Source organism: Brevibacillus migulae (genome assembly GCF_004521915.1).
GTDB lineage: Bacteria > Bacillota > Bacilli > Brevibacillales > Brevibacillaceae > Brevibacillus_F > Brevibacillus_F migulae.
This window is the reverse complement of the sequence record NZ_SDKD01000006.1, coordinates 112,751-170,421: the sequence shown is the minus strand read 5'-3', so window position 1 is coordinate 170,421 and position 57,671 is coordinate 112,751. Positions and strand designations below refer to the sequence as shown.

The following is a 57,671-nucleotide window of genomic DNA, read 5'->3' as shown; positions in this document are numbered from 1 at the left end:
TCCAATTTAATGACGGCCTTTGTCGGTCTTTGGCTGGCATCCAAAGGCTCTCCCGATCTCGGAGTCCTGATTTTCACCATGTTGGGAACGGCCTTGTTCATCATGTCGGGGGCTGCGCTTAACAATTACTATGATCGCGACCTCGATCAAAAGATGAAAAGAACGAAGAACCGCGGTGTTGCCTCCGGAAAGATTTCTCCGAGAAATGCGCTGTTGTTGGGGATCGCCTTGCTTTTGCTTGGCTTGGTCGTGCTGGGGGTATTGGTTCATCCACTCGCAGCGGTATGGGGATTGATCGGCCATATTTTTTACGTCCTGATCTATACACCGCTCAAGCGCGTAACAACGCTGAACACAGTCGTTGGCGGCATTTCGGGTGCTGCGCCTCCGGTCATTGGCTGGGTGGCGGTAACCCACAGCATGGATATGGGCGCCTGGATGCTATTCCTGGTACTTTTCCTCTGGCAATCGCCGCACTTCCTGGCGTTGGCGATGATGAAAGTAGAGGATTATCGTGAGGGCGGTCTGCCGATGCTGCCGGTTGTCAAAGGATTTTACGAGACCAAACGCCAAATGTTTTTCTGGGGCGCTGCTCTGTTTCCTGCCTCCCTGCTGCTGTATGCCTATTCTGAGGCGGGCTTGCTCTATCTGATCGTGACGAGTGTGCTTGGATTGATTTATTTGGTGCTGCTGCTCCAAGGCTTCAAGACGCAGGATGATCTTGCTTGGGCGAAAAAGCTGTTTGGCTATTCGCTTGTTTACCTGATGGCATTCTGTGGCGCCATCTTCATCAGCGTGCTGCTATAAAGCATAGGACGCGCGTTTCTCGAATAATGAGATGTGGGTCGTCTACGAATAGGAAACATCTCTTGTTCGCAAGGGATGTTTCTCTATTTGGCGGATAAGGGCAATGTTTTGGCAGAGCAGCCTGAATGTGAGGATAGAGGAAGCGGCGTTCGTTAGGGGAAAAGAGGGACAGATATGGATAAATCGCTGCGTTGGCTGGCGATCTTTGCGACTATTCTCATGTTTATCGTGATGGTGGCTGGGTCGCTTGTGACCAAAACGGAATCAGCATTAGGGTGCGGCAACGATTGGCCGCTCTGTAACGGAAAATGGGTTCCTGAATATACGTTGGAGTCGCTGATCGAGTACAGCCACCGTTTTACGACAGGGATCGCCGGCATTGTGGTAGTGATCTTTTCGATTGCGGCCTGGCGTCGTTTCCGCGACAATCGAGAGGTAAAAAGCCTTGCGATTTTCGGGATGTTATTCATCGTAGTGGAGTCGCTTTTAGGCGCTTCTGCGGTCATGTGGCCACAGTCGTCGCCGGTGTTGGCCTTGCATTTTGGTTTTTCCTTGCTCGCCTTCACTGGGGTGCTGCTTTTGACGATCTTTGTCTTGCAGCGGCATAAGGGGAATGCATTCGTCAAAGAATCGGTTTCATCCGGGTTTCGCAAGTACGTCTGGGCGGTAACGATCTACGCTTATGGCGTCGTCTATCTCGGGGCCTATGTCAGACACACAGGCTCGAGCATGGGCTGTGGAGTGGATTGGCCGCTTTGCAAAGGACAGCTGATTCCGGAGCTGAGTGGACAGGCAGGCATTCATTTTGCCCATCGCGTAGGCGCCGCATTGTTGTTCTTCCTTGTCTGGGGTATCGCTTTGTATGCGATGAACCGTTACCGGGAAAGCCGCCGGGATGTGTACGTGGCGAGCATGATTTCCGCAGTGCTGATCACGATACAGATCATCAGCGGAGCATTGGTCGTATATTTCAAACTGCACTTATATGCAACGATTTTCCATTCCATGGTGATTACCTGCCTGTTTGGCGTCATGTCTTATATCTGTTTGCAGGTGTTGAAAAGTCCGAAGGTGCCGTTTCGGCATGGGAAGGAATAGGTTGATGTGAACTGTCTTTCAGAGCTTTTTGTCTGGAGGGCGGTTTTTTTCTTTCCGGGGCTGCGGTTGGAGAGCATGTCTCGCCTCTCCGCTTCATTCTACGCCCCGCTGTGGGTGGAGACTGGCCGCTCCGCAACATATCGCGGGGGTGTGCAAAAAGTGGTTTCGCTTCGCAGCTTAGCCGGGTTTGCACCCCTTTGCCCGCGATATGCCGCTCCGCTTGGTCGGGCTCCGCAGGCGCTCCGCTGCGAGACATGCTCTCCGGCGTAGCAGAAGCCTGTTAAAAGAAAAATCCTTAAATGCCTTAAGATTTTAAAGCTGTACAGACAATATCCAATCCCTTCATGCATGAAATAGGCTGTCATTTCATCCTCTCCTTTTATTACGATACGGGGGACGATAACCGCCTCATGAGGAAGGGAAGAACGGGACGGGCGGAGTTTTTGCCACACCGACCAAGGTGGAGCTTGCAAAAACGGTACACGCTTGTCGCGCAACCTCGACGTTGAAAAGGCTTCCTGAAACTTTTGCGCGACGTACCGTTTTTGCGAGCGGAACCGGACAGTCCACACTTCCTTGCGGGGGTGGCAACTTCGCAGCCCCGCCCGTTCTTCCCTTCCCCGACCACTACCGCTCGAAACACATTTTCCAGTGAATAAGCCGCGCAGACACCCATTATCTTTTGATACAATGAAAAGAAGGCAAACAAATGATCGTTAGAGGTGAAAGTGGATGCGCATTTTACATACCGCAGACTGGCATTTTGGTAGGGCGTTGGAAGGACGGGACCGCCGTTTGGAGCAGACGGCGTTTATCGACGAACTGTGCCAGATTGTCGAGGAAAAGGAAATCGACCTAGTATTGATCGCAGGGGACGTCTATGATTCGGTCAATCCGCCGGCGTGGGCAGAAGAGCTCTTTTATGATGCATTGGAACGGCTGGCTGCGGAAGGGAAACGGGGAGTGGTCGTCATCGCCGGAAACCATGACCAGCCAGAGCGGGTTCGTGCGGCTGCTCCGCTGGCCTACAAGCATGGGATCGTCCTGCTTGGCCTGCCCAAAGAAACCCCGTTTGTCAGTACAGCTGGAAGGAATGACACCGAGCGAGTACGGATAATCGAAGCGGGTCCTTCCTGGTTGGAGCTTGCTTTGCCGGGCATCGATCATCATGCGGTTATCCTTGCATTGCCCTATCCATCGGAATCTCGGCTGAAAGAATTGATCAGCGAGTCTTTTACCCAAGAAGAGATGCAGCAGGCCTACTCGGAACGGATCGGCAAGCTGTTGGGCGAATATGCCCAGAAATTCCGGGAGGATACAGTGAATCTCGTAACCAGCCATCTCTTTGTCATGGGCGGGATGGAGACGGAGTCCGAGCGTCCGATCCAAATCGGCGGAGCGTTGACCGTATCGCCGTCAGCCTTTCCGAAAAATGCGCACTATGTGGCATTGGGGCATCTTCATCGCCTGCAAAAACTGAGTGGCACTCCGTTGATTCGCTACAGCGGATCACCTTTGGCATACAGCTTTTCCGAAGCAGGACAGAGCAAGGCAGTCGTCATCGTCGAGGCGATACCAGGGCAGCCGGTGCAGGAGGAAATCGTCTATTTGAAAAGCGGGCGGCCTCTTGCGCGATGGAAGGCTACGGAGGGGATTGCCCAGGTAGAGCAGTGGCTCGCAGAAGGCCGCGACGCAGGGAGCTGGATTGATCTGGAGCTGCACGTGCGGGAAGCGATCGATCCGGCAGAATTTCAACGTTTACGCAAACTGAGCGATGATTTTGTAAAAATACAGCGAGTGCTTGTGCACGATGGAAAAAAGGAAGAGGCTGAGCAACCGGAGACGAAAAAAGAGGAGCTGCGACCGGATCAGCTGTTCCGCCGCTTTTTTGAACGGAAACGCGGTGTATCGCCGGACGAAAAGGTAGTTGCGCTATTCGAACGGCTGATGGCGCAGGTACAGGACCGGGAAGAGAGAGGTGAGCGGGAATGAGACCCATCCAACTGAAACTGTCTGGTTTGCACAGCTATCGGGAGCTGCAGGTCATTGATTTCGAAAAACTGTGTGAAGCAGGACTGTTTGGGATATTTGGTCCGACGGGCAGCGGAAAATCGACGATCCTGGATGCCATTACGCTGGCTTTATACGGACAGGTCGTTCGCCAAGGCGGCAAGTCTCACCCGCAAGAAGCGCTGAACCAGCTGGAGCAGCGTCTCTTCGTGTCGTTTACCTTTGAGATCGGACAAGCAGAGGAGCGGCGACGTTTTGTCATTGAGCGTGAATTTGGGTTGGACAAAAAAGGGAACAAGCGTCAGCCGGAGGTCCGTCTGATCGAGTGCGCCCGGGATGAAGGAGAAGAGGACCGGGTCATCGAGTCGAAATCAACGGCCGTGACGCAAACGATTGAATCGCTGATCGGGCTGACTCTGCAGGACTTTACCCGAGCGGTCGTCTTGCCACAGGGGCAATTTGCCCGTTTCCTTACGTTGAAAAGCAGTGAGCGCAATGACATGCTGCAGCGAATGTTTCACCTCCATGAGTATGGGGAGAAGCTGAGCGAGCAGATCAGAGCCCAGTATGAACAAAACAAACAGGAGCGCCATCGCCTCGACATCGAGCTGGCAGCATTGGGCGACGTCGGACCGGAAGCATTGGAAGCGGCGCAGAAGGAATGGGAAACCGCGAGTGAGCTGGAGCAGGCGTACCGGGAACAGGCGCAAAATCTGGCGGAACAGAAGCGGGAAAAGGAGCAGGTGTATCAGTGGCAGCAGGAGCTATCCGTCATTTCTCAGCGTTTGCAAGCGTGGAAGGCGCAGAGTGATGAAATTGAGCTTCTTGCTAAGAAAGCCAAGGACATCGAAGCGAGCTTGCAGATCTGGCCGCAGCTGGAACGTGCCAGACAGCTGAAACAGGAGATGCTCACGCTACAGGACACGCTTGCACGCTATAAAACGGAACATGCGGCAGCGGCTCAAAATCAGCAGGAAGCGGAACGCCATTACCAAGTGGCAGCGGAAAGTCTGCGCAAGGAAGAACCCGCCCTCATCGAACAGAAAAGCAAGCTGGAGGAAGCGGTCGCCTGGGAGCAAGAGCTGGCTGCCCTGCAAAATGAACTGACAGCCGGTGAAGGAGAGCTCTTCAAGCTGCAGGCAGAGCTGGAGCAGCAGGCTGCCCGGATTATAAAGGATGAATCCACCTTGGCTGGACTTCAGGAAGAGCTGAAGCGGCTGGAGGAGCAGCTGCTGGCGGCCACAGTCAGTCCCGAGCGGCGTCAATTCCTCCAAGACCTGAGAGACCGGAAACTGGCATGGGAACAGGAGCGCAGAAAGTATCGCGAACTGTCCGAGGAATACGCCAGCACGGAAACACAAACTCAAGCAATGAAGCAGCAAGTCACTGCGCTCCATGCGGCCCTGCTGGACGCGGTAAAGCTGCGTGAAGAGGTACAGCAGCAGCTGTCTGCACTAGAGGCAGCTCCTGCAATCGATGAGCAGGAAATCGAGAAAACGCGTGACACATTGACCCAAGTCATTGCGCTGGGGAAAGAATGGCGGGAAAAACTGCAGCTGCAAGCGGATTGGCAGCGGCGCTGGGATCAGGGAGAATCGGAATGGCAAGCGGCAGAAGCAGCGATCCGAGCAGCAGAAGCACAGCGGGAGGCAGTGGATAAGGAGCACATCCAGAGCAAGCTAGAGCTCGAGGAAGTCCGCAAAGCATGGCTCGATTGGCAGCGCGCGCACATGGCTCGGAGCCTGCGTGCAACGCTCGTGCCTGGGGAGCCTTGCTCGGTTTGCGGCTCGACCCACCATCCATACCGGGAACATGATCGGGACGACCTCTTGCTGCAGGGAGAGGCGGACAGCCGGCAGTGGGAAAGCCGGATTGCCCGTGCGGAAGAGAAGGTGCGAGAGACCGAGCAGCTGCGTGCTAACGCAATGGAACAAGAGCAGCGAAGCAAGGTAGAATTCGCCGCGCTGCAGCAGCGAAAAGCTTCCCTTTCAGAGGAGGGTACGAGCATCCAAACACGCATTACCCAGTTAATCGCAGAAAGTGCTGCGCTGGGTGAGCCATGGAAGGTTGCCGGGATTGATCAGCTATTGCAGCGGTATAAGGAAGTCGAAGAGACGCTGCGTCATCAGATGCAGGAGAGGGAACGCAGAAAAGGCCAGATCGAAGAATTCCGGCTGCGTCTGCAAACCGTTCGCGAACAGGAAGTGACACAGCAGCTTGCCTATGAAAAGCAAGCGACCATGCTCCAGCAGAGCGAGGAAAAACGAGAGCAGCTTCAGGGGCGAGTTAAAATAGCGGAAGAGGCATATCAGCGCCTGGAAGCTGATTTGCGCCAACGCTCGCATGAGCATGAGGTGCCATTGGAGCAGATCGATGCCGAGTTTGCTAGACTGCAGGAGCAGGATCAGCAACGAGACAGACTCCAAGCAGAGCGCAATCAGCGCGAGGAGCAGCGAAAACAGCTGCAAGCGGCTCTTGATGCTGCCAAACAGCAGCAGGGTGAAGTCGCCGTCCGGGAAGCAGCCCTGCGTGAGCGCATCCGCGAACGAAAACTGCTCTGGGAGGAAAAGCAGAAACGTTGGCAGGAACGGACCCAAGGAGAGCCGGCAGCATCACGCTTGCAGGATGCTTCGCTCCGCTTACAGGCACTGCGAAGCGGCATAGAGCAGGCAGAGTCCACCCGTCAACAAGCCGGTAAGCTGCTTCAAGAGGTGCAGGAGCGTTTATTGAAAACCGAGGAGGCAGTAGCCCAGCGGAGCAGGCAGCAGAGCGAGGCGGATACAGAGCTGTCCCTTTTGCTGCGTAAGCACGGGTTTGAAGATCCGCAGCACATCGATCAGCTGTATGCGCAGCGCGAACAGCTGCCGGGCTATCAGTCACGCATCCAGGAATACCATACGACAGTGGACCGGTTGACCTATGAAGCCCAGCGTCTGATGGACAAGCTGGATGGACGCTCGATTACCGAGGAAGAATGGCTGGCGATGAAACAGGGCTGGGAGGAGCTGGATCAGCTATTCCAGACGGCCAAGGAGAGCGTGGCGATCGCGCGACAAGCGGTCACCCGGATCATGGAAAACCACGAGAAATGGCAAGCCTTGCAGGCCCAATTACAGGATGTAGCGGATGAGCAGAGCCGATTGGAGGAGCTGCGAAAGCTGTTCGAAGGAAAGGCGTTTGTTCAGTTCATTGCAGAGGAGCGACTGGCCGCAATCGCACGCGATGCTTCCTATCATTTGAAGCGGATGACGAAAAATCGCTATGCGCTGGAGCTTGGCGACGACGGAGAATTTGTCCTGCGCGATGAAGGGACGGGCGGAATCAGGCGGCCGGTGAGCACATTGTCCGGTGGAGAGACCTTCCTCACCTCGCTGGCGCTGGCACTGGCTCTGTCTGTAGAAATTCAAATGCGCGGCGGACGGCTAGAGTTCTTTTTCCTGGATGAAGGCTTTGGAACGCTGGATCCGGAGCTGCTGGAGGTCGTCATGGATGCACTGGAACGGCTGCGCATGGATCATTTTACGATCGGTCTGATCAGCCACGTTCCCGAACTGCGCAATCGGATGCCGCGCCGTTTGGTGATTACCCCGGCAGAGCCGCTGGGGGCAGGCAGCCGGATCGAGCTGGAAATGGAGTAACGCGGGAGGATTTGACATATGGGGATTCAATTTATCCTTGGTCGGGCAGGATCGGGGAAGACCACGACAATGACAACACAGCTGCAGGAACGGCTGCAAACGAATCCGGCAGGCAGACCCTTGATTCTGATTGTGCCGGAGCAGGCGACCTTTCAAGCAGAATATACATTAGCGACGCTTCCCGGCTTGCAAGGGGTGATTGGCTCGCAAGTCCTCAGCTTTGGCCGCCTGGCGTTTCGCCTACTGCAGGAAATGGGCGGGGCGACTCTTTTGCCGATTGATGACTTGGGCAAGCAGATGGTCCTGCGGATGCTGCTGGAAAGATACCGTGACCAGCTAACATTATTCCATCGATCCGCCCAGCAGCCAGGATTCGTCGGGAAGCTGGCGCGCATGGTGAGCGAGTGCAAAGCATTCGGGATCTCAACGGAAGAGCTGGACGAGGCAGCGTGGGGCAGCGGGACCCTTACGCAAAAGCTGCATGATTTGCGTGTCATCATGGGGGCCTATGATGCTTATCTGGAAGGCAAATATTATGACACAGACGAGATGCTGTCACGTGTGGCTGCAAAGGCAGCGGATTCGGAATATATAAGGGATGCGGAGATCTGGATCGATGGCTTTACCGGCTTTACGGCACAGGAGTATCTCATGGTCGAGCAGCTGATGCGCCACGCCCGGCAGGTGACGATCGCACTCTCGCTCGATCCGGATGAGAGAGACATGGAAGCGGATGAATTGGCGCTTTTTCATCCGACAATCACGACGTATCAGCGGATCAGCCGCATGGCTCGGGAAGCGGGTGTCTCGATCGATGATCCCATCCTGCTGACGGAGCAGCGCCGCTTTGCCCAGAGTCCAAGTCTGAGCCACCTGGAGCGGCATCTCTTTCATTGGCGAAAACCGGCAGCCAGTCCGGCTCCCGCACGCGAAAACGAGGTCATGCTGATCGCAGCAGCCAATCGCCGTGCAGAGGTGGAGGCTGTCGCTTTGCAAATCCTCTCCTTGGCGCGGGACCACCACTACCGCTGGCGAGACATGGCCATTTTGCTGCGGGATATCCTGCCCTATGCGGACGAGATCGAAAGCGTGTTTCAAGAATACAAGATTCCCCATTTCCTGGACCAAAAGCGTACCGTCATGCATCACCCGGTCATTGAGCTGATCCGCTCCGCTTTGGAAGTTGTCACGGGAAAATGGCGGTATGAGTCGGTTGTGCGCTGCTTGAAGACCGATTTGATCATGCCTGAGCAGCTGAGTCTGTATGAGGTCCGTTCGCAAATCGATTTGTTGGAGAACTACGTGCTCGCCTATGGCATCTTTGGCTCGCATTGGGCGGATAAGGAGCCATGGGGCTTTCATGGACAAAAGCAAGGCTATGAGCAGATCGATGAGATTCGCCGCAGGTTTGCCCAGCCTCTCCTGGCTCTGGATGCAGAGCTGCAAAGGGCGAAGGAGATGGATGTACGAGCGATCACCACAGCGCTCTATCAGTTCCTTTTGACGGTGCAAGTACCAGACCAGCTTGAGAAGTGGCAGGATCAGGCGGAGGAAGCCGGAGAGCTTGATGCCGCTCAAGAGCATGGTCAGGTCTGGAATGGCGTGATGCAACTGTTCGATCAAATGGTTGAAGCGATGGGGGATGAACGTCTGGATCTGGAGACATACGTCCGCATCCTCGACAGTGGCTTGGAAAGCATCACACTCGGGCTGGTTCCGCCCGCGTTGGATCAGGTGCTCGTCGGTCAGATGGAACGCTCGCGGCAGCCGGATGTCAAAGCACTCTTCATCCTTGGGGTGAATGAAGGCATGATTCCGATGCGGCATGTAGAGGACGGCATTCTGGATGAAGCCGAACGGGAACGGCTAACCGCGGCAGGGTACGAGCTGGCTCCAAGTGCCAAGCAGCTGCTGATGGCCGAGCAATTTTTGCTCTATCAAGCGATTACCCGGCCTTCCGAGCGGTTGTGGCTGAGCGCTTCCCTGGCAGATTCGGAAGGGAAAGCGCTGCTTCCTTCCGCGATCATGGAGCGAGTGAAGGAAACGCTGCCGGGAACATCGATCCGATTTTTTGCCAATGAACCGACAGGAGACGCGGCGGAAGACCAGTTTTTGCTGGGACGGCCCTCCCAGGTTTTTGGGCATTTGCTGACCTTGCTGCGCCAGGTAAAGCGCGGTGGGACGCTGTCACCTTTCTGGTGGGAAGTGTACGAATGGTTTGTCCGGCATTCGGCGGATGTATCGCGTGAACGCTGGCTGCTGTCCGGTCTGCGCTATGCCAACCGGGTCACCCCTTTGCCGCAGCAGACGAGCCATGCCCTGTATGGCAAGAACCTGCGGATGAGCGTATCGCGGCTGGAGCGTTTTCAGACGTGTCCGTTTTCCCACTTTTCCTCGCATGGTCTGCGTCTTACGGAGCGGGAGATGTACCGGCTGGAGCGCTTTGATGTGGGAGAGCTGTTCCACGAGTCCTTGAAGCGTGTCGTGGAAAAGATGAAGCTGGAGCGGCTGGAGTGGGCAGGCATCTCGGAAGAAGGCAGCATGAGGCTGGCTGGCGAGGTGGTGGACGAGGTCGTACCGATTACACGCAGCAACATCCTGCAGCGGACCGCACGCTACCGCTATCTGACGGGCAGGCTGAAACGCGCGGTTGGCCGAGCGATCTATGTGCTGGGCGAGCATGCCAAGCGCAGCAAATTTGTTCCGATCGGTCTGGAGGTGTCCTTCGGTCCAAATGGAGAGCTTCCCGGCCTGAGCATGTCGCTGGATAACGGGCTGCAGCTCCAATTGATCGGCCGGATCGACCGTGTGGATCAATCCATCGAGACAGAACAGCTCTATCTGCGCGTGATTGACTATAAATCGGGGCCGAAAAAGCTTGCCTTGGCCGATGTCTGGAACGGACTGAATCTCCAGCTGCTTGTCTATCTGGACGTAGTGCTTACCAATGCCGATGCATGGCTGGGGCGCAAAGCAGAAATCGGCGGGGTCTTTTACTATCAAGTCGCTGATCCGGTAGTCACAGCAAAACGGCTTCTGACGGCGGACGAAGCAGCCAAGGAAAGAGCGGCCAAGCTGAAAATGAAGGGACTCATGCTGGCGGATACAGAGCTGGCCAGGCTGATGGACGGGGAAACGGAGTCGGGCAATTCCGAGCTGCTGCCGTATGGCCTGAAAAAAGACGGCAGCTTCACGGCGGCTTCATCGGTGGCGACAGCGGAGCAATTCCGTTCGCTGCAGGGCTTTGTGCGCAACACGGTAAAAGAGCTCACCACCCGCATGACCGATGGGGAGATCCGTGTAGCTCCGTATACACAGGGCACGTTTACCGCTTGCCAGATCTGCCCGTATAAGGCGGTCTGTCACTACGATCCGCTCTTGGAAGGAAATGAAGTGCGCCAACTAGGAAAATGGAAAGACAAAGACGTATGGACCATGCTGGCAGGAAACGGGGAAGGAGGAGAGCGTCATGACACAGCAAGCAGCGAAGCCTGAGCAATGGACGGATGAGCAGTGGCAAGCGATCATTCGCAAGGGAAACAATTTGCTCGTCGCAGCGGCGGCAGGATCAGGGAAAACATCGGTGCTGGTCGAGCGGATTATCCGGAAGGTGACGGATACCGCCGAGCCGATCGGAGTGGACGAGCTGCTGGTCTTAACCTTTACGAATGCGGCGGCTGCCGAAATGCGCCACCGGATTGGCGAAGCGCTGCGCAAAGCGATTGAGCAAGATCCGCAATCGGCTCATCTGCGCCGTCAATTGACACTGCTGCAGCGTGCGACGATCACGACCTTGCACTCCTTTTGCCTGGAGCTGCTTCGTCAATATTATTACATGGTCGATCTCGATCCGGACTTCCGCATTGCCGATCCGATGGAGACAGAGCTGCTCCGTCAGGATGTGTTGGAAGCAAAGCTGGAGGAATGGTACGAGCAGGATCCCGATTTTCAAGCTTTGGCGGATCGGATGGTGGATGGGCAGGATGATGCTGCACTGCAGAGCCTTCTGCTGCGGATTTACGATTTTTCGAGGAGTCATCCGCGGCCGTCTGCATGGCTCAGCGAGGTGGCGGCAGCTTTTGAAGTGGAGGAAACAACGCCTTTGGAAAGCCTGCCGTGGACTCGGAGTATCCTGCGGGCGATTCGCCTAGAGCTGCAAGCATTGACCTCGATGCTCACAAAAGCGATCGGATTTGCCTCCTCGCCGGAAGGACCCAATGCGTATGTGCCGGTGCTCGAAGTGGAGCAGCTGGCTGTACAGGCAGCTGCACAAGCGGCAGGACAAGGCTGGGAACCGCTGCGACTCGCATTGTCTGCCATCCAATTTCAACGGCTGCCTGCAGTCAAGGATGCCGACCCGCTCGTCAAAGAGCAGGTGCAGGGCTTGCGGGACAGTGTGAAAAAGCGACTGAAGGCATTGGAAGAAGAATATTTCAACACTGCCGCTGCGGAATATCTGCGGGATCTGGCAAATATGGCGCCGCATATGAAAACATTGGTGCGCCTGGTGGACGAGTATGAGGAAGCTTACCGAAAAGAGAAGCGGGCAAGATCTCTGGTCGATTTTGGCGATTTGGAGCATGTCGCCTTGCAGATTCTGATCCAGCGGGATGAGGATGGGACAACGCTGCCTTCCGAAGTGGCAAGCTCACTCAGGGCTCGCTTCGCCGAGGTGCTGGTCGATGAGTATCAGGATATCAACCTCGTGCAGGAGACGATTCTACAAATGGTGTCCCGGGATGGGAAAGAAGCTGCAGCCGCAAATCGCTTCATGGTGGGGGATGTGAAGCAGAGTATCTACCGTTTCCGTCTGGCGGAGCCGAATCTCTTCATGCAAAAGTATCAGGAGTACGAAACCGATCATGATGGGCCCGATGCCGCTCGTGCGGAAGGCTTGCGGATCGATCTGGCTGCCAACTTCCGCAGTCGCAGCGAGGTGGTGGATGCCGTCAACTATCTGTTCCGGCTGATCATGACACCGGGCATAGGCGAGCTTGCGTATGACCGTGCAGCAGAGCTGATTTGCCGTGCAAGCTATCCGGAGGTCGAGCCGGAGCGCTTGCAGGCAGAGGTTCATTTGATTGATCGGACTGCACCGGATGCGGAAGAAGGGGATGAAGGGGTCATCAGCACGGAGGAGCCCGAAGGTGTGATGGCAGATGCTGCGCAAACGCAGAACCTTGCAGAAGAGGCGAGCGTCGCTCAGCTGGAAGCGCGTCTCATCGCCCGGCGTATTCGGAAATGGATGGAGCCAGGAGAAGGGGAAAAACCGCTCCTCGTATTCGATAAAAAAGCGGGGGGCCTTCGCCCGGTCGCTTACCGTGATATGGTGATTCTGCTGCGTGCTACCGCAGGTTGGGGACAGGTCCTCCAGGAGGAGCTTCGTGCGGCCGGCATACCGGTATATGCGGAACAGAGCGGGGGCTACTTTGCAGCGCCAGAAGTGGATCTGATGCTTTCCCTGCTCAGGCTGATCGATAATCCGCTGCAGGATATTCCACTGGCTGCCGTCCTGCGTTCCCCGATCGGCAACCTGAAAGAAGAGGAGCTGGCACAGATTCGAATCGAGTGTCCTGGCGGTTCCTTTCACCAAGCGGTCGTACAGTATATGGAGAAGGACTCGCCAGATGAGGGGCTGCGCCGTAAGCTGAGGGGCTTTTATGCGCGGCTGAATCGCTGGCGCACCAAAGCCCGTCAAGGCTCGCTCGCCGCGTTGCTTTCCTTGATCTATCACGAGACAGGCTATATGGATTATGTGACCGGGATGGAAAACGGGCATCAGCGCCGGGCCAATTTGCGGATTCTCTACGATCGGGCCAAACAGTACGAAGCGGGCTCGTATCGCGGGCTGTTCCGGTTTCTGCGCTTTGTGGATCGCATGCAGCAGGCGGGCAATGATCTCGGCGAGGCACGTACGGTAAGCGAGAGTGAGGATGTCGTCCGGATCATGACCATCCACAAAAGCAAGGGCTTGGAGTTCCCGGTTGTGTTCGTAGCGGGATTAGGCAAGCAGTTCAATACGATGGATATCAAAAGCTCTTTCCTGCTGCACAAGGATCTCGGCTTCGGACCACAGGTTACAGATCCCGAGCTGCGCTTGCGTTACCCGAGTCTGGCGATGCTTGGCATTCGTCAGGAGCTGCGCAGGGAGCTGCTCGCTGAGGAAATGCGTGTCTTGTACGTCGCCCTTACTCGCGCCCGTGAAAAGCTGGTACTGGTCGGCTCCGCCAAGGATCTGGGCAAAAGCATTGTCCAGTGGGGGCATCAGCAGACAGATGGGGATACGCTAGCCGATGAGGATTTGCAGCAAGCCAAAGGCTTCCTGGACTGGATTGGCCGAGCTTTGCTGCGGCATCCATCTGCCAAACCGCTCCGCACGTATCCGATGGAGAAAGGGCAAGAGGCCCAGGCCATATCTTTGCCGCTCATCCAGGATCGATCACAATGGTCGTTTCACTTTTATCCGGCTGCAGAGCTTACGGGACAGACGGAGATGGAAAGAAGCGAAATGGCGTTCTGGGAGCAGCTGGTCAATCGGGAGCTGGTCGCGGACCGTCCGAGAGATGCAGCCATGCAGCAGGTGATTGAACGTGCGCTGGGCTGGGAGGATCCTCATCAGATTGCGGCTACCACCGCAGCCAAATGGAGTGTCAGCGACCTGAAGCAGCGGCATTCGATGGACAGCGGGATGCCTTATCGCTTGCCGCGTATACATCAGAAGCCGCACTTCCTTTCCAACGGGAATGGCCCTTCCAAACGCTTTACAGCTGCGGAGCTGGGGACGATCATGCATACGGTCATGCAGCATCTGGATCTTTCCCGCTCTTTGGATGAAGCGGATATTCGCCAGCAGATCAACAAGCTGGTAGATCGGCAATATTTGACCCAGGAGCAGGCAGATGCCGTGCAAGCAGGCCAGATTGCCGCTTTCTTTGCTTCCGAGCTAGGGCAGCGGATGAAGCTTGCGCCTGCCGTCTACCGTGAGCTTCCTTTCACGCTGGCGATTCCGGCAGCAGAAATTCGCACCGAGCTGTCTGCTTACCCTGATGAGAAAATCATCGTCCAAGGCGTGATTGACTGTATGTTTGCGGAAGCAGACGGCAGGTTGGTCCTGTTGGACTTCAAAACCGATGGCATCGCAGCCGAACCTACGCCAGAGGCGATCGAGCAGCTTCGGGAGCGATACGGGGAACAGCTGCGCTATTACAAGCGGGCAGTTGAAGAAATCTGGAAACAGGAAGTGGCGGAAAGCTACTTATACTTGTTTGCAGGCGGCTTCTCCATATCGTTTCCCGCTTAGTTGACATCATCTGGAGGAATATGGTCATCTTTTGGCCTCGATTGGCATATGTTGATGGGCGGGTATGCTCATCGGTGTATCAGGAGAGTCTGGGAACTGGGATATATGGCTGGGCGAAAACCTCATCAAAGATAGGTAGGAATACCCGTAACCAACATTCGCCCTAATCGTAATAGAGGAAAGCGAAAGAATGTAGGAGTGGGAGCATGAGATCCTTATTGGTGGGGATCGGTTTATTGTGTGCGGGAGGACTCATCTCGGGGTGGAAAGAAGACGAACGGTTTCTCCTCCTTTATGCGACCTTTACGGGAGGAGGACTATGGCTGCTGAGCGCCATCCTGTCGGGTTCGATGCTAAGTGGAGACCGCATCAGGGCTAATTATGCTGCAGAAGAAGAAGAGGATCGTCACCACCGCCATTTGTGGATGGTCCGGTTCTTCCTGGCAGGTGTTCCTTGTGCGATTACGGCTGTTATCCTGTTGATCGAGCTTCATCGATGATGAAAGTCTGTCATGATGGTGACAGGCTTTTTTCATTTTGGCTAAAAAGTGGCTGCGGTGGGGTGAGCATGTCTCGAAACTCCGCTTCATTCTCCACCCGGCTGTGGGTCATGACTGTTCGCTCCGCAGCAAAACGCGGGGGTGTGCAAAAAGTGGTCAACGCTTTGAAGCGCAGCCAAGTTTGCACCCCTTTTTCCCGCGATTTACTGCTGCGCTGGGTCGGGTTCCGCAGGCGCTCCATTTCGAAACATGCTCTCCAGCGTAGCAGAAGCTTTTGTATAGGAATAAATTTGAATGCAGCTCTTCGGAGCATCAAAATGATTATGTGTACTTTCAAAAGGGGCTTCAACAGCCGCGTGAGGAAGGGAAGAACGGGAAGGACGGAGTCTTTGTCACACCTGCTCAGGTGGAGCTTTCAAAACGGGACATGTTTGTCGCGCAACCTCTACGTTTGAATACGCTTCTTCGTAACTTTTGGCGACGTACCGTTTTTGAAAGCGGAACCGGACAGTATAGACTCTCTTGCGGGTGTGGCAAGAACGCAGTCACGCTCGTTCTTCCCTTCCCCCACCACCATGTTTGCCCAAACGAAAACACTGCCAGCAAATAATAACAGAACAAACAAGACAAAATAGAGAAAGACGCGATCATTGGAGGTCTTTCTATATGGATCTATTTCGTAAAAAATCAATCGAGCAAATGATCGGACAGACCAAAGAAAAGGAAAACGGATTGCGAAAGGCGCTGGGTGGATTTGATCTGACCATGCTGGGGATTGGAGCCATCATCGGCACAGGCGTGTTTGTGTTGACTGGTGTGGTAGCGGCCACGCATGCGGGTCCGGCTTTGATTCTCTCTTTTGTTCTCGCGGGCCTGGCCTGTGTCTTCGCGGCGCTGTGCTATGCGGAATTCGCATCGATGGTGCCGGTATCCGGGAGTGCCTATACCTACAGCTACGCGACATTCGGCGAGTTTCTCGCGTGGATGCTGGGCTGGGATCTGATACTGGAGTATGGACTCGCCGTATCGGCAGTCGCCAGTGGCTGGTCGGGTTATTTTCAGGGGCTGCTTGCCGGTCTGGGGATTACGCTGCCAGTGGGGATAAGCGCTGCATTCAATGCGGAAAAGGGATCAGTCATCGACTTGCCTGCCGTTGTCATCATTTTTTTGATCGCCTTCTTGCTGATGCAAGGCGTAAAGGAATCTACCCGCGTCAACAATGTCATGGTGATTATCAAAGTGGCGGTTGTCCTGCTTTTCCTGATCGTCGGTGTGAGCTATGTGAAACCAGCGAACTGGACGCCCTTCATGCCATTTGGGTTTGGCGGGGTGGCGACAGGTGCGGCGATGGTGTTTTTCGCCTTTATCGGCTTTGACGCGGTATCGACTGCGGCGGAAGAAGTGAGGGACCCGCAAAAAAACATGCCTGTTGGAATCATAGCTTCCCTCGCGATCTGTACGGTGTTGTATATTGCCGTCTCCTTGGTGCTGACGGGGATTGTGCCTTATCAGGAGCTGAACGTGAAAAATCCGGTCGCCTTTGCGCTCAATTATGTCAATCAGGATTGGGTGGCAGGCTTTATTTCACTGGGCGCGATTACCGGGATGACTACGGTGCTGTTGGTCATGCTGTATGGACAGACACGGCTCTTTTTCGCCATTAGCCGGGATGGTCTGTTGCCCCCCATTTTTTCCCGCATTCATCCTGAAAAACAAAATCCGACCCAAAGCACGCTGATCGTTGCCGCGTTGACCGCCATTTTCGCTGGATTCATTCCACTAGGGAAGCTGGCCGAACTGACAAACATCGGGACGCTGTTTGCCTTCATCGTGGTTTCCATCGGGGTCATCTATTTGCGGAAAACAAAGCCTGAGCTGAAACGCGTGTTTCGCGTGCCGATGGTTCCGTTATTGCCGATCTTGGCCGTATTGTTCTGCGGATATCTGCTTATCAGCTTGCCGGCGAATACATTTATCAGCTTTGTCGTCTGGATCGTGATTGGCGCGATTGTCTATTTTACCTACGGGAGACATCACAGCCATTTGGCGAAAAAAGGCGAGGGGCAGAAGGAAAATTGACCACCAAAAAAGCCACACATTCTACACAGGATGTGTGGCTTTGCCATGAGCGGAGGGCCTGCCCAGGCATTTCAGGAAAAAATACATACTGATCAAGCTCAGCGAAGCCAAAGCGAGGTACATCACGGTTCCACCATACCGATCAAGGAGAAATCCGCCAAAGACGGGGCCGATAAAGGCGCCAAAGAACGTTATGTTTTGCGCTCCAAAATAAGCGCCTTTGTGTGCGGCGGGAGCAATCTCGTCGAGGATCGTGCTCTGAAGCGGTGCAACAATCGCCTCTGCCAAGCTAAAGATCACCATCGCGCCATACAGCAGCAAAGCCGTAGGGGAAACGCCAAACCCGACCAGCCCGCCAGCAATGAGGAGCGTCCCAGCTTTGATCAAGTAGCTGGAATGCTTCTTGGCAGTGAACGATGCCAGGGGGAGCTGGAAGACGACGATAAACAAAGCATTGATCGCCAAGAGAATGCTGAAGACCGCAGTGCCATTCACAAACGTTTTGGCTAGATGCTGCGACAGTAGGGTGGTGAACTGTCCCAAACCCGTCATGAGCAAAATCCCGCCGGTCACGTACAGACGCAGGTTGGCATCCCTCATAATCATTGTGCATACTTGTCCGAAGCTCATCCGTACGGGATCTACGAATGAATGTAGCGATTGTTCAGGACGGAGCGTAACCGCAAGCAGGAAGCCATATAGGAGAAAAATGACAGCGGCAATTAGAAATGGCGTCGTCGTAGCCGCAACATCCAAGGCAACGGCAAGGAGAGGCCCGATCGCCCAGCCCACATTCAAGGTAAAATTTAAGAAGGAGAAGGCCGTGCTGCGCTCCTGCTTTTGCGAAAGCTCAGCGATCACAGTCCGCGAAACCGTTTGAAATACAGCGTTGCTACATCCCGCCAAAAGGACGAGCAGAGATAAAGGGAGAACCTGGTCAACGATGGCATAGCCGCAATAAATCACGCCTGTAAAGAGCAATGAGAGGATGAGCAATGGTTTGTGGCCAAAACGATCGGACAGCACTCCTCCGATAAATCCTCCGACAATTCCGGCGATTGACCCTAAACCGATGATCGTGCCGATCAGGGTTGCAGACAACCCCAGCTGCTTGGAGAGATAAATCGCCAGAAAAGGCGTGGTCATGGAAACGCCGATGAATAACAGAATATTACCGACTAGCAGAAGCTTGATCGTCGGATGCAGGTGGACAAACGTACGAAACACATCACGCATAACGGGATGCTCCTTTTGTATTTTAAAATAGTTTCACGAAATGAGTACAATATTTTTGTTTCACAATTATCAAACGATGATAATGGATTATAATCATGAATCAGCCTTGGTTGTCAACTACTTTCAAACGACTTATACTAACAGCAAGGGTAAGATGTAACGGTGGATCAGTCTGGAAGAAGTGACGCTTAGGGGGAAAAACATTGACCTTTTCGATAAAAATCAGCGCTTCGCCTGTACATGAGCTGGTGTTCAGCTTTTGCCTGTTTATGAAGCCGCTCGCTGACAAAATGAAAAAAGAGCTGGATATCGGCTCTGGCTGGTACGATGACCGGCAAAGGCAATTTCCGCATATGGTGGAAGACGAAGGGCATGGCTCGGTCCAGTATGAATATGCGACGCTCCTGGCCTGGCTGTATCCCGATCAGAACCATATCGAAGGATTCCTCGGATGGTTTTCGGCTTTGACCGCAGGCGACATTTATTTGTTAACCGAGCCATATATGAATGACAAGTTTACGCTGCCAAAGGACTTGTCCAGGCTCCATGCAAAGGCAGCAGGTTATTTGCAGGAATGGCATCAGCATTATTTTCACAGCTTGATGGGGTATTATGAGTCGCAGGTCAACGCCGATGTTCAGAAGCGGATAGAGGCGTATGAAGAGGGGAAAGACAGTGAGGCCTATTTGGAGGCCGTCACAGGCGGCTTGGTGATGGAACCGGGGCTGGGGATCAAGGAGGTCAAGCTCTTTCCCACAATCCACCTTAGTCCGTTTTTTACCAGTCAGGTATATGGCGAGCTTGCCATCGCCTGCTATCCGTTAAATGTGTGGAAATCGCCGGAGGAACAGGAGACAGCGCTGCTCGTGAATATGGGCAAAGCGTTGGCGGATGAGCGGCGGATCCACATCCTGCGGTATTTGGCGGATGGGAAAAAATCGTTCGGAGACATTGCTTCCATGCTGGGGACGACAAAAGGGACCATTCACCATCATCTGCTTTTTCTCAAAGCAGCCCGGATGGTGCGGCTCTATGAAACCGGGGACCGGAACAGCTACGGCTACTATGAAACCCGGCCGATTATTGCGGATAAGCTGCACGCTTTGTTGTCCCGGAGTACTCGGGTGTAACCGAAAAGAGGGGTTGCTTGAGAACATATTTCGAAACATGCTCTCAAGCAGCGGCCGCTTTTGGAAGCAGGATCGAGGAAGTGAAAAAGGACTAAGGCGCACCCGGAATCGTAAAGGGAGCGGCGAGGATCATCTCCTTTCCGTCTAAATACAACTGTTTGACGATCCTGTATTCGCCTTGAGCGAGGCTGTATGGAAACATGTCATTGCGAATGGTGTCTTGATGGGAATCTCCCGGAGCAAGATGAAGAGCGATCTCCACAAAAGCCAGATTCTCCTTGAAGGGGACCTCATACCAGACTCCATTTTCCTTTTTCTCCAGTGTAAATGCGACTCCAAAAATCAACGTTCCGGGACCTTCATTGTTGATCGTGAGCAATGCTTGATCAAACGTAGAGGAACCGCTCGGCAGATCCATGTGCATCTCGGCATGGATCTCTTTGTTTTTCAACTGGCTTGGAAGCTCACCATGGCGCGATTGCTTGGGTAACGCCTGATTTGTATCAACTGCTTCCTGTGAGCAGCCCATCAGGAAGAGCGCAGCAAGCACAGTGATCAGTAGAATTTTCAGCGCATGCATCGTATCTTCTCCTTTTTTCCTTTTCCCATAAGACGCAGACTATGAGATGGCGTTTCAGCGACCGCATGATTCATGGTAAAGTGTAAGAGGGATGCGGATGCCAAATACTGGGCGGAAGTTATCGGTACAGATCAGAGGCACTGCAGAGGAACGGGAGGGGAAGAAGGATGGAACGAAAAATAAAGGTGGGTATCGTCGGTCTAGGGGGAATTGCCCAGAAAGTGTACTTGCCCATTTTGACGAATGAAAAAGCATGGACGCTCATCGGCGCTTATTCGCCGACACGCAGCAAGCGCGAGGCGATATGTCAGGCCAATCGGATCACTTCCTATGACAGTCTGGCCGCCCTCGCTGGTGAGATCGACGCAGCCTTTGTCCATACCTCAACGCCGACTCACTATGAAGTCGTTTCCTTCTTGCTGAAGGAAGGCATTGATGTCTACGTAGACAAACCGTTGGCGGCAACAGTAGAGGAAGCAGAGCGTTTGGTGGAGCTAAGCGAAAAGACTGGCAGAAAGCTGATGGTCGGATTTAACCGCCGATTCGCTCCGTTTTACCAAAAAGCCCGGGAGCTCGCGGGCGATGCGGCGGCATGGGTGCGCATCGAAAAGCATCGCATGAATGGCATTCTCCCCGATCACTTTGCCCTCACTCTCCTGGATGATTACATTCATCTGGTTGACCTCGCGCGCTGGATAGGCGGTGGAGAAGTCAAACTCGTCGGCGGTCATATTGCTACGGGGGAAAAGACCGAGCTGCTACATACCAAGCACGCTTATTTGTCAGAGAAAAATCTCCATTTGGAAACCGGCATGCATCGCTCCGCGGGGACGGGACGCGAAAGTGTGGAATGGGTGTGCCACAACCGCGTAATCCGTGTTATTGATCTGGAACAGATGGAGGTAGAGCTGGATGGACAGACGACCGTGCATCGACCTGGATCTTGGGATACGATTCTCAAACGCCGTGGCTTCATCGATGCGGTCGATCATTTTATTCAATCGATTCTCGGAGATAGCCAGCCCGCAGTAGACGGAAAAGAAGGGTTGCGAACCCAACAGCTGCTGGAGGAGTTAATCAAGTCTGGCAGGTTTTAAGACGCCGGTGCTCGTTACAGCAATCTATTTCAATAAGCGAAAACTATATTTTTCCGTCGTGCTAGCCGTAGTCCTTCTATTCACGATCTCCTTCTTTTTCGAATCTGTACGCGCATATCAGGATCCATTCGAAATGATCGTGGTCTCTACCATCTTGATTATCGGCGGATTCATCTTGTACACGGTTTTAAGCCATGGTAAAGAAATGTGGGATCAACTGGCGCAAACGTTGGAGGCACAGCAGTCATTGCTGCTCCAAAATCAGGAAATGGAGGGCCTGGCCAAGCGAGACGGCTTAACCGGGCTGTACAACCAACGTTCCTTTCAAGAACGTTTGGATGAGGAACTGCGGAAATGGAAGCATGAAAAGGATCAGCTCTTTCTGGCTGTGATGGATATTGATAATTTCAAGCAAGTGAATGATACCTATTACCATCAAATAGGCGATCAGGTATTAAATTGGGTGGCGACAACACTCCAAAGTCTACAGCGGGTTGACGATTTCCCTGCACGTTATGGGGGAGAAGAATTCGTGCTCATACTCAAGCGCAGTACGCCGGACGAAGCATTCGAGCAAGTGGAGCTATTCAGGAAAATGATCGCCGCGCAAAGCCACGCAGCCATGAACGACAATATCGTCACCGTCAGTATTGGTTTATGCGCCTATCGACGACAAGGGCTAAGCAAAGAGGAGCTGTTTGCTGGTGCAGATGCAGCCCTCTACGAGGCGAAGCATTCCGGCAAAAATAAAGTGGTCGTGTGGCAGGAAAAAGAAAAGTAGGAAAAAGACCCGTACGAAGTCCGGATTGAAAAAAGGACCGTTGCGGGTCTTTACAATAAGAGAAGGAGCATTCTATAATGAACTTGATTAGCGAGTGATTACTCACTTTTGAAAAACAAAGCGTTGAAGATATTTTTTTACCCTTAAAAATGAGTGATTACTCACTTTCGATGAAAGGGGAACCTTCTATGAGCAAACGTTTTTTGACCAACACATTCATCCTCGTGCTTCCCATGCTTCTGGCCGCGTGCGCGTGGCAAAGCTCCGAAGCCGTCATTTCAGGTACGATCGAAGGGGAAGATGTGCCTATCGTCGCTGAGGTAGGGGGCAGTGTGGAAGCGGTAAAAGCGGAGGAGGGGACTGCTTTATCGCAGCAGCAGGTCATCGCCGAAATCGACAAACGCTCCTATCAGATCGCGGTAGAGGAAGCGGAGGCCGTTCTCGCGCAAGCAACCGCCAAATTGGAGGAGGCCAAGGCAGGGACACGGAATCAAACGGTGAAGAAAGGAATCGCTTCCGTGCAGCAGGCCAATGCCAATATCCAATTGTCGGAAGCGCGGAGCAAGCAGGCGCAGGCCAATCTCCAGCGAGCCCGTGACCAGCTGGATCAGGTCGAGTCGCAGCTGGCCGGAGCGAAAAAAACGCTGGCTTTTCAACTGGAGCGCTTGAGCGAGTCGGCTGATCTTTTCCGCAACGGGGCGATCTCCAAGCGCGATCATGATAGCCAACAGGAGGCTGTGAATGTTGCGCAGACGCAGGTCAACCAGCTGACGGCCCAAGCAGCGGCGGCTCGTTCGCAGTACGCGGCAGCCCAAGAAGATCTGGAGGCGGCGCGTGCCCAGACAGGTACAGCGAAAGCGCAGTGGGAAAGCGCTGCGGCTGAGCTGGATCTTTTGCAGGAAGGAAGCACGGATTACGCGATCAGGCAGCTGATTGCCGCGGAAAAGCAGGCGAGAGCCAAGCTCGAGCAGGCAAAGCTGCAGCTGGAGAAAACTACGGTCAAGGCACCGGAAGCGGGCATCCTTTTACGGAAAAATGTCACGGAGGGGGAAGTGGCCAAAACCGGTGCAGTGCTGTTTACGATGATGAAAAAGGATCAACTGAAAGTGAAGGTGTATATTCCAGAGGCTGATCTGGCGCAAGTCCGAACCGGGCAAGAGGTCGGAATCCAAGTGGATGCGTATCCCGATGAGACGTTCAAGGGGATCATCACCGCTATCGCGGATCAGGCGGAGTTCACGCCGAAAAATGTGCAGACCAAAGACGAACGGACCAAGCTGGTTTTTGCCGTCACGATCGAAATCCAGACAGGTTTGGATAAGCTGAAACCGGGCATGCCCGCGGATGTGCGGCTGCCAGAAGGGGTGGACTCACCATGAGCATGGCCATCCAGTGTGAAAATTTGACGAAACGCTTTGGTCCGCGCGTAGCGGTCAACAATCTTTCCATCGAGATTCCGAAGGGCTCGATCTATGGCTTCCTGGGTCCAAATGGCTCGGGAAAATCGACCACGATCCGGATGCTGTGCGGGCTGCTGGTTCCTACCTCGGGAACAGGAACCGTGCTCGGTTTTGATGTGATGACGCAAAGCGAGGAGATCAAGCAGCGGATCGGCTACATGTCGCAAAAATTCAGCCTGTACGAGGATTTGACCGTAGAAGAGAACCTGGATTTCTACGCGGGCATTTATGGCATCGATGGGCCGCATCGCAAAAAGCGAAAGGAAGAGCTGATCGCAATGGCCGGTTTGACCGGGCGGGAAACGCAGCTGGCCGGTTCGCTGTCCGGTGGCTGGAAGCAGCGTCTGGCGCTTTCCTGTGCGCTGCTGCATGAGCCGGAGCTGTTGATCCTGGATGAGCCGACGGCAGGAGTTGACCCCGTGTCGCGCCGCATTTTCTGGGATGTGATCCACGATCTCGCCAAAAAGGGTATTACCATATTGGTCACCACTCACTATATGGACGAAGCGCAGACCTGCGACTGGATCGGATTCATTTTCTTTGGCAATCTGCTTGCCCAAGGGACACCGCAGGACCTGATCCGTCAGCTGGAGGTCCAAAATCTGGAGGATGTGTTCGTCACGCTCGTGCAGCAGGAGGAACAGCGTCTGGCAGCAATCCAGCCGGGCACAAAGGGGGCGGCGCAATGAAACGGTTCAGCCTGTCGCGCTATCTGTCCATCGTGCGTAAGGAAATCATCCAGATCAAACGGGACAGACCGAGCCTGGGCATTGCTTTGATCATGCCGATCATGCTGCTGTTTTTATTCGGGTATGCGGTGAACACGGACGTGGATCACATCCGGACAGCGGTGTGGGATCAGAGCAAAAGCCAGCAAAGCCGTGAGTTGATCAGCAGCTTTGTGCATACCGAATATTTTGATGCGGCGGTCTATGCCGAAAGCTATCATGAGCTGGAGGCCATGATCGACAACGGCACCGTGGATGCGGCGATCATCATCCCTCCCGACTATGCCCATCGGCTGGATAACCATGAGCAGGCCGACGTCCAGCTGTTCATCAACGGCTCCGATCCGAACATCGCCCGGACCGCTTCTGCCAATGCCATGCTGACGTTGCAAAACAAAGCCATCCGGATGCAGGAAACGCGGATGGAAAAGGAGGGGATGGGGAAGCTCGAGCAGCCGATTGAGCTGCAATCCCGCGTCCTGTTCAACCCGAACATGGAGAGCATCGTATTCAATATTCCCGGGCTGATCGGATTGATTATGCAAAACGTGACGATGATCCTGACCGCCTTTTCGCTGGTGCGGGAAAAGGAGCGGGGAACGATGGAACAATTGATCGTGACGCCGATTCGCCCGCTTGAATTGATGCTGGGGAAAATCACGCCGTACGTATTTATCGGCTTTATTTCGTTCACGATTGTCCTGACGCTGGGGATCTTTTGGTTCGGGGTGCCCTTAAAAGGGAGCTTCCTCCTGCTGCTCACGCTTTCGATCCTGTTTTTGATTTCCACGCTCACGCTGGGCATCTTTTTTTCGACCATTGCCAAGACACAGCTGCAAGCGATGCAGCTGGCCTTTGCCTTTATCCTGCCGAGTGTGCTCCTCTCCGGCTTCATGTTTCCGCGCGATACGATGCCTGTCGTGATACAATGGATTGGCGGGCTTGTCCCGTTGACGTATTTTTTGGAAATCCTGCGCGGGATCTTTTTAAAGGGAGTCGATGCGACCGCGCTCTGGCAGGATATCACGGGCATGGTCGTGTTTTTCAGCCTGATCCTGACCGTCGCGATCCTGCGCTTTCGGAAAAAGATGGAGTAGAACGTGGAAGGAGTTGACCTTGGCCTTGAGTCAATTCAGCTTTGAAGATAGCTTGCAAAAATTCGTGGATGAAATCAAAGACGAAACAGAGATGACGGAAAAGCAAAAGCAAATCCTGGCCGCGTCTGTGAAGCTGTTTGCGACAAAGGGATTCCATGCCAGCTCGACGGCAGAGATCGCCAAGGAAGCGGGTGTCGCGGAAGGCACGATTTTTCGCCATTACAAATCGAAAAAAGATATCCTGATCGCGGTAGTCGCCCCATTGCTGGTCAAATTCGCGACCCCTTTTATCATTCAGGATGTGCGGAAGATCTTCAGCGAGCAGGAAAAGAAATCGGTAGCGCAGGTGATTGCCCAGCTGGTGAAAAATCGGCTGGAGCTGATCGATGCCAATCTGAAGCATTTCCAGATCATCATTCAGGAAGCGTTTTTCCATGAAGAGCTGCGGGAGGCGCTGCTGCAATCGGTGGTCAAAGAGGCGCGGGGCCTTGCTACGCAGTTTATTACCGCACGCATCGAGAGCGGCGAGCTGCGGCCGTTGCCCCCGGATGTGATCGTCCGCACCTTCATTTCGATGATGTTTGGCATGGTCTATTTCAAATATGTGGTGGATCCGGAGCAATATCGGGAACGCTCGGAGGAAGAGCAGATCGAGCTCGCGGTTGACATCTTGCTGAATGGCATTGCCAATCGCTGAGGAAGCCGGCGAGCAGTCTTTCAGAAAAAAACTTTTTACCATATCGTTCGTGCTATACTGATGAGAAAACTTTCACAGGAAAGACAAGGAGTGGATTCACATGCATCAATTATCGGATCGGGAGTGGCAGCGTTACCGCGAAAAAAATAAAGACCGCGGGCGTTTGCTGATCGATTGCCCGGACAGACCAGGGATCGTGGCGGCTGTGTCGCGTTTCCTGTTTGAGCAGGGGGCGAACATTTCCCAGTCTGATCAATATACGACAGATCCGGAAACAGGCTCGTTCTTCATGCGTGTCGAGTTCGACTTGCCGGGTTTGGAGGCACGGTATGAGGAGATCAAGCAGCAGTTTGCTGAGAAAGTCGGCAAGCCTTTTGAGATGAGCTGGGCGCTCTTGGAAGGGATGAAACGCAAACGCATGGCGATCTTTACCTCAAAGGAGGACCATGCCCTGCTGGAGCTGCTGTGGCAATGGAAATCGGGAGCGCTGCATGCGGATATCGCGATGGTCATCAGCAACCATCCGGACTCCCGGGAAACGGTCGAATCGTTTGGCATCCCTTTCTACCATATCCCGGTCACCAAAGAGACAAAGGCTGAGGCAGAGGCGAAGCAAATGGAGCTGCTCTCGCAAGGAGTGGATCTGATTGTCCTTGCCCGGTATATGCAAATTCTCTCCCCCAAATTTTTGGAGATGTTCCCGAGCCGCGTGATCAATATCCACCATTCCTTTTTGCCGGCATTTGTCGGGGCCAAGCCGTATGAGCAAGCGTTCCGCAGAGGCGTTAAGCTCATTGGCGCGACAGCCCACTATGTCACGGAGGAGCTGGACGCAGGGCCGATCATCGAGCAGGATGTGCAGCGCGTGTCCCACGGCAACGATGTGGAGTCGCTGAAGCAGATCGGTCGTCAGGTGGAGCGGACCGTGCTGGCGCGTGCAGTCGCGTGGCATCTGGAGGATCGCGTGCTGGTGCATGGCAACAAGACGATCGTGTTTCCAGGTTAAGCGAAACGCAAAGTGGCGTAAGCAAAAACCCATCCATGTGAGGATGGGTTTTTCGCTTGGTATGGCGGTATTTTCTTAGGATTCTAGCTCTTGCTCAACCTCTTTCACTTTTCGAATCACCAGGCCGATCGCTTCCTCTGCCTCTGGTCCAAGCAGCAGCAGATGATCGGAGCGAGGAAAATAGTCCACTGAGATGTGCTGGCTTCCAACCTGCTGACGCAGATGCTCAGCGCTGATCGCCTGCACGGTATCATCCTGTTCGCCCTGCAAAATGGCATAAGGACAGGTGACCTGCGGCATCAGCTGCTTCGTTTCCTGGAGCAGGCGGCGAAATTGCAGCATGCTGCTCATGGGAATCCGGGTAGCGCCGCTGATGTAACGCGGAAAATGGGTGCGGAAATCAGTGGTAAGCTTACGGACCGCTTGCCGGATATCCCAGTAATAGTACGGCGTATTTAACGTGAACAGATACTCTACCGGATACTTGGCGGCGAGATGCAGCGCCAAAAGGCCACCCATGGAAAACCCGATGACGACGATGCGTTCTGCCCGCATCGTAAGCCGTTTATAGCCTTCCTCAGCGGAGAACAGCCAATCGTGGCGGGTGCTTTTTCCCAGCGCCTGACGCCCCAGTCCGTGTCCTTCCAGCGTCGGGCACTCGATGATGTAGCCCTCTTCCTGCAGCGCACGGGCGAGCGGCAGCACCTCGCGCACTTCACCCGCAAAGCCGTGCAAGATCAAAATGCCGATTTGCGACATTAGGCGAACGTGATGGTTTTCAACTGTGGAGAGACTTGCAGCTTGGGCTGGGTGCAAGCTTGGATCTCTTCGGGTGTATATCCTTCTGCCACCTCAACTAGGGTAAGCCCTTCAGCGGTCACATCCAGCACAGCACGATCGGTAATGATGCGGTGGACGACCTGTTTCCCCGTCAGCGGGAGTGAGCATTGGTCCAGGATTTTCGGCTCGCCATGCTTGTTGACATGCTCCATGATCACCACGATTTTCTTGGCGCCATGGACCAAATCCATCGCGCCGCCCATCCCTTTGACCATTTTCCCGGGGATCATCCAGTTGGCGAGATCGCCTGAGGCGGATACCTCCATCGCGCCGAGAATAGCCAGGTCGATATGGCCGCCGCGAATCATGGCGAAGGATTCTGCGCTGGAAAAGTAAGCGGCACCCGGAATGGCCGTCACGGTCTCTTTTCCCGCGTTAATCAGGTCGGGATCGATTTGGTCCTCTGTCGGATAGGGACCGATACCCAGCAAGCCGTTTTCCGATTGCAGCACAACGGTCTTGCCCGGAGGAATGTAGTTGGCTACGAGCGTCGGCATGCCGATTCCCAAATTCACATAGTAGCCGTCCTCAATTTCCTGGGCGGCACGCATGGCAACTTGTTCACGAGTAAGCGTCATTGTGATCCTCCTTTTTATCTGGTAAAGGTTTTATGCGTTACGGACAGTGCGCCGTTCAATCCGTTTCTCAAAGGAAGGAGCTTGAATCAAGCGCTGTACATAGACACTGGGTGTATGAATCTGATCGGGGTCCAATTCGCCAACTTCCACGATTTCCTCGACCTCGACGATCGTGATCTTGCCGGCGGTCGCCATCATCGGATTGAAATTGCGCGCGGTTTTTCGATAGATGAGGTTCCCCATTTTATCGGCTTTCCATGCTTTGATCAGGGCAAAGTCTCCCACGATCCCGGTTTCCAGCAGATATTCTTTCCCGTCAAACACGCGGGTCTCGCGCCCTTCGGCAATCGGAGTGCCCACGCCAGCAGGGGTATAAAAAGCGGGAATGCCCGCACCGCCCGCACGAATGCGTTCAGCCAGTGTGCCTTGCGGGGTAAGCTCGACCTCCAGCTCGCCCGCGAGGAATTGACGTTCAAATTCCTTGTTTTCGCCCACATAAGAGGAGATCATTTTCTTGATTTGTTTTTCCCGAAGCATGAGGCCCAGTCCCCAGTCGTCCACACCGCAGTTGTTGGACACCACGGTCAGGTTGGAAACGCCCTTGTCCCGCAGGGCGATGATCAGGTTTTCGGGAATCCCGACCAGCCCAAAACCGCCGACAAGCAGGGTGGCACCGTCATGAATGTCAGCGACAATATCGGCATACGAATCATAGATTTTTGCCATGTACATCACTCCTGTTTGATAGGATGAAAACGCTTTTATTTCCTGCTATACTCCCAATCTTAGCAGAGGATGGGGGAGGCGGGAAGTAGGAGAAAGGAGCTGAAAAAAAGAAGCCGATGCGGCTCATGGCTTGAGCGGCTATCTGATCGGTGGTTAATGGGGGCGCTCGACGATGACCAGCTTTCCGGTCGTTGCATCGACAAAGCTGGAAGGAGTCCCGCTTTTTCTTTGATAGACAAGCTTTGGTTCAGGCGCTTTTTGTCCTTCATAATCTTCCCAGATGTAGACGAGCTCCAAATCAATCGCGTTTTTGTATGCCTCTTTTGCCTGCTTGGCACTTACAAGGTTGTCAGGAGAGGGCAGAGAGACGCCGGATTTGATAGGATGGAGGCTAAAATTTGTCACCACACCCGTAAGTTTGTCAATTCCAACTTGGTAAGATTCATCGCGAACCTCTACGCCATTGCGCTTTACCGTGAATTGAAAATCATAATCGGTCACTATATCTGGCTCCAGCTTGCTCTTGTCGACCCATGCGGGAATTTCTTCTTCTGGCACCGTGATTAGCTCGACTGCGGCAAGGGATGGATCGAGATGGGGTTCCAATGCATCCATTGCTTTTTGCTTGGCTTGCTCTAGCGTCAGCTGCTTGCTGGCATCACGCTTGCTGGCATCACGCTTGCTGGATAGGAAGAGGCTGAAATCCATGAGCTGGCCATTTTTGTTTGTGTGGACGCTAACGGATTGAAAGGGTGGGACCGTATCTTTGCCAGCCTTGTGCCGCCACCGATACGTTTTCATATCCTCCCCCAAAAGAAGGGAATGGTCATCGGGATAAAAGGCAGCTCCGGCAACATCAATGCCAAACTTTTTCTTCAGCCACGCTTCGACTTCTTCTTTGGAAGCGAGGGTGGGTACTCCTTGTCCTTGTCCCTGTACCTTGATTACTTCCCGCTTGATTGGCTCCATTTCGTAGAGTGGTTTTCCGGTCAATGCATCCAGATCACTCAGGTTGGCTTCGTAAATCAACATTGGTTTTGTCTCCGCTGCCTTCCCATGTTGATCATACTTGAGCACGGTTTCCGAATCGTAAACCAGATTCATTTCCAGGTTGTCCCACGCGATGCTCCTTGCTTCTTCAAGCGAAAGAGCGCTGCTTGGATCTGGCCAATCGGCTGAACTTTCATCGACATATCCGTATCCTTCGTAACGGATGACATGACCGGCGGCATCGACGGAGACCGAGACATCGCCCGATTGCAAGGGGATGCCGTGAATGATGGGATTGTAACTGACACTTTTTCTTGCCCATTCCATCTCTCCATTGGAATTCCCAGAGGTCGCTTTTCCACGTCCGAGAGAGGGAGATTGTTTGAGATTCTTGGAGACGACTGGACCAAATATTTTTTGAATGAAAGCATCTGCTTGTTCTCTCGCAAGCTGGTCAGCAGGAAAATCCCCGGATGCCCAATCCGGATGCCTGATATCGAGCCATAAAAGGCGGCCAGTTTTGGCATCCAGCTCGACACTTGCCGATACGTCGGAGCTGCGATCCAGCAAGTCGCCTGTTTGCGGACGATTCGTGAATTCCAGCGACCAGATTGGGCCGGAGAATTCAAAGCGGCTCGTTTCCTCGTAGTTTTGGTTTTCCAATCTCAGTTCTTTCAATGCTGGAATCGCCTCATATAGCAGCTCCAGCGATTTCTTGACTTCCGACGTGAATGTATTTTCTTGCTTAACCGAGGTCGCAGCTGCGTTGCTTTCTTTCGCCGGCGAGAGCTCCTGCAGCTGCTTAGTTTGCTCTGTTGGTGTTGGGCTTGCTGGTTTCCCGGACGTTTGGTCCGCAGCCCAGACCGGATTGGCGCTAATCAAGCTGGCAGCTATCAAGGGCAGCATTGTTTGATTCAATCGTTTCATTTGTTTCACCGCGTCCTTTCAAAGTATGGGTAGAACTTGTCCATAAAGAAGGACGAAAACAAATGCCAAACAGTTACAATATATTCCATAAAAACCATTCCCTATCATTCGCTAGACAACTAAATAAAAAATTATAAAAAATGACAGAAAAGTAGTACAAAACGAAAGGGCACATGTAAAATATATTTTATTTGTCAAAATTCATAATTTATTAACGATTGTTAGATTAAGGGTTCAGGAGTTGATGGCATGCAAAGATGGGTCGTGCTTGCGCTGGTTGCGCTTCTTATGACGAGCGGCTGTGAAAAAATCGAAAGGGAAGTAGACCAGCTTCGGGATCAGGATGAGGAAACCGTCCTCAAGGTCAAATATGTAAACGCCTTTACCGTAGCGGATCAGCAGGAAGGCTTGACACAAGAAGTATCCGGAGTGGTTGCGCCGCGCAAGGAAATTTCCCTGTCTTTCGGTACATCAGGAAAGATAAACAAAATCTATGCGCAAAAGGGCAGTGTGGTACAAGCGGGAGCGTTGTTGGCCACCTTGGATACCTCCGTCTGGCAGCAGCAAATCAGTGCAGCACAGGGGCAGGTAGCCAGTGCCAACATTCGCCGGGAAAAAACGGCGCAGGGGGCGGATCGGCATGATCTGGAGCAGCAAAAGCTGCAGGTGGAAAAGGCACGGGAAAATGCAAGCCGTGCAGCCGAAGAATGGCGCCAGGGCAAAATTCTTTACGATAACGGGGCGATTTCCAAGGAGGAGATGGATAATCTGACCCTGAAGGATAAGCAGGCCAAAATCAGCTTGCAGGAACAAGAGCTTCGGTATAAGGATCTGCAGGAAGGGGCCGACCGGCTGGATCTGGAGGCAGCGAACGTCGCAGTGGAGCAGGCGCGCGCCGAGCTGGCCCGGGCACAGCAGGATGCGAGTGAAGCCATGCTGAAAGCGCCTTTCACGGGTGTGATTGCCGAGATTGCCCAGATTGAATCGGAGCAAACGGGGCCAGGTACGGAAGTGATCCGGATGGTCGATATTTCCCAATGGCTCGTTCGGCTGCAAATCGAAAGCGATCAGATCGGCAATTGGCAGCTGGGCAAAAAGGTGACCCTGACAGCGGCTGACGGCAGCCAGGCGGAAGGGAGAGTCAGCTTTGTGGCACCTGTGCTGGACGAACAGACAGGCACCTATCCCGTAGAGGTAACCGTACAGGGAGCCATGGATACCTGGAAGGGCGGGATGACGGTCAAATGCCAATACGAGGTGAAGCCTCGCAGCGGCTTGCTGGTGCCCGTATCCGCTGTGGGGGTAGCTGCAGAATCCTATTACGTCATGAAAATTGACAATGAGGTTGTCAAAAAGGAACCGGTGAAAGTAGGGGCCTTGTACGGTCAGTACTACGAGATTTTGGAAGGTCTGAACGAAGGGGATCAAATTGTCAGCACGGGCATCTCCTATGTGGTGGACGGCGAGGTGGTGAAGGTTGCCAATGAAGAGTAATCTGCGAATGTCCCCCCTCCGCAAAGGCATGGTAGCTTTGCTCTTGCTACTGCTGCTCATATTGGGCGGCGGGGCATTTTTCCGCATGGATATGCGGTTGATGCCTGATCAGCCATTGCCTACCTACACGATTCGCGCGCAGGCCCCGGGCATGGAAGCGGAATTGATGGTGGAGCGGGTCACCAAGCCGCTGGAGGAAGCCATCCGGGAGCTGGGGCAGATTGACAAAATCACCTCGCGAACGGAAAACGGTTCCGCCCAAATCACATTGAAGGTCAAGGAGAGCTACGGGTCAGATTATGAAGAGCGCTTGCGCGAAAAGCTGGAGGAAGCAGCAAAGCGGCTGCCGGGCGGAGCAGACAGTGTCCAGCTGGAAAAGGGGAATACCGGAGATCGGGAGCTGGCCTACTATTTGCTGCATGGTTCTGATCTGCAAATGCTGTCCGATCTGGGGAAATATACGGTAACCGAAAAACTGGCCAATCTTCCGGGCGTTTCCCGGATCGTGGTCGAAGACGAAGGGATCGCCAATAAAGTGGAAGTGCTGTTGCGTCCTTCCATGCTGCAAACCTATGGTCTGACTCCACAGGAAGTGCTGGGACATCTGCAAGCAGGAGCGAATCAGGAGCAGGTGGGCTCGGTAGGCGAGGAGGCAGACGGTACGGGCCTTGTCTGGATTCAGCAGGCAGAGAGCGTACAGGAGCTGGGACGCACATTGATCCCCACTTCACGCGGATATGTCGCTCTCAGTTTGCTGGCCGATATTCGCGACTTGCGGGGCAGTGAAGGGGAGAGCGCTATCGTCTACAAGGGCAATCCCGCGCTGGGCATCCGGATCTATGGTCAGGAAAGTTCGCAGTGGACCGATGCTCATGATCAGCTCGCCCAAGCGATCGCTGCTTTAAATGAAGAAGGAAAAGGACGCTACGCGCTTTCGCTGGTGGAGGATCATTCCGCACGTTTGATGAATGCCGTGCGTGACTGTACGGTTTTTCTGTTGCTTGCTGCACTGCTGTGCGCGGGCTACATCGGATATCGGCTGCGAAGTGTGCTGGCGGGTCTGTTATGTCTTTCTGCCGCGTTTTCCGCCTTTTTGACGCTGCTGAGCGGGGCATGGCTCCTCGGTTTATCCATAAACATGGCGAGCCTGGGACCGATCGTGGTCTGTGTTCTCTTTTATGTGGGAGCGGGAACCATCATCGGCAGCAGCATCGTGCAAGCCGAGTCCCGCGACCAGGCGGCGATCGATCAGCTTGTCAGACGGCATTTGCCGGCACTGGTTTTGGCGCTGCTCATCATGGGGCTGTTATTTCTGGCCTTGTTATTCACGGATTTCGTCAAGCCTTCGGATAAACCGTCACTGTATGATGGGTTGCCGATCTTCGGGCTGGGATTGCTCGGGCTATTGGCGGGGTACGGCGTCATTTTCCCGGCTCTGGCACCAGCGTTTTTGAGATGGAGCCGTCCGCAGGCGGTTCATGAGCAGCCGCAAAGCTTGGGAAAACTCACGAGTCGGCTCAGCCGCAGCTTTCAAAAATGGATGGGACAAAAATACATTCCTTACACCTTGACGGTCATTCTCTCTTTGGCAACTGTGGAAATCCTGCATACGTTTGTGTTGACTGATCCTTTTTTACACACCCAAAACAACCAGATGAAGCTGACATTGAATATGGTGAAAGGGAGCCATGTCCGCGATGCGATCGCCGCTGCCAAAAAAGCGGAGGAAAAGCTGCTTCAAATCGGGGAGGTGGCGGATCTCTACACAGTGGCCAGCGAGGAGCGGCTCGACTTTCATGTCACCTTGAAGGACAAATATGAGTGGAGCTTAACCAAAGCGAAGCTGGAAGAGGCGCTGGAGAAAACGCTCCATGACATACCGGGGACGAATCCGTTTGACCTGGTTGTAGGGGAGGAAGAGGAAACGCGATTGGAATTTCGGGTGAAAGGTATCTCTTTTCACACGACCCACGAGATTGCCAGCCAAGTCCAGCAGTACCTAATCGGAATAAGGGGACGCGATGAGGATGGCAATGAGATTATTACGGACGAACGGATTGGAGAGGACGATGGCCGAGTCTATATCCATATACGCCCGAAAAAAGAAATGATGGCCCGTTATCAAATATCGGAAAATCAGGTTAAAGAGCAGCTCAGCAGTTATTTGGGCGAACAATCAGGCGGCAGCCTCTTCTGGAACAATACGGCGATCCCGCTCGTGGTGCGTTACCCGGAAATGCTGCTGGAGCACGCGGATCAGGCCAAGCAGCTGTTGATTCGCACCGCGAAAGGGACCGTACGGCTGCAAGACCTGGTGGATTGGCAGATCGGCACTGCTCCCACCGTGGTGGAGAGGGAAGACGGTTATTATGTGGTCCAGGTAAGCAGTGCGATTGCGGATCCTGGGCGCATCGATAGCTTGTACTATACGTTGCCCGATCGGATGAAAGAAAAAGTGACCATTCCTGAGGGCTATGCGATTCAGACGGGTGAAGATTTACGCAAGCTGGAAGAAGAAGAGTCGGAGAAAAAGGATATGTTCAGTCGCGTCTTGGCGGGAGCTTTGGCAGCGGTGGCCGTCTTGGCAGCAAGTCTCGCGCTGAGAAGAAGGATGGCGGATGGGTTGCTGGTCCTGCTGCTGCTGCCGACCCTAATGGGAGCAGTGCTGCTTGGGCTGCTCGTCTTCGATCGACCGCTGAATATCTTGGGTGTTTATGGCGCAATCGCTGCATGCGCACTGCTGTCGCAGCTGGCACTTGCCTATTTGACCCATATCCAACAGCAGCGTGAAAACAGCGATAGCGTGGAGGGCAGCGTGATGGCCGCAGCGAAGACATTCACTCCGGTCATGGGTGTTGTACTTGGCGCTGTGGTACTGGCTGCGCTGCCGCTCGCTTTTGGCTGGGGCACGGGGATTGACTTCCATGCTTCCTTTGCAACCGCTTTGCTGGGCGGAGTTCTCATGACGGTCTGGGCGGTCGCTGTGCTGCTCCCAGGCATGCATCAGGCGAGCGAAATCGGGAAGCTCCGACGTGCCGGAAATGAAACAGACTATGTACAGCTTTTCCGCGTCTGGTGGGAGAATAATCAGGCACGCAAAAGGGATATGCGGGAGTGGAAAAAGACGCGCAAGCTCACAAAACACGAGCCAACTGCAGAGATCAACCAGCCGCAAAAACGTGTGGAGGACTTGTCGAAAGAAGATTTCTTGCCGTTATAAATCGAATGGAACGCTAACGATCCAGGTTAGCGTTCTTTTTGTTATCACAAATAACTGAGAACAATTCTCAATATCGACAAACTTGAAGACGCTTACAGTACTATTAGTAGGGAGATGCTTTGGTTATAATGCAAGATGACAAATACCAAAAAGCGAGGAGATTTATGCGCCGTATAAGCCTTTATATTGATCTGCTGCTAGTGATCCTGGTGATCGCTGGTTTGTATTATTCGTCCGCCCAGCCTTACCAAAAGCAGGACATTCGCGGCTCTATCGAACGTCATCTGGGAGGGAGTCCGCTGGAGCAGCAAATGGATGATTTCTCCTTGCATTATGCGGGCAAGGAAATCAGTACGAATACAGTTGGTTTTGCGGGTTTTGTTGAATTTTTCATTCGCAAGGCGACCCATTTTGTCACATTTGGGTGCTTGGCGGTGTTTTTGTACCGTTTGTTGCGGCATGTGTGCTCCCCTGCCACGGCGATTCCCTGGAGCGGCTTTATCGGAACGGTGGTCGCGGCTTTAGACGAATGGCATCAAACTTTTACGGAAGGACGCACGGGAATGGTCGCAGATGTGCTGCTGGATGCGTCAGGAATCAGCGCAGGGTTGATCATCATCGCGATCGTGTGTGCTGTTTATCACACCACGGGCCGCAGAAATGGTCATAATAGACATCGGAGCCAGCGTGTTTAGACAATTAGTCTTCGTTTAGAAAGGAATGTGTTTTCGATGAAAGTACCTGTAGGGGTTTCAAACAGACATATACACTTGAGCCAGGAGCATCTCGATATGCTTTTCGGCCCCGGCTATCAATTGCGGAAGCTGAAGGATTTGAAGCAGTACGGGCAATACGCGGCGGAAGAAACGGTAACCCTGATTGGACCTAAAGGGAAAATTAGCAATGTGCGCATCCTGGGACCGCTGCGCAAGCAAAGCCAGGTTGAGGTTTCGCGGACAGACAGCTACCTGCTCGGCATTGATCCGCCGATCCGTGATTCAGGCGATTTGGAAAATAGTGCGAGCCTGACGATTGAAGGGCCACGAGGGCAGGTACACCTGGAAGAGGGAGTCATTCTTGCTTTTCGCCATATCCATTTTTCCTTGGAGGATGCGAAACGTTTCGGGGTGCACGATAAGCAGATGGTGGCAGTTGAAACCGGAGGGACGCGTTCCCTCATCCTTGAGAATGTCTTGTGCCGCGTTCACAAGGATTATCGCTTGGAATTCCATATCGATACGGATGAGGCCAATGCTGCAGGGTTAAGCACGGGCATGGAAGTGGAATTGATCGCCAAACCGGAGGAAGAGGAGAGCTATCAGCATCTGCGGCTGCAGGAGCGGCAGCTGGTGCTCGTGCTTAATTGCGGCAGCTCTTCGGTCAAATACAAGCTCTATGAAATGCCTGGCAGAAAACTGATTTCCTCCGATTATCTCGAGCAGATTAAGCGGGATGAATATGAAAAAGCGATCGCATCCATTTTTGAAAAGCTGCCATTGGATGATGTGAGTATTATTGCCCACCGGGTCGTGCACGGCGGTGAAGCGTTTAAACAATCGGTGATCATTACGGACGAAGTCAAACAAGAAATTGACAGACTCTCACGATTTGCGCCGCTGCACAATCCGATTAACCTGATCGGGATTGAAGCCGCGCAAAAGCTGCGTCCGGAGGCATTGCATGTCGCGGTATTCGACACGGCGTTCCATCAGACCATGCCGCCGTCCTCCTACCTGTACGCGATTCCTTATGAGTATTATGAGAAATACGGTATTCGCAAATACGGATTCCACGGTACATCCCATCGCTATGTGATGAACAGGGCGCAGGAGATGATGGAAATCCCGAAGGAAAAGCTGCGCCTGATCTCGTGCCATATCGGCAGCGGTGTCAGCATTACGGCGATCCGGTACGGGGAATCCCTGGATACATCGATGGGAATGACGCCGCTGGCAGGACTCTCGATGGGGACACGCAGCGGAAACATTGATCCAGGTATCATCCCCTATATCGAGGAGATCGAAGGTACGGACATCACCGGTGCGATGGATGTCTTGAACAAGCGGAGCGGCCTTTTGGGCGTATCCGGTCATTCCAATGATTTGCGTGATGTGATGAAAAAAGCGGAGGAAGGAGACCTGCGCTGCCAGCTGGCCATCGATTTGTTTACGACCTTGCTGCATAAGCATATTGGTCTCTATTTGGCACGTTTGAATGGCGTAGATGGTATCATATTTACCGCGGGGATCGGTGAAAATAGCCCCGAAGTGAGACAGATGGTTTGCGCCGGTCTGGAGTTCGCAGGTGTCATTCTCGACAATGAGGCCAACCGCAAGACAAAAGGGGAAGGGTTCATCAGCAGTCCGTACTCTCCGGTCAAGGTGATGGTCATCCCGACCAACGAAGAATTGGTCATGGCAACCGATGCGTATCAGATATACATCTCGTCCCCCGAAATCGCACTTGGCTAGCGAGAATAAGCAAGTTAGACGTTTCATAAAATGATATTCTCTGCTATACTTAAGGAATGAGGCTTCAGGAAGAGGTTCTCGATACTTTCTCGAAAAATAAAAGGAGTGCAAACTTAATGGCAGTACAAGTGGGAAGCATCATTGAAGGAAAAGTGACAGCCATCAAGCCGTTCGGAATGTTTGTCGCAATCAGCGAGACGGAACAAGGTCTGGTGCACATTTCCCAGGTGGCAAATGGTTTCGTAAAAGATATTAACGATCACTTTTCTGTTGGGGCCACTGTAAAAGTAAAAGTGCTCTCCATCGATGATGCAGGTAAAATCTCGCTTTCGGTTCGCGCAGCTCTGCCGGTTGAAGAACGTGAAAGCCGCGGAGAAGGACGCGAAGAACGACGCGGCGGAAACCGTGGTGGCGACCGTGGCGGTTATGGAAAACGTGTCGATAGCGCTGCTTCCTTTGAAGATAAGATGAAGAAGTGGCTGAAGCACAGCGAAGAGAACCTCGCTACCATTAATAAGAAGCAAGCGAAGCGCGGCTACTAAGAGCCATTAAATATGGTTTGGAGAAAGAGAGGAGGATTCCTCTCTTTTTCTTTTTCCCGCCAGGAAAAGTGACGCATACTACAGAAAGTCCTTCACTACACTGTAAAAACCGGTAAAGGAGACAAGCATGAGTCTGCAAATGGAATTGACAGTCGGAGTCATTGATATCCAAGAAGAATCGTCCCCAACACGAGGGGTTTCATTATACACCGTGACGTATTTGAGCGGGGGCTACAAGGTAAAAGCAGCATTGGCCATACCGGAGCGGGAAACGCCGATGCCAGCGCTTCTCTATTGCCGAGGCGGGATTAAGGGTGTGGGCAAAGTGCGACCGGAGCGCATTTGTCAGATGGCTGCTTTCGGTTACGTCATCGCAGCTCCCCATTACCGCGGCAATGAAGGCGGAGAGGGAAGGGACGAGTTTGGCGGGGCAGAGCGTGAAGACATCTACGCGGCGTATGAATGGCTGAGCAAGATGCCGCAGGTAATCACGGAGCGGATCAGTCTGTACGGGTTCTCGCGCGGAGGAATGATGGCACTACTGGCAGCTATGGAGCGAAAGCACTTTTTGGCGGCCGTGGTGTGGGGAGGTGTGAGCGATCTCTTCCTTACCTACGAGGAGCGTATCGATCTGCGGCGGATGCTGAAGCGGATCGTGGGTCATCCCCGCAAGCAGCATGATGCATATCTGGAAAGATCTCCTGTCTTTCACGCAGAGCAAATCAATTGCCCGATCTTGATCATCCATGGCATGGAGGACCAAAATGTAGGGGTAGGGCATGCCCTAAGACTCGCGGAAGCTCTGGAGCGCCATGAGAAACCCCACGACCTCTGGCTTGTGGAAGGCGCCAGCCATCTGTTTGAAGGGGAACAAATCGCATCGTATACGCGCAAAATGTTTGCTTGGCTGGATCAACAATAGATGGCGATTTCGACACATTGTATTCAAAATCGACAAAGGTGGGACTGACCGTTTGGTACAAAATACATAGACAATCACATACCAATTGGATACAATTAACATTGATATATACGCAGTTTTTGATAAAAAATGTCGGATGCTGTCATTCATGAAAAGGGAGTTGCCAAGATGCAGCAAGTGTGGTTCCGCAGGATAGCAATCCTCACTAGCGGTTTGATCCTGATCGCCAGTTATTTGTTGAGTGCTTTTTTTCAGCAGAATACGGGACTCCTGACCATTTCTGGAGCCCTGTTTAGCTGCGTGGCATTCTTTTTCGGAACCTATGGCTTGTGGATTGCGTACCGACAAGCAACCAGGCCTACTCGATCCATTTGGCTTTTTCTCATTTTGGGCGGCCTGTCCTCCCTTGTTGGCCATATTGGTTACTTTTCTTACCCCATCTACTACCAGACGCCTACTCCTGTGGGGAACTGGATTGATTATTGCTGGACGCTGCAGACAGCTTTTTACTTTCTTGCCGTCATTGTAGGAATCGCCCAAAATATTCGGATCCATCGCAATATTCGCCTCCTTTTTGACCTCCTGATCATCTTTACTGCCACGGTAACGCTGAGCTGGCACTACATCATACAACCTATCATTCAGGCGCAAGGCAGCCATGATCATGGTTCTTTCGTCTTAGCCCTCTCTGGTCCCATTGCCGACATCGGAATCCTGTCTGGAATCGTGAGCATTTTTTTGACTCCCAAAAGATTGTTTTCTGCAAGAACGCTTGCGCTGTTTGCTTTCGGCATGCTGATCCAGGTGATCGCCGATACCGGGTACCTCTTTCAAATCGCGAGCGACAGCAATTCCTACGCGGGATACTTTGCTCCACTGTGGTTGTTTGCTCTGCAACTGTACGGAATTGCCGGTTTGTACAGGAATGAGCATACGACGGATGAGGAACCGATCCATGCCAAGCCAATGGCGGAACGTGTAGGGGTCAAGGGATTTTTGCGAGTGACGATTCCTTACCTGTTTGTGCTGGCTCTCTTTAGTTCCATGCTTTTTCCATCTGGCCAGCTAACATGCTTGCTGATTGGTTCATTTAGCTGCATCCTGCTGATCATCATCCGACAGGTGATCATGCTGGTGGAAAACAATTCGCTATTGAACAAAATGCATCAAATGACAGAAGAGCTTGAGCAGATGGTAACCGAGCGTACCGATGAGCTGTCCAAAAAGAATCGGGAGCTCGCTGCGACCCTTGAGCAAGTCGAATATATGGCTTATCACGATTCCTTGAGCGGACTGCCCAACCGTCGGCTGTTTGAGGACCGTCTTGCCAATTCTTTAGCGCGCGCTAAGCGAAACGACGATCAGGTCGCTGTCCTTTTTCTCGATATGGATCGCTTTCGACACGTCAATGATAATCTGGGTCATGCCTTTGGGGATAAGCTGCTCATCCAGGTGGCGGCAAACTTGTATGAATGGATGGAGCAATGCGACACGATCTGCCGGTTAAGCGGAGATGAGTTTGCCATTTTGTTAGAAGGTTTTGAAGAGACGCATCAGATTACTGATATTGTTGAAAAGCTCATTCATCATTTCAATCATCCGCTGCGGGTCGAGGAACATGAGCTGCATTTTACGGCCAGCATCGGGATTGCCGTATATCCAAACGATGGACAGGACCCCGAGACATTGATCAAGCATGCGGAAACAGCCATGTATCGTGTGAAAAAAGCGGGAAAAAATCATTACCAGTTTTTCGACCCAACGATGGCGGACACCTCGCGCTTTGAGTTGGAACACGCTTTGCGCAAAGCATTAGAACGCCAGGAGCTGTTAGTCTACTATCAGCCTCGGGTCTGCACGAGCAGCGGAAGGATCGTGGGAATGGAGGCTCTGCTGCGCTGGCAGCGACCAGGCCATGGACTGATCCCACCTGGGGAGTTTATTCCATTAGCCGAAGAAACCGGGCTGATCATACCGATTGGCGAATGGGTCCTGCGAACAGCTTGCAGGCAGACCAAACGCTGGCAAGAGGACGGGGTGGCGCCATTGCGGGTGGCTGTCAACTTGTCTGCCCTGCAGTTCAAGCAGGTGGACCTGGTGGAGATGATCGGGCGCATCCTGGAGGAAACCGAGCTCCCGCCGTGTTATCTGGAGCTGGAAATTACGGAAAGCGTAGCGATGCAGGATGTGGAAACGGCCATTTCGAAGCTGAAGAAATTAAAAGAAATGGGGATTGAGATCTCCATCGACGACTTTGGCACGGGCTACTCCTCCTTGCATTATCTCGGGCAATTCCCGATCGATACGTTGAAGATTGATCGCTCCTTTGTCAATGAAATCACTCATAATACACATCATATGGCGATTGTCACAGCGATCACGGCCCTCGGGCACAGTCTGCAGCTGAAGGTTTTGGCGGAAGGCGTGGAAAAAGACGAGCAGCTCCACATCCTGCGCGATATCGGCTGCCAGGAGATGCAGGGCTACTACTACAGCCCACCCGTACCGGCCGATCACTTTCTCGAACTGGTCGTCAAACAAAACCCCACGCTCTGACCAAGAGGTGGGGTTTTATGCGTAAAATCAAAAGCTCCGCCAATGACATGACGGAGCAAGGTTGTCGCAAGGGAATGGAGCTAGAAGCGTTGTCCGCTTTGGAGTGCCCCTTGGTTTTCTGTCGCATGAGCTGCATGCTGAGATAACGGCACGCGGGACACAAGACCGGTATTTTGTGTGCCGTAAGGGTTGTAAAATTGCTGAAGCGATTGCACGGATTGCGGACTGATCTCGCCACGGAAAACAAGCGCAGCAGGCGAAACCACACCCGCATTCGCGGTATGGCGTTCATCATAAGAAGGCATATTGCTGATTTGGTTAGCACGGAAAGCGTGAAGCTGTGCTTGCTGCGCATGGTATTGTGCCTGCATGTGGTGAGCCTGAGCATGCTGCTGATGCAGAGCAGCATGGGTGCGATGAGCATTCACAACGTCGTGACCCGCATATTGCGTTGTATTCGTTGGGTAAGGTGATTGCATGGACAATTCCCTCCTGAGATGCACTTAAGGCTGATTTGGCGCAAATGCTGCCTTTACAAGTATGTCCGTTTCCCCATTTGAACATGTATAAAGCGTGAGGCGCGAGGGACTCTAAACAAGGAAGATCAAATACTAGTGAGGCGAAGGGAGAAGCTATGAATCGAGAGTATACAGAAATGCCGCCAGTTGAGATTCCCGACGAAATCACCCAGGTAGATCTGCCAGAATTTGAGGAATATACGCCACACCCTGATCCTTCCAGTCCGCAAGTAACGGGAAGCGGAGAACACCATTCCGGGAATTCCATCGGATTTTTAAAGAAATAAGGTAGACATTTCTCCGATTATCTGCAAAAGTATAATAGGGATAATTCGGAAAAGCTACTGAGGGGGAGAAGGATGGCCCGTATTTTAATCGTAGATGATGCAGCCTTCATGAGACATATGCTTTCGCAAATGGTGGCGGGGATACATGAAGTATGCGGGGAAGCAGCCACCGGTGTAGAAGCAGTGAAAAAGTATAAAGAATTGAAGCCTGACATCGTGACCATGGATATTACGATGCCGGATATGCAAGGCATTGATGCCGTTCGTGAGATCATCGCTTTTGATCCTGAGGCAAAAATCCTGATGTGCTCGGCAATGGGACAAAGAGCGATGGTACTGGAAGCCATGAAATCAGGGGCAAAGGATTTCATTATTAAGCCATTCCAAAAAGAGCGAATCCTGGACGCCATTTCGCGCTGGGTATAGCTGCATAACCTTTCAAAAAACTGCTGGTACAGCAGTTTTTTCGCGTTCATAGGCGATGTTCATATTCATGCTGCCGTCTACTTCTTGCTATAATGGTAAATACATAACTGGATGGTAAGCAGTTGCTGATAAAGGGTGAGAACGAACGTGAGTGTTCAACCTAACTATTTTGAGCAGTTTCAACATGTCGACATTGATGATTTGGCGGATGCCATCGGAGAGGTGCTGGAGAATCCGATCACGATAGAGGATGCCGATCATAAGTTAATTGCCTACAGCTCCCATGGAGAAAGCACGGATCCGGCACGCTGGTCGACTATCATGGGTCGGCGCGTTCCGGAAAAAGTGCTGACGCGTTTATGGAAGGAAGGGATCTTCCAACGATTGCTGACAGAGGATCGTCCTGTTCATATACCGGCGTTTGACGATGTGGGCCTGGGCAAACGGGTCGCGATTGCCATTCGCAAGGGAGAAGAAGTGCTTGGCTATATTTGGGCGCAGGAGGTCAATCGCCCCATCTCTACCGAGGATGATGAAATTCTCCGGCAGGCGGCACGGGCGGCCGTAGCCCGTCTGGTGCAGCGGCAGGGGAAACGGAAAGCGGAGGAGCAGCGGCGCAAGGACTTTTTTTGGGAGCTGCTGCTGGGCAATCCCGCAAGCGAGGCCCAGATCAGACGAAAAGCAGAGAGCTTGCACATGATCCTGCCGCAGCCTTTTCAAATCTGTATCATCGATGCGCCGAATGGCCAGCTCGATCGTTATTTTTATCCATTTATCATGAGAGAAAAGCTGATGTCGGTTAGCGATGGAACGCAGTTGATTTTGTTGATGGGCAAGATCTCGCCACAGCCGATCGACTCCGAGGCGCTGCATCAATCGACTGAACAATTTTTACGCGAATTGCTGGAGAAATGGGAACAACGCGGAGATGCAGGCAAATTGCTGGCTGGCTATGGTCAGGCCTATAGCAGCTATCAGGAGATGGGGCGAAGTTACCGTGAAGCGCTGCAAGTCATTAAGCTGAAGCGCCTGTTTGAGGCGGAAACCGCACAGATCTACGGTTATCATGATTTGGGCATTTATCGCTACCTGCTCCAATTGAAACGCTGGAGCGAGGCGGATGGATACCAAAATGTCCGCCTGCAGCGTCTGAAGCGGTATGACCGAGACAATCAGAGCAATCTGCTGGAAACATTGGAAACGTATTTGGATGCAGCGGGGAAGGTCAACAGTACGGCGCAGCGGCTCCACATCCACATCAATACGCTCAGCTATCGGCTGCGACGGATCGAAGAAATCATGCAGGTGGATCTGGATAATCAGAACCAGCGGACGGCTTTGTACCTCGATCTAAAGGCAGATAAGCTGGGCAAAGAGCAATAGTAGGAAGGTCATTTGTGAAAATCCACAAATGGAAGCAACCAAGGTTAACCGAATCAATGAGGAGAATCCTCTGAAAACACTATAAAATAAAAGAAACGAAGCTGATGATGTTTTCATGAGGAGGACGAGTTCGATGATCGTGGGTGTTCCCAAAGAAATAAAAAACAACGAAAATCGTGTAGCAATGACACCAGCGGGTGTAACCGCGTTGGTGCAAAGCGGCCATAAAGTGCTGATCGAAACCAATGCAGGTATGGGCAGCGGTTTCACAGACAGCGACTATACTGCACAAGGCGCACAAATCGTGGCGACTGCTGCAGAAGCATGGGCTGCAGATATGGTCATGAAGGTAAAAGAACCGCTTGCAAGCGAATATAACTATTTCCGCGAAGGGTTGATTCTCTTCACTTACCTGCACTTGGCTCCAGAGCCTGAATTGACTCGCGCATTGGCTGAGAAAAAAGTGATCGCGATCGCGTACGAAACCATTCAATTGGATAATGGCGCTCTGCCTTTGCTCTCCCCAATGAGTGAGGTAGCTGGACGCATGGCGGTACAAATTGGTGCGCAATTCCTCGAGAAGCCATATGGCGGGAAAGGGATCCTGCTGGGCGGCGTACCAGGCGTGCCAAAAGGCGAAGTGGTCATCATCGGCGGCGGTATCGTAGGTACCAATGCAGCGAAAATGGCCGTGGGTCTGGGTGCCAACGTAACGATCATTGACGTGAGTGCAGATCGTCTGCGCCAGTTGGATGACCTGTTCCAAGGCCGTGTACAAACGCTGATGTCCAACAGCTATAACATTGCAAATGCCGTGAAAAAAGCAGATTTGCTCGTAGGTGCGGTGCTCATTCCAGGCGCACGTGCTCCTCGCTTGGTTACAGAAGAGATGGTCAAAACCATGTCTCCAGGCTCGGTAATCGTAGACGTAGCTATCGACCAAGGTGGTTCGATCGAGACGATCGACCGTATCACCACACACGATAACCCAACCTATGTGAAGCATGACGTGATCCACTACGCTGTGGCGAATATGCCAGGTGCTGTAGCACGCACTTCCACACTGGCCCTGACAAATGTAACCTTGCCATACGCATTGCAAATTGCCAACAAAGGATACCGCGAAGCGATTGCAACCAACCGTCCGTTGGCGAAAGGTGTCAACGTGATCGATGGAAAAGTAACCTTCAAGGCGGTAGCAGAAGCACACGGTCTGCCATACGAGCCGATCGAAACTGTACAATTAGTGAAAAACTAATAATTTGTATAGTGTCTTTTTCCAAGCACGTTCCTTACAACACGAGGGGCGTGCTTTTTCGCGTATAAAGGGGCTGCGGTGGGGAGAGCATGTTTCGCAACTCCGCTTCATTCTCCGCCCCACAGTAAGCTGAGACTGTCCGCTCCACAGCGAATCGCAGGGGTCCGCAAAAGGAGTAGCCGCTCTGTAGCCTGGACACGTTGCGGACCTTTTTCCTGCGATTCACTGCTCCGCTGGGATNGGAGTAGCCGCTCTGTAGCCTGGACACGTTGCGGACCTTTTTCCTGCGATTCACTGCTCCGCTGGGATGGGCTCCGCAGGCGCTCCGTTTCGAAACATGCTCTCCAGCGTAGCAGAAGCTGTTTCAAGAAAGTTAAAAAAGATTGAATGAATGAATACGATGAAGACGGTCGTCGAGCTTTCATTCTTTCATCGTCCTTTATAAGCAACCGCCACGTGAGGAAGGGAAGAGAGGGACGGGCGGAGTTTTTGTCACACCTACAAAGGTGGAGCTTCCAAAAACGGTACACGCTTGTCGCGCAACCTCTACGTATGAATTGGCTTCCTCGAAACTTTTGCGTGACGTACCGTTTTTGGAAGCGGAACCGGACAGTCAACCCTCCCTTGCGGGTGGGACAAGTACGCAGTCCCGCCCTCTCTTCCCTTCCCCCACCACTTTGCTTGAACAAAATGTTGGTGCAGCTAAGTTTTCTAAGAGCGAAATTACCTATGAAACAAAGCCCTATGTCCAAACAGAGAAATATGTTATGCTGGTGGGCAGAGAAAAAGAGCACAGGAGTGGAAAGCATGTATCCGTTGATGAAACGCATTCTTTTTTCCATGGACCCGGAAGTCGCTCACGAACGGACAATTGAGCTGCTGAAACTGGTCGACAACAATCCGGCAGGGAAAAGGCTGCTGCAAGCAATGTATCAAATCCGAGATGAACGATTGAGCATGAAGCTGTGGGGGACAACCTTTCCGAACCCGGTGGGCCTGGCAGCTGGCTTTGATAAAAATGCAGAGGTATACCATGCGCTCGCCGCACTCGGCTTCGGCTTTGTCGAGGTGGGCACGATTACCCCAATGTCGCAGCCAGGCAATGAAAAGCCGCGGCTGTTTCGTCTGCCCGAACATCAGGCAGTGATCAACCGCATGGGGTTCAACAACCACGGCGCGTATGAGGCGTCGCAAAATCTGATGGACTACCTGTATGCGGACATCCCCATCGGTGTCAACATCGGCAAAAACAAAGTAACCCCGAATGAAGAGGCAGCCAGCGACTATGTCAAATGCATGGACTATCTCTACGCATACGGGCACTTTTTTGTGATCAATATCAGCTCCCCCAACACCCCGAATCTGCGCGATCTGCAAGAGACCAACAGCTTGCGTCAGCTGCTGCGTGCGATCAAAGGAAAAGCGAAGGAGCTGGAGATGAGGGGCATGCAGGCAAAGCCGATTCTGCTGAAGGTCGCCCCGGATATGTCGGACGAGCAGATGCGGGATACGGTGCAAGCGGCCGTAGAAGAAGGCATCTCCGGACTGATCGCCACCAATACGACGCTGTCACGCGATGCGGTGAAAGGCCACCCCCATGCGGAGCAGATGGGTGGATTAAGCGGGCGACCGTTGGAAGAGCGTGCGACTGCATGGATCCGAGAGATTTATCAGGAAGTAGGCAGCAAGGTCCCGATCATTGGCGTAGGCGGCATTTTCACTGGTGAGGATGCGTACCGAAAAATTCGCGCGGGGGCCAGTCTGGTGCAGGTATATACCGGAATGATCTATGAAGGACCAGGCATCGCCAAAAGTATCAACAAACAGCTCATCCGCTTGCTCGAACAAGACGGTTTTGCGCATATCAAAGAGGCGATTGGCGTAGACGCCAAATAAACAGCCGACGGAGGAATGGTCGCCGGTAGTACAGAAATATCCATATAGAGTAGAGGACTGCTTGGTCCGTAGACGATGAACGGGAGGGGAAAATGAGATGAAAGTGTTGGTGCTGGGAGCAGGTGCGGTTGGCGGTTATTTTGGCGGCAGGCTGGTGGAAAAGGGGGAGGATGTCACCTTCCTCGTACGGGAGAAAAGGCGTCAGCAATTGGCCGAGCGAGGGTTGAAAATCCAGAGTGTGCACGGCGATTATCAGTTTCAGCCAAAGCTGATCACCGCTGGCGAAGAAAAAGGGCCCTTTGATATCATTTTCCTCTCCACCAAGGCATACCATTTTGCAGATGCGGTCGAATCGATTCGCGATTATGTAGGTGAGCAAACGCTTGTGATTCCGCTGTTAAACGGGATTCAGCATGTCGCGCAGCTGCAGGAGCTGTTTGGTACAGAGCGTGTACTGGGAGGGCTTTGCTTCATTGAGACGACATTGAATGAAGAGGGAGATGTGGTCCAGACCAGCACGACACATGACCTGCTCTATGGGGAATGGGCAGGTGGACGCTCGAGCCGGACAGGGGCATTGGAGCAGCTATTCAGCGGGGCGCATGCAAGGTTCCGTTTGAGTGAAAACATCCAACGGGAAATGTGGCACAAATACCTCTTCATTACGACGTTTTCCGGAATGACCACTTTGATGAATTCGCCGATTGGTCCCATCCGAGAGGCAGAAGACGGGCTCCCTCTGATCCGCCAGCTGGCAGAAGAGGTTGCCGGAGTCATGCGGGCAATCGGTGCCCCGATCGCAGACGATATTGTCGACAAGCAAATGGAGACGTATGCCAAGCAAGGGTATGCGATGAAGTCGTCCATGCTGCGCGATATGGAAAAAGGACTTTCCGTAGAGGCTGATCATCTGCAAGGTTATTTGCTCCGGCATGCCGAGCAGCATAAGCTGTCGACCCCATTGCTACGAATTGTCTATAATAATCTGAAAGTCTATGAAATCAAGCGTTCTGCGCAGTTCTAAGGTATAATAGGAGAAAAAAGGAGGGGTGCACAATGGAAGTCATCAAAATCTCACCCCGCGGGTATTGCTATGGTGTAGTGGATGCGATGGTGCTTGCGCTGCGCACGGCGCAAAACTTTGATTTGCCGCGACCCATCCACATTCTCGGCATGATTGTACACAACTCGCATGTTGTTGAGGCATTTGAAAAGGAAGGGATCATCACGCTCGATGGTGAGGATCGCCTGGCGCTTTTAGATAAAGTGGATAAAGGAACCGTCATCTTCACCGCACATGGGGTCTCTCCGGAGGTCCGCAAGAAAGCGCGGGAGAAAGGGTTGACCGTCGTGGATGCGACTTGCCCGGATGTGACCAAGACGCATGAGCTGATCAGGGAAAAGGTAGCGGACGGGTACCATGTCATCTATATCGGCAAAAAAGGCCATCCTGAGCCTGAGGGGGCCGTGGGAATCGCACCCGACCATGTTCATCTGGTACAGACCCTGGACGAGGTAGAGGCACTGTCGATGCCGAGCGACCGATTGATCGTGACCAACCAGACCACGATGAGCCAGTGGGACGTCAAGCATTTGATGGATGCCATTATCAAGCGCTATCCGCAGGTGGAAGTGCATAATGAAATTTGTCTGGCTACCCAGGTGCGGCAGGAAGCGGTAGCGCAGCAGGCGGGGGAAGCGGACGTATGCATTGTCGTGGGAGATCCGCGCAGCAATAACTCCAACCGCCTTGCTCAAGTATCCGAAGAGATCGCAGGTGTTCCGGCTTATCGCATCTCGGATCTGTCGGAGCTGGATATCGAGTGGCTGAAAGGAAAGAAAAAAGCAGCCGTGACCTCGGGGGCATCGACACCGACGCCGTTAACCAAGGAAGTCATCGCCTTTTTGGAACAGTTCGACGAGGCGAGACCGGAAACATGGGAAAAGCAACGGACCGTCAATATGAACAAGATCCTTCCTGCTGTCAAGTAAGGAAGCGTGAAGAGCAGAATGTAAGGCTCCGCCAGATTTTTGGCGGAGCCTTTTCGAGAAAGCGACAGAAAAGAGATAGGGGATAGGGGAATGACCAGTTCGCAAGCAAGGAAACAGGGAGACGGACTTGAACGTGGAAGCACTTACTTTGCCATCTGCGGGTATTATTTGTTTACATATTATGCCCTCGGAGCGTTTTATCCGCTGATTACACAATACTACAAAGCGATCGAGCTGACGGGGACACAGATTGGCTTGATCAGCGCGGTTACGCCGATCGTATCTATGATCGCGCAGCCCATCTGGGGCATGATCTGTGACCGTTATCAGATCAGAAAGCCGGTCCTGATCTTGGCACTGCTGGCAGCTGCAGCCGCATCCCTGGTTTTTACGACCGTCACTTCCTTCGGGTGGGTCTTGTTTCTTTTCATGATTTTCTCGTTGTTCCAATGTGCGGTGAACCCGATATCGGACAGCATGGCGCTGACCTATGCGAAGGCTAGCAATGTCCAATTCGGCAGCTTGCGTTTGTGGGGGGCGGTCGGCTACGCAGTTGCCGCCTACTTCACAGGACTCGCGGTAGAAGCATGGGGCCATCCGGTCATCTTCTACTTTTTCTGTCTTGCCTATGTGTGTGCCATTCCGTTTTTACGCGGCATTCCGGGGCAAGCGGAAGGAACAAGATTCAGCGCAGGCATCTTCTCCGGGATGAAGGAACTGCTGCGTCTACCCCGCTTTGTCTTGTTTCTGATCGCCTGCTTTTTCATTTTTGGTTCGGTCAATGCCAACAATATCTGGTTTGCCCTTTATTATCAGCATATTGGCGGCAGCATCGCCGGGATCGGGTTGGCCTTCCTGCTGTTTGCGGGAAGTGAAGCGCCCTTCATGAGGATCGCCGGGGCGGTGATTCGCCGACGCGGGCTGGAAATCACGATTTTGCTGGCATCGGCTGTTTCCATGCTTCGTTGGCTTTGGTACGGCACGACCCCTAGCACCACGATGATTATCGCGTTCTTCTTTTTGCAAGGGATCTCTGTTGGATTCTACTTGGCTTCCGCCGCGCAATTCGTCCGGGAAAATACGCCCTCTTCCTTGCAAGTAACGGCGTTAGCGATTTTTTCCTCGGTAGGTCAAGGGCTGGGCAGCATGACCTGTAATCTCATTGCCGGTGTGATCGCGGATAACTACGGGATCGTAAGCGTCTATTGGTTTTTCGGCATCGCGACCTTGATCGGACTGATTCCGCTCTTGCTGATTACGTTTGGCCCTTTCAAGCAGCGGCCCTATTCGATGGACAACTGACCGCTGTAGCCTGTTTCCGGAATGCCGGAAGGGTTGGAGATGAAGGGATAGACCCCTTTATGCAAGGACTCTTCTAGGATCAGGGAGGTCGATTCCCCTGGTTTTAATGTCGCGGAATGAACGTGCAGCTTCACGATGGAGAAATTATGCGGACGTGTATCCTGATTGACCACCATCAGCGTAATTTTTTCTCCAACCCGCTTGCTCAATTGATTGGGGAGAAAGCCCGCTTGCGTAATGCTGATGGTGCTCATCTTCTGCTGCAGCACAGTGGCTGACGGCTGGTTGGTGGAAGTGAAGCTATGCAGCCCGAGCAGGATGAGAATCAAGAGCAAAGCGATAAGCGGATGACGAAGCTGAAATAACCGGGTGAGACGAATGTTCATGATCGAGTCAGCTCCTTCCAAAATTACGTTTCTTTAGCTATAGAATGTCCAAACATGAACGGAGCATAACCAAAAACCCTGTTACTCATGTGGTAACAGGGTTTTTGCTGCTTTCCCTCGGCTATGAAGCGACTAACGATGCGGCCATATAAAGAGCAACTCCCCAGATCAGGAGCGCCGAAATTCGATTTAACCGGTGGATCAACCGTCCCGTACGATCCAGCGTTCCCGCGATGCGGCCTGTTATCGCCAGCCCGAAAAACCAGAGCCATGAGACGAGAATGCAGGCAATCAAAAATGACCATTTTTCCGCATCCGCATAGCCAAGCGAGCTTGTTCCGATTACTCCGATGGTATCGAGGATGGCATGCGGGTTGAAGAGGGAGACCGAAGCGGCAAACATCATCTGCTTTTTCGCCGAAAAGCTTTCTTGCGCCTGTCCGTCAAGCAGCGGCTTGCTTTTCCAGGTTAACCATCCCATATAGGCTAAAAAGAAAAAGCCGATCACATACAAAGCGGTTTTTAGCCAGGCAAAAGTAAGCACCACCAATGAAACGCCCATGACGGCAAGCAGAATCAGCAAGGTGTCGCAGAGCGCCGCGGTGATGATGACAGGCAAGACACGAGCCAAGGTCGGTTGCCTAGCCCCTTGATTGAATACGAATACGTTTTGGGCACCTAGCGGCAGGATTAAGCCAAAAGCCAGAATGATGCCGTGAAAAAAAGCTGCAATCACGATGAATCCCTCCACACAAGCTGTTCTTTCCCTAGCTTAACGAAAAGTACTACCTGTGTCTCCAACCAATTGGAAAAGAAAAAGACCGACCAAGTTTTTTTATGGTGGAGGTTTCCAGTCGATTTTTATAGGGAAATAGGTAGTTAGATATATAAATGGGGAGGATGAAGAAATGAAGCACAAGAGTCTGGGAACGAAAATTACCTTTTTAGCGGCAGTAATTTTGTTGCTGGTTCTTACCCTGAATGCGATTGTTTTATATATCAGTATTGGAAAAAGTGTGGAGCAAACCATCGCTTCCTTTAGTGTGGAAACTGCAAAACACTTTGCGAAACAAGTAGACGCGAAAACCTACCAAGCATTCCTGCAAAAGAAAACGGAGGATGAGAACTACTGGGAGCTGCGGCTGCAACTCAATGAGCTGCGTGAAAAGTCAGGAACTCTTTATGTGTACACGCTTGGCTATGAGGGCGATCAGGTCCAGCTGCTCGTTGATGCCGCACCGCGTGACACGGAGGCGGCGCCAATTGGTGAACCTGCTTCGGTCAATACCTTCGCAGATATCGAGCCGGTCTTGAAAGGTGGTACCAACAGCACATCGATTGTCCATGACCCCCAGTACGGGGATTATCTCTCGGCATTTGCACCGATAACAGATGAAAGCGGCGCGGTTGTGGGGATATTGGGGGTAGATATCGATGCTTCCAAAGTTGAGGCAATTACCGATACGGTGAGGCAGGAACGAATGCTTCTCAGTATAAGCATCAACGTCCTTCTGACCGTGCTGGCCTTGGGTGTGCTCTTTTTCTTCTTCAGACGTTTTTTAAAGCCGCTTGGTTTTTTAAGCAAGCAAGCCGACAAGATCGCAAAAGGAGAACTCACTACTTTTCACTATGCATACAAAAGCAATGATGAGATCGGGTCTATCCTTCGCTCCTTCCAGCGCATGGTGGAACAGCTGCGAACGCTGATTGGCGATGTCAAACGCGCTTCCGGAACCATTGACAGCATGGCGATGCATATCCGGCACGAAGCGGACGAAATCCGGCAACAAGCCGGCTCCATAGAAGTAGCCAGCCAAGAGATTGCGAAAGGGAACGAACAGGCAGCCTCCTCCGTAGAAGGAATCGCCAAGTTGAATGCAGAGTTTCTAACGAGGATTGAGCAAGTCCAGCAACGTGTATCTGCCATAAACGAAATCGGCAAAGATGTATTGCATACGGGAAATACCAGCTACCGATCCTTGCAGGAATTTTTACGGCAGGGGACAGAGACGACCGAACATTTTGCCAAGGCACATAAGAGCATGGAGACGCTGACCACCCGATCGGCTCAAATCAACCATGTGATATCCACGATTCAGTCCATTGCCAGCCAGACCAATTTGCTTGCGTTGAATGCGGCGATTGAGAGCTCAAGGGCAGGAGAAGCAGGGAAGGGCTTTGCGGTCGTGGCCAATGAAGTGAGAAAGCTGGCGGAGCAAACAGCAGAAGCAACGAAAGGGATTCAGCAAAGCATTCAAGAAATGCAGAGCGAGGTAGGCAGGGCAGAGGAGGAAATGGCCCAGACGCTGCAAAAATACGAAGATCAGACCGGCAAGATTGATCAGGTGACCAAGAATATTGCCAATCTGTCTGATCTCACCCAGCAGTTGGATCAGTCCGTGGATGTCGTGATGAAGCATATGGGAGAGATGATTCATTTCCAAGAGGTTGTCAGTGGGGAGGTTTTGTCGGTGACGGCGCTTTCCGAGCAGACCGCAGCTTCTGCCGAAGAAGTGACGGCCACCATTCAAGATGTGGCAGCCAATATTGGGAAATTTCATGCTGAGATCAATGAAGTCACGGATGCCATTCAGCAGCTGCACAAGAAAACCGAGGAATTCGTTGTTGATCAAGAAAACTAAGACATAGGCAGTAAAAAAGGACACCTGCGGGATACGAGCAGGTGTCCTTTTCCTTCTATATGGCAGCGCAGCCTAAGCCTAGTAAGGAAACTGGCTGGAATAACCGCTGAACTGCTGATAAGCCTTATCCAGCTTTTGCTGATCCTCCGCTTCCAATTTGTACCATCCTTTTTGAAACATCAGATTGTACATATTGCGCGCGGATTGGTGGGTTTCGTTCAGGATGCTGAGCAGCTCGGAATGCAGCTGTTGATGGCTGGCTTCCCATACGGCGACATTGAGACCCTCCGCCAGGTATTTGCTGGTGGAAAGCGCATCATTGATAAAATCACGGTCATTCATCTGCGGGCTTTTTACCTTTGGCAGCTGACCGGATTGCGGATTGGCAATCGTGTTTTGGTTTTGCTGGGATTGCTGCTGCATTTGTGTCTGGTACATTTTGGATTCCCCCCTATTGTGTGCGCGGCAGGCTGGACATCACTGCCGTATTGTTCACTTGAAGGTGGCTCAACAAACGTTGAAAATGGCGCTGGTGCATCTGGCCGGCTTGGTCCAACGCTTGTTTGATTTGGGGGTCTTGTACCTGCTGGGCATAAAAATGAAACTTTTTAAAGGCATCCAGCTCCCAGGAGAGGGCATCCTTTAAATAGGAAAGATCCTTGGTTGAAATGGCGCGCGGCGGATTGGGAATCGGCACATTCGCCTGTGCTTGAGGAATGGTCGGCGTGTACGTTGCGAGCATAGGTGCACTCCTTTCAAAGTAGGGTACACCTTTAGCATGAGCAACGGAGAGCCAATTATGCTTGCTCAACCGGGAGCAGCTGTACGGAAAGCAGCTGGATATCGATGCTTTCCGGAGCAATGTTGAGACAGTAACTGACTTCCTCAAACAAGAGGTGCTGCAGCTCGCGCAGGATCGGATGTACAGGCTGGCCGAACGGAATCCGCAGGGTGAGGGATACCGTCAAGCGGGGGAGATCCTCAAAGCTGTACTGCGTTTTATGCACCCGCACGATTTCGGGAAAGCGATAGGCAGAGATTTGTACGATTTTCTTCAGCACTTGTTCATGGATCTGAATGCGTCCGCCGGAGAAGGACGGGTGGACCACTGTTGATTCCCCGATCACTTCTTTTTTGGGAGAAAGGATTTTCTGGGCGGAAGTAATCAAGCGCTGGAAGAGATCCTTTTCGACTTCGACACGTGGAATGGGAATGACGTGCTTGCCCAGTGTTTCCCGGACATAGCGGGCAGCCTCTATCTCACGCGCAGGTTTGATGGATTCGATGGAGATGAATTCGACTTGACCTGGCAGCCCCAAGGCATCCTGAATGCGGCGAATCATTTTTCGCGACGTGCCGAGGATGAGCAGACGTTCCAAGGAAAGCCTGGCCAGAGCCTGACGCACTTCATCCGCATGATCGTTATAAAAGAAAATGGCCCGTTTGACCGCTTGTATTTTGGTTTTCTCATATTTGGCAGAAGTGCCTGCAATTTTACGCCCCTGGTAGATAAGGATGCCGTCATCGATGATCGCATCAATACCGAGACGATGCGCCAGTTCGATCGCGCTGGAGCTTTTGCCGGTTCCGCTTGTGCCGTACAAGGCGTAGATATGCATCCGAGGTCCCTCGTTTCCTTGCAAGATCGTCTATGTCACTCCAGTATAGCATGGACAAGGGGATGGGGCGAGGAAGCGTGAGCAGCTATGAGCTATGATATCGAAGTATTCTCGTGCTGGGCACCAAGCTCGCGGGCCCGCTCGGCCGCACGAAGAATCGCTGCAGTGACGGCTTCCTGAAAACGATAGGCTTCCAGCACCTCAATGCCCGCCTGCGTGGTACCGCCTGGGCTGGTGACTTTTTTGCGCAAGACAGCGGGTTCTGCCTGCGTATGCTGGAGCATGTGGGCGGCCCCAAGCAAGGTCTGTACCGTTAATTGGCGGGACATCTCCGCGGAAAGGCCGGCTTTTTGCCCTGCGAGCTCCATCGCTTCCACCAAATAATAGACATAGGCAGGACCGCTTCCGGATAAGCCGGTCACGATGTCCAGCTCAGATTCGGGAAGGGGAAAGACAGAGCCGATCGAAGTGAACAGATGGTAGGCGAGGTCCATGTGCTTTTGTTCCGCAAAGCGTCCAGCAGCCACTCCTGTAGCCGACAGACCGATGGCGGACGAGGTGTTGGGCATGGTGCGGATGATGGGACAATCGACACCAAGCCAGCTGCCGAGCAAATCGGTCGGAACCCCAGCGATCAGAGAGATGATCAACTGGTCGCTGCGGACGATTCCCCGCAGAGCGAGGCATGCTTCACGGGCATCTTTCGGCTTCATGGCCAGAATCAAGGTATCACAGCTGGCCAACATCGCTTCTTTATCGCGAGTAGGATGAACGCCAAAGCGCTCCTGCAAAAATCGCAAGCGTTCATCGTCTCCTTGATTGGTCACGTATATATGATCAGGATCAAGCAAATGTTGTTTGCAGATCCCGGTCAGCATGGCTTCGGTGATGGAGCCAGCACCGAGAAAACCGAGCCGAAGCTGTTGAATGCTTTGCTGCAGACTTGCTGTACTCATGTGCCTTCCTCCTTTAGCGAATTTGACCGCTCCCGCGGACGAGATACTTGCAGGAGGTCAGGGCAGGTAATCCCATAGGACCGCGCGCATGTATTTTCTGGGTGCTGATCCCGATCTCCGCTCCAAAGCCAAACTCGCCCCCATCGGTAAAACGGGTAGAAGCATTGTGATAAACTGCCGCCGCATCGACTTGGGAGAGAAATTGCTCGGCATGAGACGAATCGCTGGTCAAGATCGCCTCGGAATGGCCAGTGCCATGGGCTGCAATATGTGCAAGAGCTTCCTCCAGCGAAGTGACAGTGCGCACAGCCAGGATGAGATCCAAATATTCGGTATCCCAGTCTTCCTCTCCGGCGGCAATCATCAGATGGGCAAGCTCTGGATGCTGGCTACGCGTGCGTTCGCAAGCGCGGATTTCCACGCCAGCATCATGAAGACGTTGCAGCAGGCGCTTTTGCATGGCATCTGGCCAGTCTTGATGGAGCAGCAAGGTTTC

General features: G+C 52.9%; 47 protein-coding genes and 2 pseudogenes (2 of these 49 running past the window's edge). 33 read left to right on the top strand and 16 right to left on the bottom strand.

What is annotated here, in order from left to right; genetic code table 11:
* From cyoE to EIZ37_RS09050, 7 genes are all read left to right on the top strand, one after another.
* Nucleotides 1-807, top strand: the 3' portion of a protein-coding gene (gene cyoE / locus EIZ37_RS09080; protein ID WP_134684272.1) for a heme o synthase. It extends 120 nt beyond the left edge of the window; the window shows 807 of its 927 coding nt (coding positions 121-927); its start codon lies off the left edge, out of view; its stop codon occupies nucleotides 805-807.
* A 174-nt stretch (nucleotides 808-981) separates the two neighbouring features.
* On the top strand, nucleotides 982-1,905 hold the full coding sequence (locus EIZ37_RS09075; RefSeq protein WP_134684271.1) for a COX15/CtaA family protein: 924 nt from the start codon (nucleotides 982-984) through the stop codon (nucleotides 1,903-1,905).
* 732 nt (nucleotides 1,906-2,637) lie between these two features.
* A complete protein-coding gene (locus EIZ37_RS09070) occupies nucleotides 2,638-3,897 on the top strand; it encodes an exonuclease SbcCD subunit D (protein WP_134684270.1) in 1,260 nt (419 codons plus the stop codon).
* Nucleotides 3,894-7,553: an AAA family ATPase gene (locus tag EIZ37_RS09065; RefSeq protein WP_134684269.1), complete on the top strand. Its 3,660-nt coding sequence runs from the start codon at nucleotides 3,894-3,896 to the stop codon at nucleotides 7,551-7,553. Before EIZ37_RS09070 ends, EIZ37_RS09065 begins: the two co-directional genes overlap by 4 nt.
* A gap of 18 nt (nucleotides 7,554-7,571) precedes the next feature.
* The gene (gene addB, locus EIZ37_RS09060; protein ID WP_134684268.1) at nucleotides 7,572-11,048 is read left to right on the top strand and encodes a helicase-exonuclease AddAB subunit AddB; all 3,477 of its coding nucleotides are present in this window, start codon (nucleotides 7,572-7,574) and stop codon (nucleotides 11,046-11,048) included.
* Entirely contained in the window at nucleotides 11,023-14,853 is a 3,831-nt protein-coding gene (gene addA, locus EIZ37_RS09055; protein WP_134684267.1) for a helicase-exonuclease AddAB subunit AddA, read from the top strand. Before addB ends, addA begins: the two co-directional genes overlap by 26 nt.
* Nucleotides 14,854-15,059: 206 nt before the next feature.
* Complete coding sequence (locus EIZ37_RS09050; RefSeq protein ID WP_134684266.1) at nucleotides 15,060-15,353, top strand: DUF5316 domain-containing protein; 294 nt, start codon at nucleotides 15,060-15,062, stop codon at nucleotides 15,351-15,353.
* A gap of 10 nt (nucleotides 15,354-15,363) precedes the next feature.
* Here the strand turns inward: EIZ37_RS09050 and EIZ37_RS09045 are convergent, their stop codons facing one another.
* Nucleotides 15,364-15,594, bottom strand: a complete 231-nt coding sequence (locus tag EIZ37_RS09045) for a hypothetical protein (RefSeq protein WP_134684265.1) — start codon at nucleotides 15,592-15,594, stop codon at nucleotides 15,364-15,366.
* A 304-nt stretch (nucleotides 15,595-15,898) separates the two neighbouring features.
* A pseudogene (locus tag EIZ37_RS26720) lies at nucleotides 15,899-15,991 on the bottom strand (B-box zinc finger protein); the annotation flags it as partial.
* Between the two features lie 28 nt (nucleotides 15,992-16,019).
* Here EIZ37_RS26720 and EIZ37_RS09035 point away from each other — a divergent pair.
* Nucleotides 16,020-17,432: an amino acid permease gene (locus tag EIZ37_RS09035; protein WP_134684264.1), complete on the top strand. Its 1,413-nt coding sequence runs from the start codon at nucleotides 16,020-16,022 to the stop codon at nucleotides 17,430-17,432.
* Nucleotides 17,433-17,453: 21 nt separating this feature from the next.
* On the opposite strand, the gene EIZ37_RS09030 is transcribed toward EIZ37_RS09035, so the two are convergent.
* Nucleotides 17,454-18,668: an MDR family MFS transporter gene (locus EIZ37_RS09030; protein ID WP_134684263.1), complete on the bottom strand. Its 1,215-nt coding sequence runs from the start codon at nucleotides 18,666-18,668 to the stop codon at nucleotides 17,454-17,456.
* Nucleotides 18,669-18,871: 203 nt separating this feature from the next.
* Here EIZ37_RS09030 and EIZ37_RS09025 point away from each other — a divergent pair, with 203 nt between their 5' ends.
* A complete protein-coding gene (locus EIZ37_RS09025; protein WP_134684262.1) occupies nucleotides 18,872-19,798 on the top strand; it encodes a winged helix-turn-helix domain-containing protein in 927 nt (308 codons plus the stop codon).
* A gap of 91 nt (nucleotides 19,799-19,889) precedes the next feature.
* Here EIZ37_RS09025 and EIZ37_RS09020 read toward each other — a convergent pair whose 3' ends face one another.
* Nucleotides 19,890-20,378 (bottom strand): immunoglobulin-like domain-containing protein, encoded by a 489-nt coding sequence (locus tag EIZ37_RS09020; RefSeq protein WP_134684261.1) that lies wholly within the window; start codon nucleotides 20,376-20,378, stop codon nucleotides 19,890-19,892.
* 167 nt (nucleotides 20,379-20,545) lie between these two features.
* Between EIZ37_RS09020 and EIZ37_RS09015 the strand changes: the two genes are divergently transcribed.
* The 7 genes from EIZ37_RS09015 to purU all read left to right on the top strand — a co-directional run bounded on the left by EIZ37_RS09015 (nucleotide 20,546) and on the right by purU (nucleotide 27,244).
* Nucleotides 20,546-21,475 carry a Gfo/Idh/MocA family protein gene (locus tag EIZ37_RS09015; RefSeq protein ID WP_134684260.1) on the top strand — a complete coding sequence of 310 codons (930 nt, stop codon included), beginning with the start codon at nucleotides 20,546-20,548 and terminating at the stop codon, nucleotides 21,473-21,475.
* Nucleotides 21,476-21,608: 133 nt separating this feature from the next.
* Entirely contained in the window at nucleotides 21,609-22,256 is a 648-nt protein-coding gene (locus tag EIZ37_RS09010; RefSeq protein WP_134684259.1) for a GGDEF domain-containing protein, read from the top strand.
* A 188-nt stretch (nucleotides 22,257-22,444) separates the two neighbouring features.
* Nucleotides 22,445-23,635 carry an HlyD family secretion protein gene (locus EIZ37_RS09005; RefSeq protein WP_134684258.1) on the top strand — a complete coding sequence of 397 codons (1,191 nt, stop codon included), beginning with the start codon at nucleotides 22,445-22,447 and terminating at the stop codon, nucleotides 23,633-23,635.
* Nucleotides 23,632-24,405, top strand: a complete 774-nt coding sequence (locus EIZ37_RS09000; RefSeq protein ID WP_134684257.1) for an ABC transporter ATP-binding protein — start codon at nucleotides 23,632-23,634, stop codon at nucleotides 24,403-24,405. Before EIZ37_RS09005 ends, EIZ37_RS09000 begins: the two co-directional genes overlap by 4 nt.
* Nucleotides 24,402-25,541, top strand: a complete 1,140-nt coding sequence (locus EIZ37_RS08995; RefSeq protein ID WP_134684256.1) for an ABC transporter permease — start codon at nucleotides 24,402-24,404, stop codon at nucleotides 25,539-25,541. The genes EIZ37_RS09000 and EIZ37_RS08995 overlap by 4 nt, the downstream gene beginning before the upstream one ends.
* Nucleotides 25,542-25,566: 25 nt before the next feature.
* Nucleotides 25,567-26,238 carry a TetR/AcrR family transcriptional regulator gene (locus tag EIZ37_RS08990; protein ID WP_235827930.1) on the top strand — a complete coding sequence of 224 codons (672 nt, stop codon included), beginning with the start codon at nucleotides 25,567-25,569 and terminating at the stop codon, nucleotides 26,236-26,238.
* Nucleotides 26,239-26,338: 100 nt separating this feature from the next.
* Nucleotides 26,339-27,244: a formyltetrahydrofolate deformylase gene (gene purU, locus EIZ37_RS08985; RefSeq protein WP_134684255.1), complete on the top strand. Its 906-nt coding sequence runs from the start codon at nucleotides 26,339-26,341 to the stop codon at nucleotides 27,242-27,244.
* A gap of 75 nt (nucleotides 27,245-27,319) precedes the next feature.
* Here purU and EIZ37_RS08980 read toward each other — a convergent pair whose 3' ends face one another.
* The 4 genes from EIZ37_RS08980 to EIZ37_RS08965 form a co-directional block, all read right to left on the bottom strand.
* Nucleotides 27,320-28,060: an alpha/beta hydrolase gene (locus tag EIZ37_RS08980; protein ID WP_235827929.1), complete on the bottom strand. Its 741-nt coding sequence runs from the start codon at nucleotides 28,058-28,060 to the stop codon at nucleotides 27,320-27,322.
* A complete protein-coding gene (locus EIZ37_RS08975) occupies nucleotides 28,003-28,662 on the bottom strand; it encodes a CoA transferase subunit B (protein WP_134684254.1) in 660 nt (219 codons plus the stop codon). Before EIZ37_RS08975 ends, EIZ37_RS08980 begins: the two co-directional genes overlap by 58 nt.
* A gap of 30 nt (nucleotides 28,663-28,692) precedes the next feature.
* Nucleotides 28,693-29,388 carry a CoA transferase subunit A gene (locus EIZ37_RS08970; protein WP_134684253.1) on the bottom strand — a complete coding sequence of 232 codons (696 nt, stop codon included), beginning with the start codon at nucleotides 29,386-29,388 and terminating at the stop codon, nucleotides 28,693-28,695.
* A 153-nt stretch (nucleotides 29,389-29,541) separates the two neighbouring features.
* On the bottom strand, nucleotides 29,542-31,305 hold the full coding sequence (locus EIZ37_RS08965; protein WP_134684252.1) for a YcdB/YcdC domain-containing protein: 1,764 nt from the start codon (nucleotides 31,303-31,305) through the stop codon (nucleotides 29,542-29,544).
* Nucleotides 31,306-31,554: 249 nt separating this feature from the next.
* Here EIZ37_RS08965 and EIZ37_RS08960 point away from each other — a divergent pair, with 249 nt between their 5' ends.
* From EIZ37_RS08960 to EIZ37_RS08930, 8 genes and pseudogenes are all read left to right on the top strand, one after another.
* Nucleotides 31,555-32,799 (top strand): efflux RND transporter periplasmic adaptor subunit, encoded by a 1,245-nt coding sequence (locus tag EIZ37_RS08960; protein WP_134684251.1) that lies wholly within the window; start codon nucleotides 31,555-31,557, stop codon nucleotides 32,797-32,799.
* The gene (locus EIZ37_RS08955; RefSeq protein ID WP_134684250.1) at nucleotides 32,789-36,019 is read left to right on the top strand and encodes an efflux RND transporter permease subunit; all 3,231 of its coding nucleotides are present in this window, start codon (nucleotides 32,789-32,791) and stop codon (nucleotides 36,017-36,019) included. The genes EIZ37_RS08960 and EIZ37_RS08955 overlap by 11 nt, the downstream gene beginning before the upstream one ends.
* A gap of 164 nt (nucleotides 36,020-36,183) precedes the next feature.
* A complete protein-coding gene (locus EIZ37_RS08950) occupies nucleotides 36,184-36,714 on the top strand; it encodes a VanZ family protein (RefSeq protein ID WP_134684249.1) in 531 nt (176 codons plus the stop codon).
* A 36-nt stretch (nucleotides 36,715-36,750) separates the two neighbouring features.
* A pseudogene (locus EIZ37_RS26360) lies at nucleotides 36,751-37,296 on the top strand (phosphate propanoyltransferase); the annotation flags it as partial.
* Nucleotides 37,297-37,350: 54 nt separating this feature from the next.
* Nucleotides 37,351-38,490, top strand: a complete 1,140-nt coding sequence (locus tag EIZ37_RS26355) for an acetate/propionate family kinase (protein WP_328591350.1) — start codon at nucleotides 37,351-37,353, stop codon at nucleotides 38,488-38,490.
* Nucleotides 38,491-38,606: 116 nt separating this feature from the next.
* On the top strand, nucleotides 38,607-39,032 hold the full coding sequence (locus EIZ37_RS08940; protein ID WP_134684247.1) for a S1 RNA-binding domain-containing protein: 426 nt from the start codon (nucleotides 38,607-38,609) through the stop codon (nucleotides 39,030-39,032).
* A gap of 133 nt (nucleotides 39,033-39,165) precedes the next feature.
* Nucleotides 39,166-39,954, top strand: a complete 789-nt coding sequence (locus tag EIZ37_RS08935) for an alpha/beta hydrolase family protein (RefSeq protein WP_407921129.1) — start codon at nucleotides 39,166-39,168, stop codon at nucleotides 39,952-39,954.
* Nucleotides 39,955-40,122: 168 nt separating this feature from the next.
* Nucleotides 40,123-42,510, top strand: coding sequence for a putative bifunctional diguanylate cyclase/phosphodiesterase (locus tag EIZ37_RS08930; protein WP_167568759.1), 2,388 nt, complete (start codon nucleotides 40,123-40,125; stop codon nucleotides 42,508-42,510).
* A gap of 80 nt (nucleotides 42,511-42,590) precedes the next feature.
* Here the strand turns inward: EIZ37_RS08930 and EIZ37_RS08925 are convergent, their stop codons facing one another.
* Nucleotides 42,591-42,989 carry a hypothetical protein gene (locus EIZ37_RS08925; RefSeq protein ID WP_134684245.1) on the bottom strand — a complete coding sequence of 133 codons (399 nt, stop codon included), beginning with the start codon at nucleotides 42,987-42,989 and terminating at the stop codon, nucleotides 42,591-42,593.
* Nucleotides 42,990-43,144: 155 nt separating this feature from the next.
* Here EIZ37_RS08925 and EIZ37_RS25895 point away from each other — a divergent pair, with 155 nt between their 5' ends.
* The 8 genes from EIZ37_RS25895 (at nucleotide 43,145) to EIZ37_RS08890 (ending at nucleotide 51,572) form a co-directional block, all read left to right on the top strand.
* The gene (locus tag EIZ37_RS25895; protein ID WP_167568757.1) at nucleotides 43,145-43,315 is read left to right on the top strand and encodes a hypothetical protein; all 171 of its coding nucleotides are present in this window, start codon (nucleotides 43,145-43,147) and stop codon (nucleotides 43,313-43,315) included.
* Between the two features lie 72 nt (nucleotides 43,316-43,387).
* Nucleotides 43,388-43,741, top strand: a complete 354-nt coding sequence (locus EIZ37_RS08920) for a response regulator (RefSeq protein ID WP_134684244.1) — start codon at nucleotides 43,388-43,390, stop codon at nucleotides 43,739-43,741.
* A gap of 147 nt (nucleotides 43,742-43,888) precedes the next feature.
* Complete coding sequence (locus EIZ37_RS08915; RefSeq protein ID WP_134684243.1) at nucleotides 43,889-45,124, top strand: PucR family transcriptional regulator; 1,236 nt, start codon at nucleotides 43,889-43,891, stop codon at nucleotides 45,122-45,124.
* 133 nt (nucleotides 45,125-45,257) lie between these two features.
* Entirely contained in the window at nucleotides 45,258-46,382 is a 1,125-nt protein-coding gene (ald, locus tag EIZ37_RS08910; protein ID WP_134684242.1) for an alanine dehydrogenase, read from the top strand.
* A gap of 807 nt (nucleotides 46,383-47,189) precedes the next feature.
* Nucleotides 47,190-48,278, top strand: coding sequence for a quinone-dependent dihydroorotate dehydrogenase (locus EIZ37_RS08905; RefSeq protein ID WP_134684241.1), 1,089 nt, complete (start codon nucleotides 47,190-47,192; stop codon nucleotides 48,276-48,278).
* 97 nt (nucleotides 48,279-48,375) lie between these two features.
* Nucleotides 48,376-49,302, top strand: coding sequence for a 2-dehydropantoate 2-reductase (gene panE / locus EIZ37_RS08900; RefSeq protein WP_134684240.1), 927 nt, complete (start codon nucleotides 48,376-48,378; stop codon nucleotides 49,300-49,302).
* A 32-nt stretch (nucleotides 49,303-49,334) separates the two neighbouring features.
* Nucleotides 49,335-50,270: a 4-hydroxy-3-methylbut-2-enyl diphosphate reductase gene (locus EIZ37_RS08895; RefSeq protein ID WP_134684239.1), complete on the top strand. Its 936-nt coding sequence runs from the start codon at nucleotides 49,335-49,337 to the stop codon at nucleotides 50,268-50,270.
* A gap of 90 nt (nucleotides 50,271-50,360) precedes the next feature.
* Entirely contained in the window at nucleotides 50,361-51,572 is a 1,212-nt protein-coding gene (locus EIZ37_RS08890) for an MFS transporter (protein ID WP_134684238.1), read from the top strand.
* Here EIZ37_RS08890 and EIZ37_RS08885 read toward each other — a convergent pair.
* Together EIZ37_RS08885 and EIZ37_RS08880 are read right to left on the bottom strand one after the other, a co-directional pair.
* The gene (locus EIZ37_RS08885) at nucleotides 51,554-51,958 is read right to left on the bottom strand and encodes a cupredoxin domain-containing protein (protein WP_134684237.1); all 405 of its coding nucleotides are present in this window, start codon (nucleotides 51,956-51,958) and stop codon (nucleotides 51,554-51,556) included. The genes EIZ37_RS08890 and EIZ37_RS08885 overlap by 19 nt on opposite strands.
* A gap of 121 nt (nucleotides 51,959-52,079) precedes the next feature.
* Entirely contained in the window at nucleotides 52,080-52,694 is a 615-nt protein-coding gene (locus EIZ37_RS08880; protein ID WP_134684236.1) for a LysE/ArgO family amino acid transporter, read from the bottom strand.
* A gap of 172 nt (nucleotides 52,695-52,866) precedes the next feature.
* Here EIZ37_RS08880 and EIZ37_RS08875 point away from each other — a divergent pair, with 172 nt between their 5' ends.
* The gene (locus EIZ37_RS08875; protein ID WP_134684235.1) at nucleotides 52,867-54,600 is read left to right on the top strand and encodes a methyl-accepting chemotaxis protein; all 1,734 of its coding nucleotides are present in this window, start codon (nucleotides 52,867-52,869) and stop codon (nucleotides 54,598-54,600) included.
* Between the two features lie 78 nt (nucleotides 54,601-54,678).
* On the opposite strand, the gene EIZ37_RS08870 is transcribed toward EIZ37_RS08875, so the two are convergent.
* The 5 genes from EIZ37_RS08870 to EIZ37_RS08850 all read right to left on the bottom strand — a co-directional run.
* A complete protein-coding gene (locus EIZ37_RS08870) occupies nucleotides 54,679-55,038 on the bottom strand; it encodes a spore coat protein (protein WP_134684234.1) in 360 nt (119 codons plus the stop codon).
* A 13-nt stretch (nucleotides 55,039-55,051) separates the two neighbouring features.
* On the bottom strand, nucleotides 55,052-55,342 hold the full coding sequence (locus EIZ37_RS08865; protein WP_134684233.1) for a ferritin-like domain-containing protein: 291 nt from the start codon (nucleotides 55,340-55,342) through the stop codon (nucleotides 55,052-55,054).
* A 55-nt stretch (nucleotides 55,343-55,397) separates the two neighbouring features.
* On the bottom strand, nucleotides 55,398-56,219 hold the full coding sequence (locus EIZ37_RS08860; protein ID WP_134684232.1) for an isopentenyl transferase family protein: 822 nt from the start codon (nucleotides 56,217-56,219) through the stop codon (nucleotides 55,398-55,400).
* A 92-nt stretch (nucleotides 56,220-56,311) separates the two neighbouring features.
* Nucleotides 56,312-57,175 (bottom strand): pyrroline-5-carboxylate reductase, encoded by an 864-nt coding sequence (gene proC, locus EIZ37_RS08855; protein ID WP_134684231.1) that lies wholly within the window; start codon nucleotides 57,173-57,175, stop codon nucleotides 56,312-56,314.
* A 13-nt stretch (nucleotides 57,176-57,188) separates the two neighbouring features.
* Nucleotides 57,189-57,671, bottom strand: the end of a protein-coding gene (locus tag EIZ37_RS08850) for a glutamate-5-semialdehyde dehydrogenase (protein WP_134684230.1). The gene runs 795 nt beyond the window's last position; the window shows 483 of its 1,278 coding nt (coding positions 796-1,278); its start codon lies off the right edge, out of view; its stop codon occupies nucleotides 57,189-57,191.

What these genes read in the sequence shown, in the direction of transcription:
- EIZ37_RS09075 (WP_134684271.1), top strand. Translation starts at nt 982, where the DNA reads ATGGATAAATCGCTGCGTTGGCTGGCGATCTTTGCGACTATTCTCATG.
- EIZ37_RS09070 (WP_134684270.1), top strand. Translation starts at nt 2,638, where the DNA reads ATGCGCATTTTACATACCGCAGACTGGCATTTTGGTAGGGCGTTGGAA.
- EIZ37_RS09065 (WP_134684269.1), top strand. Translation starts at nt 3,894, where the DNA reads ATGAGACCCATCCAACTGAAACTGTCTGGTTTGCACAGCTATCGGGAG.
- addB (WP_134684268.1), top strand. Translation starts at nt 7,572, where the DNA reads ATGGGGATTCAATTTATCCTTGGTCGGGCAGGATCGGGGAAGACCACG.
- addA (WP_134684267.1), top strand. Translation starts at nt 11,023, where the DNA reads ATGACACAGCAAGCAGCGAAGCCTGAGCAATGGACGGATGAGCAGTGG.
- EIZ37_RS09050 (WP_134684266.1), top strand. Translation starts at nt 15,060, where the DNA reads ATGAGATCCTTATTGGTGGGGATCGGTTTATTGTGTGCGGGAGGACTC.
- EIZ37_RS09045 (WP_134684265.1), bottom strand. Translation starts at nt 15,594, where the DNA reads ATGGAGCGCCTGCGGAACCCGACCCAGCGCAGCAGTAAATCGCGGGAA.
- EIZ37_RS09035 (WP_134684264.1), top strand. Translation starts at nt 16,020, where the DNA reads ATGGATCTATTTCGTAAAAAATCAATCGAGCAAATGATCGGACAGACC.
- EIZ37_RS09030 (WP_134684263.1), bottom strand. Translation starts at nt 18,668, where the DNA reads ATGCGTGATGTGTTTCGTACGTTTGTCCACCTGCATCCGACGATCAAG.
- EIZ37_RS09020 (WP_134684261.1), bottom strand. Translation starts at nt 20,378, where the DNA reads ATGCATGCGCTGAAAATTCTACTGATCACTGTGCTTGCTGCGCTCTTC.
- EIZ37_RS09015 (WP_134684260.1), top strand. Translation starts at nt 20,546, where the DNA reads ATGGAACGAAAAATAAAGGTGGGTATCGTCGGTCTAGGGGGAATTGCC.
- EIZ37_RS09010 (WP_134684259.1), top strand. Translation starts at nt 21,609, where the DNA reads ATGATCGTGGTCTCTACCATCTTGATTATCGGCGGATTCATCTTGTAC.
- EIZ37_RS09005 (WP_134684258.1), top strand. Translation starts at nt 22,445, where the DNA reads ATGAGCAAACGTTTTTTGACCAACACATTCATCCTCGTGCTTCCCATG.
- EIZ37_RS09000 (WP_134684257.1), top strand. Translation starts at nt 23,632, where the DNA reads ATGAGCATGGCCATCCAGTGTGAAAATTTGACGAAACGCTTTGGTCCG.
- EIZ37_RS08995 (WP_134684256.1), top strand. Translation starts at nt 24,402, where the DNA reads ATGAAACGGTTCAGCCTGTCGCGCTATCTGTCCATCGTGCGTAAGGAA.
- purU (WP_134684255.1), top strand. Translation starts at nt 26,339, where the DNA reads ATGCATCAATTATCGGATCGGGAGTGGCAGCGTTACCGCGAAAAAAAT.
- EIZ37_RS08975 (WP_134684254.1), bottom strand. Translation starts at nt 28,662, where the DNA reads ATGACGCTTACTCGTGAACAAGTTGCCATGCGTGCCGCCCAGGAAATT.
- EIZ37_RS08970 (WP_134684253.1), bottom strand. Translation starts at nt 29,388, where the DNA reads ATGGCAAAAATCTATGATTCGTATGCCGATATTGTCGCTGACATTCAT.
- EIZ37_RS08965 (WP_134684252.1), bottom strand. Translation starts at nt 31,305, where the DNA reads ATGAAACGATTGAATCAAACAATGCTGCCCTTGATAGCTGCCAGCTTG.
- EIZ37_RS08960 (WP_134684251.1), top strand. Translation starts at nt 31,555, where the DNA reads ATGCAAAGATGGGTCGTGCTTGCGCTGGTTGCGCTTCTTATGACGAGC.
- EIZ37_RS08955 (WP_134684250.1), top strand. Translation starts at nt 32,789, where the DNA reads ATGAAGAGTAATCTGCGAATGTCCCCCCTCCGCAAAGGCATGGTAGCT.
- EIZ37_RS08950 (WP_134684249.1), top strand. Translation starts at nt 36,184, where the DNA reads ATGCGCCGTATAAGCCTTTATATTGATCTGCTGCTAGTGATCCTGGTG.
- EIZ37_RS08940 (WP_134684247.1), top strand. Translation starts at nt 38,607, where the DNA reads ATGGCAGTACAAGTGGGAAGCATCATTGAAGGAAAAGTGACAGCCATC.
- EIZ37_RS08930 (WP_167568759.1), top strand. Translation starts at nt 40,123, where the DNA reads ATGCAGCAAGTGTGGTTCCGCAGGATAGCAATCCTCACTAGCGGTTTG.
- EIZ37_RS08925 (WP_134684245.1), bottom strand. Translation starts at nt 42,989, where the DNA reads ATGCAATCACCTTACCCAACGAATACAACGCAATATGCGGGTCACGAC.
- EIZ37_RS25895 (WP_167568757.1), top strand. Translation starts at nt 43,145, where the DNA reads ATGAATCGAGAGTATACAGAAATGCCGCCAGTTGAGATTCCCGACGAA.
- EIZ37_RS08920 (WP_134684244.1), top strand. Translation starts at nt 43,388, where the DNA reads ATGGCCCGTATTTTAATCGTAGATGATGCAGCCTTCATGAGACATATG.
- ald (WP_134684242.1), top strand. Translation starts at nt 45,258, where the DNA reads ATGATCGTGGGTGTTCCCAAAGAAATAAAAAACAACGAAAATCGTGTA.
- EIZ37_RS08905 (WP_134684241.1), top strand. Translation starts at nt 47,190, where the DNA reads ATGTATCCGTTGATGAAACGCATTCTTTTTTCCATGGACCCGGAAGTC.
- panE (WP_134684240.1), top strand. Translation starts at nt 48,376, where the DNA reads ATGAAAGTGTTGGTGCTGGGAGCAGGTGCGGTTGGCGGTTATTTTGGC.
- EIZ37_RS08895 (WP_134684239.1), top strand. Translation starts at nt 49,335, where the DNA reads ATGGAAGTCATCAAAATCTCACCCCGCGGGTATTGCTATGGTGTAGTG.
- EIZ37_RS08890 (WP_134684238.1), top strand. Translation starts at nt 50,361, where the DNA reads ATGACCAGTTCGCAAGCAAGGAAACAGGGAGACGGACTTGAACGTGGA.
- EIZ37_RS08885 (WP_134684237.1), bottom strand. Translation starts at nt 51,958, where the DNA reads ATGAACATTCGTCTCACCCGGTTATTTCAGCTTCGTCATCCGCTTATC.
- EIZ37_RS08875 (WP_134684235.1), top strand. Translation starts at nt 52,867, where the DNA reads ATGAAGCACAAGAGTCTGGGAACGAAAATTACCTTTTTAGCGGCAGTA.
- EIZ37_RS08870 (WP_134684234.1), bottom strand. Translation starts at nt 55,038, where the DNA reads ATGTACCAGACACAAATGCAGCAGCAATCCCAGCAAAACCAAAACACG.
- EIZ37_RS08865 (WP_134684233.1), bottom strand. Translation starts at nt 55,342, where the DNA reads ATGCTCGCAACGTACACGCCGACCATTCCTCAAGCACAGGCGAATGTG.
- EIZ37_RS08860 (WP_134684232.1), bottom strand. Translation starts at nt 56,219, where the DNA reads ATGCATATCTACGCCTTGTACGGCACAAGCGGAACCGGCAAAAGCTCC.
- proC (WP_134684231.1), bottom strand. Translation starts at nt 57,175, where the DNA reads ATGAGTACAGCAAGTCTGCAGCAAAGCATTCAACAGCTTCGGCTCGGT.